The organism is Paenochrobactrum gallinarii, assembly GCF_014205685.1.
Lineage (GTDB): Bacteria > Pseudomonadota > Alphaproteobacteria > Rhizobiales > Rhizobiaceae > Paenochrobactrum > Paenochrobactrum gallinarii.
Map to the genome: position 1 here is coordinate 1 of NZ_JACIIU010000007.1, position 57,309 is coordinate 57,309.

Below are 57,309 nucleotides of genomic sequence, written 5' to 3' on the forward strand. Positions count from 1 at the left end.
GGTCAATCACTCTCAAGGACGAAGCTGTCTGCCGCTAGCAGCGCCGCCGCCCTCGTTGTTCGCCTTATAGGGCAACCAAACTAAAACTGTCAACGACAATTTCACAAATAATACAAAATTCTTTTCAACAGGGAAAACGAATAAAATTAACCAAAACGAAACCAAAAACCAGAACCAGTAAAGGAATCGGAACTACGCTCGTCTCAAGGCTAATTTCATCTCTTTATATATAGGAGACAAATTTCAGCCTTCAAGAGCTGCCATTTCAAGCTTTCCTTGCTTGGTTCATGTTTTTTCACTAGGGGTGAAAGATGTTTTCAATCCGAGACCCATATTATGTTGCGACGCCTTTATGACTGGACCATCTCTCTTGCAGCCAGAAAATCAGCCGAATATTGGCTGGCGATCATCGCTTTTGTTGAGAGCTCCGTCTTTTTGATTCCCGCTGATGTGCTTTTTCTTCCTATGGCACTGGCAAAACCGAATAAAACCTGGCGTTATGCATTCATCGCAACAGTTGCTTCAGTGCTCGGCGGGATTGCCGGATGGTTTTTGGGCTATTACGCTTATGAAGCTGTCGCCAAGCCAGTGCTCGAACTTTATGGCAAACTGGATTCGTTTGAACATTTGCGCGGCACCACCAGCGCCGATACGATTCTGCTGCTGCTGATTACATCCGGCCTTGCGCATTTGCCGCCGATCAAAGTCGTGACGATTCTGTCCGGCGCGGCAGGTGTGAATATCTGGCTCTTTATTGCCTCAGCGATTGTCGCACGCGGCGCCCGTTTCTTTTTCCTCGCCTGGCTTTTAAAACGCTATGGTGAGCCTATTCGCGATTTCATCGAAAAACGTCTTGGAATGCTGGCTGGCCTTGCTGCTGCCATATTGATCGCACTTTTCTTCGCGGTAAAATACTTCAACGCTTAAGAACAAGAGTATAAAAATGAGCCTCAGCCTTAAAGCACTCAATCATCCGGTGGATAAAATCCAGACCGCGACAGCCGCCATTTTATTTATTGGCATGGCAGGCACGGTCGGCACCGCCTTGGCATTTGAACATTGGGGTGGCTTCATGCCATGCAAATTGTGCCTTGAGCAGCGCACACCTTATTATATTGGCATTCCGCTGATGGCCGCTGCATTGCTTTTTGCCAAGGCCAAATGGTCACCTGTCTTAACCCGCGTGCTCTTGCTGATTGGTGCATTGCTGATGAGCTATGGTTTGATGCTGGCGATTTATCACACCGGCGTGGAACTGAAATATTGGCCAGGACCTGCAGATTGCAGCACCGCATCCATGTCAATCACCACTGAAGCAGGCAGCCTGCTTGGCAATATCAATAAAATCCGCCCGCCTGCATGCGATGAAGCTGCCGGACACTTCCTCGGCCTGTCATTTCCGGGCTGGAACATTCTGGCAAGCGTGTTGTTTGCTGCTGTCGGTTTCTATGGCGCGTTTTCTACCCGCAAGGCTTGAATATAAACTACGGCTCCAGCTCGGCATCCCAATATAAAAAGTCGAGCCAGCTTTGATGCACATGATTGGGCGGAAATAACCGTCCATTCGTGTGCAATTGCTGCACACTCGGCTGATATGGCTTTTGACGCGGCCACATTTTGGCGGCAGCCGGCATCAACCCGCCTTTTCTGAAATTACACGGCGAACAAGCCGCCACAATATTATCCCATGTGGTTTCACCACCATGGCAACGCGGGATGACATGATCAAATGTCAATTCATGCGATGAGCCACAATATTGGCACTCAAACCTATCGCGCAAAAATACATTAAAGCGGGTGAAGGCCGGATAACGCGGCGGCTTCACATAGGATTTCAGACAAATCACACTGGGCAACCGCATGGAAAATGAAGGCGATGCCACTTCATGTTCATACTCGGCGACAATATTCACCCGATCAAGAAACACAGCCTTGATCGCATCCTGCCATGACCACAATGATAAGGGGTAATAGCTGAGCGGCCTGTAATCCGCATTCAGCACCAATGCCGGCAAGCCGTTGGGAGAAACAGCTATAGTCAAGTAACACCTCCTACAGTTCTATCAAGCATTTCACCATCGTGCTGCCAACATCGCCTTGAGAGGCGCGGAAAGAAGCGTGATGGGTTACAAAAACGCGCAGAAATAAAACGTAGAACGGCTCGCTAACTACCGACTAAATAGGAACCGCTCCAGCAGAAACCTGAAGTGATAATGTAAGGCCGGTGTTACAGAAATGTGAAGCAAAAAACGAAAAAGAGCTGCAATCACACACAGATATGTGGTCAAGTGATGTAAATCTCACATAACTGACATAACGGGTGCCGCTTCTTTGCCTCTTGAGGCTGCATAATAAGCCCAGAACAAGCGCGCCGCGATCCCGCGCCAAGGCGACCAGTCTTTAGCCAAAAAGCTTAACTCTTTTGCACTCGGCCGGCTGTCAAAACCAAACGCCCGCGCAACCGCCTCCTGCAAAGCCACATCACCGGAGGGAAAAATATCAGCATGGCCTTCGGCAAAAAGCAAATAAACTTCCGCCGTCCAAGGGCCAATACCATGAATGGCGGTGAGCTTAGCCATCGCATCATTCACCGGCATTGTGGTTAGGGACGGTAAATCCAGTTGTCCCCCAATCAGCGCAGCCGATAAATGCTGAAATGTCTTTTGTTTCGGACGTGATAATCCGGTCAGTTTCCAAACCTCTGCCCCCTGCTCCAGATAATTTTCCGGTGTCAGCGGATCAATATGCTGTTTGAAGCGCGCCCAGATCGCCGCCGCACTGGCAATTGAAACCTGCTGCCCGACAATGATTGACGCCAAGCTTTCAAAACCGGCCGGATTACGGCGTAATGGCAACTGCCCTGCATAATCACGAATGACTTGCAGCCGCGGGTCGAGCTGTAGCAAAGCTTCTAAGCCTGTCTCTACATCTTCAATCGTATCAATACGCAATTGCCCAAAACTCCGCTTATCATTGTCAGCCTTTATATAGCAGAGCCGAAACAGTGCATCACTTATATATAGACACGCTTATATAGGCACGCCATTTATTCCATAACGTCACAAATGATGTTCATCTATAATATATTGACGAAAGCCCGCCGAGACGCTTCAAGTGGATAAGACTTTTTATAAGTTACCTTTTAGCATTTACATCGGAGAGCCTGTCATGACCAATTATGTCGAGATTGAAAACCTGCGGGTTGCCCCTGCTCTGGCTGAATTCTTAGAAAAAGAAGCCATTGCCGGTACCAATGTGTCAGTAGAAGCTTTCTGGAAAGGCTTTTCGGCAATCGTTCATGATTTGGCACCGAAAAACCGCAGCCTTTTGGCAAAGCGAGATGAAATGCAGGCGCAGATTGATGCCTGGTATAAAGCCAATCGCGACAGAGCCTACACGCAGGCAGAATATCAGGATTTTCTGAAAGAGATTGGCTATCTGCTGCCGGAAGGCGAAGATTTCAAAGTTTCAACCAGCAATGTTGATCCGGAAATTGCTGAACTAGCCGGACCACAGCTGGTTGTGCCGGTGATGAATGCCCGTTACGCGCTTAACGCCGCCAATGCCCGTTGGGGTTCGCTTTATGATGCACTTTACGGCACCGATGCGATTTCGGAAGACGATGGCGCAGAAAAATCAGGCGGCTATAATCCAAAGCGCGGCGCTAAGGTTATTGCATGGGCGAAAAACTTCCTCGACCAGAGCACTCCGCTTGCACAAGGCAAATGGGCTGATGTTACTGCATTAAGCATTAAAGACGGCAAACTTGTTGCCACCACCGCTGCCGGTGAAACCGGTTTGGCAGATACCAGCCAGTTCAAAGGCTATAATGGTGATGCTGCCAATCCGTCATCCGTACTGGTTGCCAAAAATGGTATGCACGCAGATATTATCATCAATGCAGACCATCCGATCGGTAAAACTGATCCGGCGCATATTGCAGATGTTGTACTTGAATCAGCGCTTAGCACCATTCAGGACTGTGAAGATTCCATTGCCGCAGTGGATGCTGAAGACAAAATCACTGTCTATCGCAACTGGCTCGGCCTGATGAACGGCAAGCTGGAAGAGAGCTTTGAAAAAGGCGGTAAGACGGTCACCCGCCGTCTCAATGCTGACCGCACATATACGGCACCTGATGGCTCTGCGCTCACTTTACCAGGCCGTTCAATGATGCTGGTGCGCAATGTTGGTCACCTGATGACCAATCCGGCCATTCTCGACAAAGACGGTAATGAAGTTCCGGAAGGCATTATGGATGCCGCCTTCACCGGCCTGATTGCGCTGCATGATGTCGGGCCAAATGGCCGTCACATGAATTCGCGCGCCGGTTCGGTTTATATTGTTAAGCCAAAAATGCACGGCCCTGAAGAAGTGGCTTTTGCCAGCGAGCTTTTCACCCGCACCGAAGAAATGCTCGGCATGAAGCCGAACACACTCAAAATGGGTGTGATGGATGAAGAACGCCGCACAACCATCAACCTGAAAGAGTGCATCCGCGCCGCCAAAGAACGTGTTGTCTTCATCAATACCGGTTTCCTTGATCGTACTGGTGATGAAATGCACACCTCAATGGAAGCCGGCCCGATGATCCGCAAGGGTGATATGAAGCAGTCTGCATGGATTACAGCTTATGAAGCTTCCAATGTTGATATCGGCCTGGCATGTGGTCTTTCCGGCCACGCGCAAATCGGTAAAGGCATGTGGGCCATGCCGGATCTGATGGCAGAAATGCTGGTGCAGAAAATCGGTCATCCGAAAGCTGGCGCCACCACCGCATGGGTTCCTTCACCAACGGCTGCAACCCTTCACGCCACCCATTATCACACGGTTGATGTGGCAGCTGTGCAGGAAGAGTTGAAAAAGCGCCCGCGCGCCAGGCTGGACGACATTCTTTCCGTGCCTGTTGCAACCCGTCCAAACTGGACACCGGAAGATATTCAGGCTGAAATCGACAATAATGCCCAAGGTATTTTGGGTTATGTCGTGCGCTGGGTCGATCAGGGCGTTGGCTGCTCCAAAGTGCCGGACATCAACAATGTCGGTCTGATGGAGGATCGTGCAACCTTGCGTATTTCTGCGCAGCACATTGCCAACTGGCTGCATCATAATGTGGTGACCGAAGCGCAAGTGATGGAAACCATGAAACGCATGGCGGCAATCGTCGACAAGCAGAACGCAAGCGATCCGCTTTATCGCCCGATGGCGGCCGATTTTGACAAGTCAATCGCGTTTCAGGCCGCCTGTGATCTGGTGTTCAAGGGTCGTGAACAGCCAAACGGCTATACTGAGCCTGTGCTCCATGCCCGCCGTCTGGAGCTGAAAGCTGCCGGTTAATCAAAGCAGTATTCTCACATCTGAAAAGCCCGGAAATATGCATTTCCGGGCTTTTCTTTTTTAATGCGAAAGAGACGAGGCTTCACTTATACCGCTGTGGCGTTCATCCGTTTCAAGCGGTATTTCCCACATCCATGAAGTATTGACATCATCAGCGATAGCCACTAGTTTAGAACTATTCTAAATTATAGGTATGTCATGCTTTCACGTTTTTTTGGTTCTTCGCGCCGTTCGTTTGCTTCCCTTTCCGAACAGGAAATTCTCGCACTCGCCATTTCATCTGAAGAAGATGATGCCCGTATCTATCTGGCTTATGCAGACGGATTGCGGGAAGAGTTTCCGCAGTCTGCGAAAATCTTCGAGCAGATGGCGGAAGAAGAACACGGCCATCGTGACAGCCTGATCGAACAACACCGCCGCCGTTTTGGTGATAATATTCCGCTTATACGTCGCGAGCATGTCAGCGGTTATTATGACCGCAAACCGGATTGGCTGGTGCGTCCGCTCGGTATTGAAAAAGTGCGCGAAACAGCAGCACAAATGGAAGAGCAGGCCTATCGTTTCTACATTGAAGCTGCAAAAAATGTAACCGACGCAGGCACACGCAAACTGCTGGGTGATTTAGCGCAGGACGAGAAAAAGCACGAGCACCGCGCCATTGAGCTTGAAACAAAGCTCACCCCGTCAAGCGTTCAGGATGAAGAACAGGCAGCAGAGCGTAAACAGCTGATTTTGACCTATATCCAGCCAGGTCTTGCCGGCTTGATGGATGGTTCGGTTTCAACTCTTGCGCCTATCTTTGCCGCCGCTTTTGCCACCCAAGACACATGGCAAACTTTCCTCATCGGCCTGTCTGCCTCTGTGGGCGCAGGTATTTCGATGGGCTTTACCGAAGCTGCCCATGATGATGGTAAATTGTCGGGTCGTGGTTCGCCGATCAAACGCGGCCTTGCCAGCGGCATCATGACCACTATCGGTGGTCTGGGCCATGCATTGCCGTATCTGATCACTGATTTCTGGACTGCGACCTATCTCGCAATCTTCATCGTGTTCGTGGAATTGTGGGCCATCGCCTATATCCAGAAGCGCTATATGGAAACACCATTCCTGCGCGCAGCATTTCAGGTGGTTTTGGGCGGCGCACTTGTTTTCGCCGCCGGTGTGCTCATTGGCTCGGCTTAAATAATCAGGCAATCTCAGCCAAAATATCAGGCGCAAACGGACGGATAATAATCTGTTCGTTTTGCACAACGGTCAAAAAACTATTGGCGGGTACTGCAACCCAGTTATCCGCCTCATCATCTAACGGCTCTGAAACCACACACATGCCCGACACGGCCGACAGTGCTTTCGTGTAAAGTGACGGCGCATATTTATCCGTTGCATAGCGCACGGCATGCAACTGATTACCATCCGAAAAAGCGGCTGTCAGGCGCAAAAACGGTGGCACACCTGACTTTTCCGCCTCCGCAGCAATCAATGAAACTGTTTTTTGCAAAGCTGCTAACGGCTGCTGATCAAGGCCAAATTGCTGCATCAGCAGAAATATCAATTCTGAATCTGTCGTACCATGCTTTTGCATATAAATGTCATCAGACAAATGTGCTTCCAAGCGGCGGCGCAATTTCTCGAAATGACCGATCTGACCATTATGCATAAAGCTCCAGCGTCCCGCCACAAACGGATGACAGTTAGAGCGGCTGGTCAAACCACCGGTTGAAGCGCGAACATGAGCTAAAAAAAGCCGTGATCTTATTTGGCGGGAAATGCTTTTTAAATTCTGATCCGACCATGCCGGCAAAATATCCCGATAAAGGCCGGGCTCGGTGCGATTCCCATACCACGCAACTCCGAAACCATCACCATTAGTGCGGGTTTTGGCCTGTGTTGCCTCATGACTTTGCACAATCAGCGAATGGCAAGGCGATGCAATAATATCTTCCAGATAGACTTCAGGTCCGAGATAAGCAGCCCAACGGCACATTGATTTGATCCAGATTAAAGCCCAGTTTAAAGCATCGACATAAGAACATGCTTCACGAAAAACGCCAAGTCCCTAAGTTTCAACCACTGTTTTGCAGGGGATTTCATGATCCGCACCCAGAATTTCCAGACAAAAATGGCAAAAATAATATTAAACGCAAAAAAAGTTCTGGGCTTCCTTCACCTCGCGCGTCTTTCTGATATAAGTTTAGAGCTATATACGTTATGAGCGACCTCAAGTTCATCTCCTTTGATGGAAAGGCCTCCCCCATGACCAATTCTACATCCGTCACAGCGTCGCAGCCGACGCTTAATATTATTCGCCTTGAGAGCGCCGTTGGCCTTGATCTGCCTGGCTATGAAACAAGTGGTTCGGCAGGCATGGATATTCGCGCAGCCGTGCCGAATGATCGCCAGATCGTTTTGCTGCCGGGTCGCCGCGCTCTGGTGCCAACCGGTCTCGTTTTTGAAATTCCGCAAGGCTATGAAGTCCAGATCCGTCCGCGTTCGGGGCTTGCATTCAAGCATGGTATCACCTGCCTCAACACACCAGGCACTATTGATTCCGACTATCGCGGCGAAATTAAAATCCTGCTGATTAATCTCGGCGATGATGATTTCCGCATCGAACGCGGTATGCGTATTGCACAGGCGGTTTTTGCACCTGTCATCCAGCCAAAAATCGAAGAAAAAGCCACCATCAGCGAAACAGAGCGTGGCGCAAACGGTTTCGGTTCGACCGGCACAGCCTGACGTTTAGATTAAATAACACCGGCAAAGCCAATTTTTCGCCCCTTTGCCGGTGTATTACCCGCTTAAACCAACATTACATATATTTAAACTTACGTTCATTAATTCATTTTTGTTAATAAAAACAAATAATTGCTCCAAGCACCATTATAGATGTGCCAAAAACTCATATTTGCAACAAAGGCATAGTCCTTTAATAGCCATTATCTCTGCTATGAAGGTCTGCAAGTATTTCATAAGGTTTTTTCTGTTCCATGAACGACCAGCCAAGTTTCGCCACCTCAGGTGCATCCAAAACAGCGCCAAAGAAGCGCCTTTCCCGTAAAACCTCTTATATCAAGTGGTTACTGGTGGCCGCTGTGCTGGCAGGCGGTGCTGTCTGGTATTGGCAAAGTGCAGGCCCGTCCAACGGGGCTGCAAAGGCACAACTGACACAAAAGGTTGTGCGCGGCGATATTGAAAACGCCATCACCGCAGTTGGCACATTGAAAGCCTTGCGCAGTGTCAATGTCGGCGCGCAGGTTTCCGGCCAGTTAAAATCGGTGAAAGTCGAAGTCGGCGATGACGTTAAGCAAGGCCAGTTACTGGCCGAAATTGATCCCGCACCGATTGAAAAACGCGTCGAAATGAGCAGTGCCCAGCTTGAAAATCTGGAAGCGCAGCTGGTGAGCCGTGAAGCGCTGGCAAAAATTAAAAAACTCAATGCTGATCGTCAGCGCGCCCTTCTCTCCACCCGTGGCGTTTCGCAGGCGACGGTCGATCAGGCCGATGCCGATCTGGTAATTGCACAGGCTGACGTCAAATCGTTGCGAGCACAAATCCGCCAGCAACAAGCGCAAGTTGAGAGTGAAAAAGTTGATCTCGGCTATACAAAAATTTATAGCCCGATGAATGGCACCATCGTTGAGCAGCCGTCTAAAGAAGGCGAAACACTCAATGCCGTGCAAAGTGCGCCAACGGTTGTCACTGTTGCTGATCTCAATATGCTGAGCGTGGAAGCACAGGTTTCTGAAGCCGATATCAGCCGCCTCAAAATCGGAATGGATGCTTATTTCACCCTGCTCGGCCAGCCGGGAAAGCGCTATCAGGGCAAGTTACGCCAGATCAAACCAACGCCGGAAGTGCTCAACAATGTCGTGCTTTATTATGCACTTTTTGACGTCCCCAACCCGGATGACGAATTAAAAATCAATATGAGTGCGCAGGTTTATTTCATTCAGGACAGCGCCAAAGATGCAATTCTGGTGCCAACATCAGCGCTCAAAGAAAGCCCGCGCAGCAAAGACAGTAAGGGTGGTTCGGCCACCACGGTAACAGTGATGACAGCCGCCGGCACAACACAAGAAAAGAGTGTTGAAATCGGCATCCGCAACCGTGTACAGGCGCAGGTTTTAAGCGGGCTTGAAGATGGAGACACTGTGGTCATCAGCAATGCAGCGGCTGATCAAGCCGGTACAAACCGCAGAAATAATCGCAGACCAGGCATGTTCTAAGGAGCCCTCGATGTCTGCTTTGATCAAACTCGACGATATTCGTAAATCCTTTCACAATGGCGATCTGTCGGTGGAAGTGTTGCACGGCATTTCACTGGAAATCCAGTCCGGTGAATTTGTTGCCATTATCGGCGCTTCCGGTTCCGGCAAATCCACCTTGATGAATATTTTGGGCTGTCTGGACAATCCAAGCAGCGGGCAATATCTGCTCGACGGCGAAGATGTCGCTGATCTGGATGCCGATGAACTGGCCGGATTAAGACGACGCACATTTGGCTTTATTTTCCAGAATTACAATCTGATCCCGACAGCCAGCGCGCAGGAAAATGTCGAGGTTCCGGCAATTTATGCCGGCATGTCGCTGCATGAACGTCAGGCACGGGCAGAAGAACTGCTGACCACTTTAAACCTTGCCGAGAGGCTGGATCACCGCCCTAATCAATTATCCGGTGGTCAGCAACAGCGCGTTTCCATAGCGCGCGCTTTGATGAATGGTGGCCGGATTATTTTGGCCGATGAGCCAACCGGTGCACTGGACAGTAAAAGCGGTGATGATGTGATGGCACTTTTGCGTGCCATGCATGCGCAAGGCCACACCATTATTGTTATTACCCACTCGCGGGAAGTGGCAGAGCAGGCTGATCGTCTGATTGAGATTAAAGACGGCCATATTCTTTCCGATACTAACAAAATCGAAATTGCGGCTGCAAATCATGCCACTGCCCTGCCCCAATCTTTCGGGCAGCGTGACACAAAAAGCATGATCCGTTTCAATGACTTCACCGAATCGGTCAAAATGGCTTTGCGCGCGCTTCGGGCCAATTTGTTTCGCACCATTCTGACATTGCTGGGTATTTTTATTGGTGTCAGTTCTGTCGTTGCCATGCTGGCAATCGGTGGTGGCGCACAAAAATCCATCCTCGAGCAAATCAATGCGATGGGTTCGGATTTATTGCTGATCCGGCCGGGCATGGCGAATTTTCGTGGCAGCGGCGGGATTGCAACCCTTATCCCTGAAGATGCGACCGCCATTGAACAATTGCCCAATGTCAAATCCGCGGTGCCGGAAACAAGTTCCAGTGTGACGCTGCGCTATGGCAATGTGGATTACCAATCGGCCGTTACCGGCACTGTTCCCGCCTTTGCCACATCCAAATCATGGAAAATGGAACAGGGTGATTTCATCAACAATCACGATCTGGATACTTATGCGCCGGTGATTGTGCTTGGCTCAACGGTTGCTGACACGCTTTTTACCAATGGCGAAAATCCGCTTGGCAAATATATATTGGTGCAAAAAATTCCGTTTCAGGTCATTGGTGTTCTGGCGGAAAAAGGGGCGGGTTTTGGTGGCAATGATCAGGATGACATTGCCATTGTACCGCTGACAACAGGCAATTTACGGCTGTTCGGCCAGCGCCATGTGCGCAACATCACCGTGCAAGTGGAAAATGACGCGCTGATTGATGCAACGCAAGATCACATTCAGGCGCTCCTGAATGAACGCCACAAACGCCAAGACACAATGATTACCAATATGTCTTCTATCCGCGATGCAGTCACCGAAACATCCAACACGCTGACGATCTTTTTAGGCTCTATTGCCGCGATATCACTGCTGGTTGGTGGCATCGGCGTCATGAATATCATGCTGGTAAGTGTCACCGAACGCACCCGTGAAATTGGTGTGCGCATGGCAACAGGTGCCAGACGCAGCGACATCCTGATGCAATTCATCACGGAAGCCCTGGTGGTTTCAAGCATTGGTGGTTTGCTGGGGGTGGTCTTTGGTCTAGGCGTTGCCGCCGCCGCAGAAGCGATGGGGCTGACCATTCAATATAGTCTTGCGCCGGTTATTTTGGCCTTTGGCTCGGCCTTCGCCACAGGTCTGATCTTTGGCTATCTGCCCGCGCGTAAAGCTTCGAGATTGCTGCCTGCTGTGGCACTATCAAGTGAATAGTGCCACAGGGTTTTGATTGAATTAGCTACGGCCGGTAAAGCGGATCGGCACGGTAATCGGCATACGCGACTTGGCCATGGCTGCAGGCGGTGCCGGTACGGGTGAAGCACGCTGCACGGTCTGCAATGCAAGCTGGTCAAGTTTAACGTCACCCGATGAACCCGAAACACGAGCCGACAGCACCTGTCCCGACGGATCAATCACAAAGCTGATATTAACGATGCCTTTGGCACCTGAGCCCATACCGCGTGACAAGAAGCGACGCTGACGCTCCAAATGTGCCTGCAATTTTGAAACCCACTTATCTGAGCTGATGCCCGGATTACCAGCCGACTGACCATTGCGGTTGGCCGCAAGCTTAGAGCCATCATTGGCGGCCACTGCCGGTGTTGCAGATTTCTTGGCAACCGGTGCTTTTTCAGCCTGCTTAGGCTTTGGTTTTTCAACGCGCTTTACAATTGGCTTTTCTTGTTTTTTCTCAACAGGTTTAGGACGCTCAACCGGCTTTTTAACCGGCAGCGGCACAGCCACTTCCGGTGTTGGTGCTTCCACAATATCAGGAATTACTTCTTCCGGCTCCGGTTCTGGCTCGGGTTGGGGCTCCGGCTCCGGTTCCGGTTCTGGCGCGACTTCCGGCTCTGGTTCCAGTTCTGGTTCCGGCTCTGCTTCGGCTACTTCTTCTGCCGTTTCCGGCTGAATAGCTTCCGCTTCTTCTTCTGCAACCGGTGCTTCCGGTTCCGGCGCAAATTCAATCATGATCGCCGCTGGCGGCGTACCATCCATCACATCCTCAGACTGCATTGAATGCACCGCATAGGCTCCTGCCGCATGCGCACATAAAACAATAGCACCAGCACCAACCCAGCGCGCCGTATCCCACCAGCCTGAACGGGTATCGTCCATGGAAACGGGTCTGATCGGAGGATGTTCAGGTGGTAATTTCGGCATTAGTTATTCCCCGATCCGTTAAGAGCAGGAGCAGGTGTTTCACCTGTGGTTTCACTTGGGCCAGCAGTGTCAGGTGAACTGACAACTTCAAGCCCGACCAGCGCAATTTTCAAATAGCCGTTTTCACGCAGCAAATTCATCACGCGCATCAACTCGCCATAGCCAACGGTCTTATCGGCACGCAGGAAAATGCGGGTTTCCTTGTTGTTTTCAGACAATCTGTCCAGAAAAATACCAAGGCTTTCGCGAACCACCGGTTCATTGCCGACATTGAGTGACAGATCGTCTTTCAAGGTCACATAAACCGGAAGATCAGGACGAGGCTGCACGGCTGCATTGGAAGCAGGCAGATCCACATTCACATCCACGGTTGCCAAGGGAGCCGCAACCATGAAGATAATCAGCAGCACCAGCATCACGTCGATGAAAGGCGTAACGTTGATCTCGTGGTTCAGAGACAGATCGTCGTCTGCATCGCGTCTTCTACCAGCCATCAGACTTACTCCGCAGCTGCTGCTGGTTTGGCCATCTGTGCACGACGTTTTGCCAAGGCAAAGTCAATGTCACGGCTAACCAGACGTTCAACACCAGCGCCGGCATCAGCCAGAGCCTGACGGTAATTGGTAATCGAGCGGGCAAAAACGTTATAGATCACCACGGCAGGAATAGCTGCAACAAGGCCGATAGCTGTTGCAAGCAAAGCTTCAGCGATACCAGGCGCCACAACGGCAAGGTTGGTTGTCTGTGATTCCGAGATGCTGATAAAGGAATTCATAATTCCCCAGACGGTACCAAACAAACCGACAAATGGTGCAACCGAACCAATGGTTGCCAATGCGCCTGTGCCCTTAGACAGTCTGCGACCGGCAGCCGCTTCAATACGGGACAATCTTGAAGCAACGCGCTCTTTCAAACCTTCGGCACCGGCCAGAACAATGGCAGGGCTGCTTGCTTCAACTTCATCCTGTGCCGCATGCACCAAAATTGCAGCAGGGCTTTTTTCATTCGCCAAGCTAGCCGCAGCATCAGCCAGCGAGCCTGAATGACCAATGGTTTTCATAGCTTTTTTCAACTTGCCGCGGGCCACAAAAAGTTCCAGCGACTTGGCAATCCAGATCGTCCAGGTCAGCAGGGAGGCAAGCGCCAGACCAATCATCACGCCTTTAACAATCGCGTCGGCAGCCATAAACATGCCAACCGGTGAAAGATCATGCGGGAGAGTGTGATCACGCTCTTGTTCAGTATCTGCGCCTGTTGATACAGGCTGGGCAACCGGCTGCTGAGCAGGTGCTGGCTGTAGCGATGCCGGTTCGCTTGCGCTTTGCTGGGCAGGCGCGGCTGGCGTTGATTGCGTTTCTGCAGGCTGCGCTGCAGACTGGCTCGGTGTTTCAACAGGTGTCTGTGTTGGCGCAGTTTGCGCCTGAGCACTTGGAGCCTCAGATGCAGGAGCCTGTGTGCCGGAGCTTTGCGTAACAGAACTTTGTGCAGCAGAATTGGGCGTTGTTGTTTCAGAGCTACCGGATTGAACGGCGGGGGTCTCCTGCGCAATTGCCTGACCACCCATCAGCGGAACAATTGCAATACCGGCAGCTAACAATACAAATCCAAACTGCTGTATTGCGTTCTTCATGGTTACAAACACAGGAACCCTCATTTATCTTTGCTGATTACTAACAACTGCCTTCTGCCTTGCAAGCCGCCATACTATAACCACTCAGACAGAGAATGCCTCTTAATAGCTCCCTATAACATGATTATGCAAGTCATGTTTTGGAATTTTACCCGAATTAAAGCTGTAAGAGCGGAACTTTTTCACCACCTGATGCATTAACTACAAGAGCAATAAAACCTCTTATTTCTCATATAGTATATGTTGGCATTCTATCGCCGCATGGTAACAATAATTAGTTCATCATCTTATGGAGGCCAGAAACATGGCACGTGCAGCAGATAAGGTCACCCAGAAAATCGAAGAATTGACAGATGTCAGCACAGCTGACCTGCAAGAACAAATTGCGCAACTCAAGCAAGATATTGCCAATATTGCCGCAACGATGTCCCAGTTGGGTCAGCAAAAAATCCGTGATGCTAAGCGCGATGTTTCACAAGCTTACGATGATGCTGTCCAGCAGGGTGAAACAACCGTAAGTGACTTGAAGTCTTGCGCACAAAATATTGAGGACCAGCTGTTGGAAACCGTCCGCGAACGTCCGATTGCTTCATTGGCGACAGCGGTCGGCGTCGGCTATTTGCTGGCAATTTTGCGTCGCTGATCATGCTGCGTTTATTAGCACCTCTCCTATCATCCGTTTTGAAACAAGAGTTTCATGAAGCCGCACAACAGGCCAAGCGTTGCGCCATTACCGGCGCTGTCATCGGCATTTTTGCGGTTATCGGCTTTGTGTTTCTGCTCCTTGCAGGTTTCTTGTATCTGTCAACTCTTGTCAGCCAATTAGCGGCTGCCCTCATTATGGCAGGCAGTGCTTTTGTCGTGGCACTCATTGCATGGCTGATCACCAAGAGCATCAATGCAGCACAGGAGCGTAAGCGCCGCGAACGCCTTGAAGCAGATAAATCTGCTTTTGTCGCGACCGCTGCCTTGGCAATAATTCCGGCATTGTTAAAGCGTCCGATTTTAGCCGCGGCTCTGCCTTTAGCAGGCATGGCGCTCGTATCACTGTTGAGTGATAAAAAGCCGGATGACAAAGCATAATCATCACATCAAAAAACGCCATGGCGGAACATTTCCGGCATGGCGCTGATAATAAAACCTTATTCAGCCGGTTCCAATTTGGTGAATTTGATTTCCACCTGGGTACCGTTTTTCACTGCTTCTGAATAATGCGGCTTGCCACCATATTGCTGGCTTAATTGCTCAACCACCAGCGCACCAAGCCCGGAGCATTTCTTTTGCCCGTCCCAGCCTGCACCATCATCTTTGACCGTCAGACAAAATTTGCCATCTTCAGCTGGCTGAAAACTGATATGCACCTCGCCTTTGGCACGATCCATAAAAGCATGTTTCAGCGCATTGGTAACAAGTTCACCTAAAATAATACCGATTGTGGTCACGTCACGGGCATGAAAACTCTGCGATGAAAAATCAGTTTTAAAATCAACCTTATCATCAACATTGCTGGCTTCGCGAATATCCTGCACCACTGCATTGAGAAACTCATCAACGCGCGCCGTTTCCAGATCCTTGCCCAGTCGCAAGCGTCGATGCGCAATTGAAATTGTATGAATACGCGCACGCGCCGAATTCAACGCATTGCGTGCATCTTCATTGCCGACTTGGCGCAATTGCAAGCTCAACAAAGAAGAAACCTGCGCCAATGAATTACCAATGCGATGGCTGCTATCTTGCAAAAGTACCTCTACACGGTGGCGCTCACGCTCGGCAATTTCCCGCTCCTGCTGCAATTCAGCCGTGCGCTGCATCACTTTCTGCTCCAGCTCTTCATTTTCCGAGCGCAGCACAATATGCCCTTCATTCAGGCGGCGTACTGAACGCTGCAAGCGGCTAAACAAAAGAACCACCAGCACCGCAGCTGACAAGAGCGCCAGCATCGATGTAACTGTTAAAAGCCTGCGTGTATTGTCAATGCGCTTGTTACGCTCGGCGAGCTGCACACTTTCATCACTGAGAAAACGCGAAACCACTTTATCCAGCTGCCCTAAAAAAATAGCAACCTCATCGTGGCGCACCCTGTCCAGCGCAGCATCCAGCCGGTTATCCTTAGCCAGATCAATCGTATAGCGCACATCTTCATCAACCCGCCGGACAAACTCACGAATCTCAGCCACGCGCGCTTGTTTTTGTTCATCTGATTTGATGATGGACGAAATAACATTCAGCGTATCATCCAAAGAATGGAGTGAAGAGCGATAAGTATCGAGATAATGTTCTTCGAGCGTCAGCAAATAACCTTTGCGGCTGGCTTCCATATTAATAGCCAGATGGCTGAGCCTATCCACCTGCTGCGACAGTTGATAACTATGTTTGATATCATCAATCTGGCGGGTGACACCAATCGTCAGATAAACCGTACTGATGGCAGAGATCAAAACCAAGGCAAGCGAAATGCTAACCGCAGCAACCCGCCATTTTCTTTTAATCTTATGATGTATATCCGCCGATAATACTGAGGTCACAATCCACGCCGAATAATAAAATTTCACTCTTGATGCACAAGACCCCAGTTACAAAACTTTATCAAGCAGTAAAATTTTAAATTCTATATGGAATTGCAGATAAACTCATAACTCATGATATTTAATCTTTTTATGCAAAACTCTTCATCGTGACATGTGCAGATATTGCATCAGGCCCGTAATCAGCCTGGCCTTCCACATCAAGCAATTCTTGCAAGCGCATTCGGGCACGCGAGACACGACTTTTTACCGTTCCGACCGCACAATCACAAATGGCCGCTGCTTCCTCATAAGAAAAGCCGGAAGCGCCAATCAGAATGATTGCTTCACGCTGGTCATCAGGCAATAGATTAAGGGCTTTGCGAAAATCTTTCATATCCATCGAGCCATATTGCTCGGCATGAACGGCAAGTTTGTCACTGAAAACGCCGTCGGTGTCTTGCACTTCACGGCCCCGTTTGCGCATCTGACTATAAAACTCATTGCGAAGAATCGTAAAAAGCCAGGCTTTAATATTGGTGCCGGCTTCAAAACTCTCTTGTTTTGCCCAGGCTTTTAAAACTGTATCCTGCACCAAATCATCTGCTTTATCAGCCTGCCCTATCAATGAAATTGCAAAGGCACGCAAGTTGGGTAGCGCTGCCAGAAGGTCTCTTTTGAAAACCGATGCGCTATCACTCATGAATTAACTGCTCCCGACATTGTTAGTTTCGCCCTGCTGCTTTTGTTCCGCAGCATCGAGTTTTTCCAATAAGTCCAGAAATCTGTCCGGAATGGCCTCATCCTGAAGAGAAGCATAGAGCGCACGCAACTTGGTACCAACTTCACAATTGGGGCCTAATTCTTCTGCCGCGCTGATCCGTGTTCCATTTGCTGTACTATCCATGGCCTGACTTTTTTTAATTATGGACATTAGCTCTACAATTCCGTGTTAACTTAAAGTTGGGCAAAATTTAAAAAAGCCGCAACATAAAACCTAAATGCATTAATAACTTTATAGTTCCATTCGAAACATATTTTTAATGCAGATCAGACGCAATAATGCCAATAATATAAATCTAAATGGCTTTTGAGGAGTCTGATAATGTCACTTTCTACACGAATAGCACCTCATCTACCATATCTGCGCCGTTTTTCTCGTGCTCTTACAGGCTCACAAACGGCAGGGGATGCTTATGTCGCCTCCACCTTGGAAGCACTCATTGCCGATGTTTCACTCTTTCCGGAGACATCGACAGACCGGATCGGTCTTTACCGCTTATTCAGTCAACTGTTTGAAAAGACTGATTTTCAAATCAACGAGCCTTCCTCCGACCAGCCCTGGGAACAACGCGCTGCCGCAAATCTTAAATCCATGGCACCACGACCGCGCATGGCCTTTTTGCTGGTCAGTGTTGAAGGCTTCAGCGAAACAGAAACCGCAGAAATTCTTAATATTGATGAGTCGGAATTAGGTAGTCTCTTAAAACTGGCGTCGGAAGAAATTTCACGTCAGGTGGCTACGCGCCTGATGATTATTGAGGATGAGCCCTTCATCGCAATGGATCTGGAACAGCTGGTACAAAGCCTTGGCCATGAGGTGGTCGGCATTGCCAGAACGCGTGATGAAGCCGTCCAGCTTTATGAGCGAGAAAAACCAGCGATGGTGCTTGCTGATATTCAATTGGCAGATGGCAGTTCAGGCATAGATGCAGTGAATGATATTTTCAAAAACGATATCATTCCGGTGATCTTCATCACCGCTTTTCCAGAACGTCTTCTGACCGGAGACCGTCCGGAACCAACTTTCCTTGTCAGCAAACCATTCAATCCCGATATGGTGCGCGCACTTATCAGTCAGGCACTGTTCTTCAACGAACAACAACTCGCTGACGCTTAAAGCCATGCCATGTGCCGGTAACAAGCCGGCGCATGGTTTGCAGCTGTCTGGTATGAGTCAGGTAATTTCTTCACCTCTCACGGAACGAATGTCTTTTTGCTGCGTTTTATACCTAGTCACATGGATAGGAATAAGACAAGAAAGGACGTCACTATGTTGTATTATACGCTGATTTTTCTCGTGGTAGCTCTTGTGGCCGGTGCGCTTGGTTTTGGCGGTATTGCCGGAGCTTCGGCAGGTATTGCGCAAATATTATTCTTTGTTTTCCTTGCTCTTCTGGTGTTGTCCTTAATTGCCAACGTCATCCGCAAGGTTTAACAATATTTAAAATCTACCTTATTTGCCCGAAAACGCGGAGCAGATAGTTCTTTTTCATCAAGGCAGTGCAATGAGAGCAAATAATTTCAGCTCAACGGCTAATACAAATGAAATGACTGCACTTATGAAAGAGGGGGACACAAGTGAAAGCGTTCAGCTTCAACCGTTAGAAGTATCAGAATTCTCGCGCTTGCGCTCGTTGACGCGCTCCATGCGCAATGCGCGGGTGTGTATTCTCTATCAATCCGCCAATTTTAAATATGTATGGTCTGAGAATCTCCCGCCCATGTGGCAGGATAAATGGTTCAAAGGCTGTACAGATAAGGTACTGATGAACGAGGCGGCCGCTGCGAAACTCAAAGCCAGCCGTGAGGAAGCCGTTACAACCGGCACACCGCAAATGGTGGAGTTAAATATCTTAACCGGCAATTCTTCGCGTTGGTACGAATTTTACAGTGATTGCGACTATCGCGATAACGGCGAACTGTCCGGTATTCTGACCACGATGGTGGATATCAGCGAATTGAAACGCCGTGAGCAAATCCTCAAAGCGTTGCTGCGTGAAGTCAGTCACCGCTCTAAAAACTTGTTATCAATTATTCAAAGTGTGGCAGCCCAAACTGCACGCTTCACCGATACAATTGATAGTTTTCTGGACAAATTCCGCGGTCGGATTCAGTCGCTTTCTCAAGCCCAGGATCTGGTCACTGATTCGAACTGGCAAGGTGCGCTTTTCCGTGACCTTGTGCGCTCGCAACTGGAAAAATACACCGACATCAACGATTCACACCTGCAAGTCACCGGCGAAAATCCGTATCTCTTCCCGAGTGCTGCACTTCACCTGGGGCTGGCTTTGCATGAACTCATCGTGAATGCCACTTCCTATGGAGGTCTTAATCCACAGTCCAAAAACAATGTTGTCATCAATATCAGAGCTAGCGAGACAGCCGAGGGCGAAGATCTGTTGATCTTTGAATGGCACGAAACAGATTTTTACAATATTCCGATTGATGAAAGCTCAACGCCGCGTTTTGGCTCGGCGGTTTTACAACGCATCATTCCCGCCGTCGTCGATGGCGAAGCCGAATATCTGAAAGATGAAAACGGTGTCACCTACCGGTTGACTATCGCCAAAGAACATTTCGATCTTTGAAACAAAAAAGCGCCCGCTTGATGATCAAGCAGACGCAGCGATTGAACATCAATAAGAAATGCTATTACTTGATCTTGCGGCAGTAAAGCTCAAGCCGGTGATGCACGATTTCATAGCCGAGCTCGCGGGCAATTTCTTCCTGCAAGCGCTCGATTTTTTCCGAATGAAACTCAACGACATCCCCTGATTCCATATCAATGATATGGTCGTGGTGTTCTGCACCTGCATGTTCAAAACGTGACGGCCCGCCATTGAAAGCATGGCGATGTATAGCCCCCTGCTCTTCGAGCAATTTCATAGTGCGATAGACAGTGGATAATGAAATACTATTATCGATCTCCACAGCGCGCCTGAAAATTTCCAACGCATCCGGATGATCTTCCGAATCAGAGAGAATATCCAGAATGATGCGGCGCTGGCGCGTGATTCTAACGCCCGCATGCCGAAGCTGCTGTTCGTAATCGTTTGATGTGGTCATTGTGTTCATGGCCGGATTATGCACCGACATGCCGCTTGTTGCAAATATGACCAAGGGAATATCAAGCACATTATTTTATACAATCTTTTAAATGTGCAAAAGCACACAAAATCTTGTGATGAAAAGTCAGGCTTTAAATTACAGAGGGAAATGAATGGTACGCCCAAGGGGAATCGAACCCCTGTTTCCGCCGTGAAAGGGCGGCGTCCTAACCGCTAGACGATGGGCGCACGCACATCTTACGATGCTTGTGAGTGAAGTGAGGCGCTTCGTTTGAGAGGCAATCACTTGACTGTGACGCCGATATAATCGGCTTATTTTCAAAGCGCAACTGCTTTAAAAAAAATAATCGGAAAAAAATGCATTTTCTTCCGATTATTTTGATTTCTTTGAGTTTTTGCACAGGCAAGAGCCGGAAAAATGTATTTTCAGCCCTTCATCTTGTGCAAACTGCCAGTTAATTATTCGACATTCCCCAAAATCATACGCGCAGCAATGCGTGATTCTTTGAAATCATAGACAATAATTTCTGTTCCGCCGTCTGGAAGCAGGGTTTCCAGCGAAATCATATTGCCGGACAAGCTCTGTGAAAGCAAACGTGTACCTTCAGGCAGGGTGATTTGTGATTCGACCATCTTAAATGGTTCATCAGGCACCACTGCTGTCTGCCCAGGAATATCGGAGCGCAGATCCTCTTGCTCAGGCGCGTCAGGCGCTTTATTGATTTTGTAGACAACGGCTGCAAGCACAGCCATAAGACCAATAAGCATAACCCCGATTGATACAGCCAGTAACCGGATCATCTTGCGTCTTACACGCTCCATGGCCGGATCAAGTGGTGGCTCCTGATTGGGATCGGGATAATAAGCTTGCTGTTCCTCATATCGTGGATCGTGTTGATTCTGATATCGAGGATAATTTGGATCCTGCATTCAATAACTCCGGTTCATGCACCCATGCCGCGTGATAACGAAGGGACGAGACGATTGAAAGAGATAATTGCCGGAGCAGACGCCGTTGGCAAACGATTAGACCAGTGGCTAAGCGCAGAGCTAGCCCCTGACCTGTCACGCAGCCGTATTCAGGCACTGATCGCCGACGGTTGTGTGACCGTCAATGGCGCGACTATTCGTGAAGCTAAACATAAGTTACGCGAAAATATGATCGTAACTATTGTGCTTGACGAAGTGCAGTCAACCAAACCCCAAGCTGAAAATATCCCTCTCGATATTCTCTATGAAGATGACGATGTTCTTGTCATCAACAAACCTGCCGGCCTTGTTGTCCACCCGGGCAGTGGAAACATGACCGGCACCCTGGTCAATGCCTTGATATATCATTGCGGCAATAATCTGTCACAAGTAGGCGGAGAATTGCGTCCGGGCATTGTCCACCGCCTCGATAAAGACACCAGCGGCGTTTTGGTCATCGCTAAAAATGATGAAGCGCACCAGCATTTATCGGCGCAATTTGCCGATCACGGCCTGACCGGTGATCTGGAGCGCGCCTATGTGGCGCTTGTCTGGGGCCTGCCGGAACGCCCGCAGGGGACGATTGAAACCTATCTTGGCCGCTCCAGCCGCGACCGCACCAAACAGGCAGTCGTGAAAGAAGACCGCGAAGATGCCCGCTATGCAGTCACTCACTACACGGTGCTTGAGCGCTTCGCGGCAAAAGAGGATGCCACTGCGCTGGCATCCGTGGTTGAATGCCAGCTGGAAACCGGCAGAACGCACCAGATTCGTGTTCATATGACCCATGCAGGCACACCGATTGTCGGTGACAATGATTATGGCGGCGCATTTAAAACCAAGGCTAACAAACTGCCGGACGAATTACGCGAAGCAGTACAAAAATTCCCGCGCCAGGCACTGCACGCCCGTCTGCTCGCCTTTGCCCATCCGGCAGATGAGCGGCTGATGCGGTTTGAAGCCCCCTTGCCGGATGACTTTCAAAATCTGATTAATCAGTTCCGCAAAGACCAGCACGGTTAAACCTCAAAAACTGCCTTCATCACTTGAAGGCAGTTTTTTTATACCTATCTATAAGAATAGCTTACTTAAAAAGGCGCTGCCCCTGTCATTAAGCACAGTGGCGCGTGAGCGACTTTCCCGTCTATTCATGAAAATCAAAAACCAATGGAACTTTTGTCAGGCTACAGCGTTAACAAAAGAGTGACAGACTGTGCATTGCTTTTCATCGTTTTTTTGCCTGATTTAAGTCTATACTGAAATTCAAACCGGTAGGCGATTTTGCGCCGGTGAAGCGGGCTTGCCAAATGGGAGCCTGCAACCAAGAAGAAGGAGGGTGCTTCATGGCCCAGGTCAATCTTCCAAGTATCACATCCGGTGACGGTGGTCTTACCCGTTATCTTGAAGAAATCCGTCGTTTTCCAATGCTTGAGCCACAACAAGAATATATGCTGGCCAAGCGTTATCATGAACACGCCGACCCGAAAGCCGCCCATAAGCTGGTGACAAGCCATTTGCGACTAGTGGCCAAAATTGCCATGGGTTATCGCGGCTACGGCTTGCCAATCGGTGAAGTGATCTCCGAGGGCAATGTCGGCCTGATGCAGGCTGTCAAAAAATTCGAGCCGGAACGTGGCTTCCGTCTGGCTACCTATGCAATGTGGTGGATCAAAGCTTCCATTCAGGAATATGTTTTGCGCTCATGGAGCCTCGTTAAAATGGGCACCACGGCTAATCAAAAACGCTTGTTCTTCAACCTGCGTAAAATGAAAAGTAAAATTCAGGCGCTTGATGATGGTGATCTGAATGCTGATCAGGTCGCGCAGATTGCAACAAAACTCAATGTAAGCGAAGAAGAAGTCGTGTCGATGAACCGTCGTTTGTCGGGCGATGCGTCTCTCAATGCCCCAATCCGCGCTTCTGAAGGCGAATCAGGCGAATGGCAGGACTGGCTTGTTGACGACAGCGACAGTCAGGAAACCATGCTGATTGAGCAGGATGAGCTGGAAAGCCGCCGTGCAATGCTCGAACAGGCCATGAGTAACCTGAACGAGCGTGAGCAGCGTATCTTCTACGCCCGTCGTTTGCTGGATGAGCCGATTACACTCGAAGCACTTTCGTCAGAGTTTAATATCAGCCGCGAGCGTGTGCGTCAGATTGAAGTGCGCGCCTTTGAAAAAGTGCAGGAAGCTGTACAGGCAGCAGCTCTGAGCCAACAACAGGCGCAGATGGCGATCAGCAATCAGGCTAATGCTTAAATGTTGATTGGTCTTCAATCACCGTAGATCAAAAAGGCCGCTTTCGCGGCCTTTTATTTTGTCTCAATTCAACTGGAGCGCCGTGTGCCATACCTGGCACACAAAGGTCGCTCTAACACTTTAAAATCAAAGCATAATTTAACCTTAGACTGATCCGGATTTAAGGAATGATGCTCTGGAGAAAACTCTTACTGGCTTTTCAGCACGTCATTAAAGACCTTCTCACCCGGCACGCCCTTTTCAAGGCTGAGCAGCGCGCGGCGACCATTGCGATAGGTGATCGGAATATCCACCCACTGCAAACGACGCATCAAGGACATATTGGTATCCACGGCTGTACGTGCATCATTGAGTGCAACTATAAAGAAGTTGTCGGCAATCTTCGATGAAATCGCAATCAGCGGATTACCGGCTGCCTGTTCTGTATCTTTGAAAGTGATACGCTGAACATTATCAACAGCACCACCCGAGAAATCATCCGGCACAAAGAACATCATTTCAATCAGATGGCTGGCTGGCAATGATTTATCCGCATTACGGCGAATGGTCATCTGCATGCGCAATTGCGTGTCAGGAATCGTAACTTCTGCGCGAATGGCAGGCTCTTCAGGCTCACCATCACCCGGTGAATCCTGCACAACAGACCAGACCACATTACCGGATTGCGCCGAACCCGAATCTGCACCTGAGCGTTCTTCATAGAAGAATGCCTTCTGGCCCACAGCAACACCGGAACCGCTTTGTTCACTATTGCCGGAAGAACTTACAGGTGCCTGACCAGAGTTTGAATTTTGGCTAAGTGCAGTAGTGGATTTACCTTCCGCCAGATCAGAGGCTGTGCCACCTGAAGGCCCTTCATCCACTTCTGTGCCATCCGGCAACAGACGCTGGGTAAGCTTTGGCTCCGGCGCATTTGGTGCAGTTGTGCCGCTCTCGGTGCCGCTGCCAATATCGGTTGTACCAGCCGCATTGCCTGGTGCCGGTTCATCGGTTCCACCTGCAACGGGCGCGTCTGTTTCACTACGACCAAGGCTTGAAGCCAGCTCGCTTAATTTGTCTTTATTGACATAGGCTGCATAACCGCCACCGCCAAGTGCCAGAGCTGCAATCAAACCAATGACCAAGCCTTTATAAGAACGCTTATCTTCCAGCGCATCGTTAAAGCCAGGCTTGCGTGCCGGACGCGATTTACCAGAAGCTCCCAGACGATCACCGGAGCGATCAACATCAGAAAGCATGTCACCGTTTGGTGAAGGAGCTTTATCAGTCGATGCTCCTGAAGCGGTAAAATCAGGCGCAGAGGTGAAAGTACCTGCATCACTGTCATGTCCGGCAGTATTTTCGTCTGAACCAGCTCGGTTTTCTGAAAGAAAACTCTCAAGCGGATCATCGGATTTTGAAACATCCGGCGCGATATCAAGCTCAATTTCCGGCTCTGGTTCGACAACCGGTGCCGGTGCATAAAAAGCTTCGACCTCTTGGATCGAATCTTCCAGCATCTGACGCTGACGCATCGAAACCGATTCAGGCGCATTGGCTGTTACCAGTTTCTGCTCGATCGTCGCGCGTGCTTTTGCATAGACGCGCTGACGCAATTCAGGTGTTGGATCCGCCTGCGCGTCAATGGTCTTCTTTAGTACCGCTACAAAATCTGCCATGCTATCAAGCCCGAACTCTCTGAAAAAGATATGGGATAAACTATCCAATAATCATAATTATTAAACAAAAGCAAAGAGCCGGCCATACTTAAACGACCGATAGCCGTTTTTTTTATAAAAAAAGCCCCGTTTCTGTTCTGAAACGAGGCTTTAACAGAGCTTATAATACTTCTTAGTCGTGGAACGGATCAGTTACCAGAATAGTATCTTCACGTTCAGGACTTGTTGAAAGCATTGCCACCGGCGCACCAATCAGTTCTTCAATATGACGAACATATTTAACAGCCTGTGCAGGCAGCTCATTCCAGCTGCGCGCACCGGCAGTCGTTTCTGACCAGCCCGGCAATGTCTCATAAATCGGCTTCACACGCGCCTGCGCACCCATTGAAGACGGCAGATAATCAATGCGCTTGCCATCCAGCTCATAAGCGACGCAAATCTTGATTTCTTCAAGACCGTCGAGCACATCGAGCTTGGTTAATGCAATACCGGTGATGCCGGAAGTGCGCACTGTCTGACGAACAATCACCGCATCAAACCAACCGCAGCGACGCTTACGACCAGTGACAACGCCAAATTCATGACCTTTAGTGCCAAGGAAATGACCGATTTCATCGTCGAGTTCTGTCGGGAAAGGTCCTTCACCAACGCGGGTTGTGTAAGCCTTGGTGATACCTAAAACATAGCCGATTGCTGTCGGGCCAAGACCGGAGCCGGCAGCAGCCTGACCAGCAACAGTGTTGGATGAGGTCACAAACGGATAGGTGCCGTGGTCATTGTCCAGAAGCGCGCCCTGCGCACCTTCAAACAGAATACGGTCGCCAGCCTTGCGACGTTCGTCCAGCAAGCGCCAGACCTGATCGATATAAGGCAGAATCTGGGTCGAAACCGAGGTCAGCTCTTCCAGAATAGTTTCAACTGCAATTTCTTCCAGTCCCATACCGCGACGCAGCAAATTGTGATGCGTCAGCAGGCGTTCGACCTTCGGCTGCAATGTTTCAGGCTCGGCCAGATCGATGACGCGAATCGCACGACGACCGACTTTATCTTCATAGGCCGGACCAATACCGCGCTTGGTGGTGCCGATTTTCAGACCTTCGGTTGCACCTTCGCGCATAGCATCCAGATCGCGGTGCAGCGACAAAATCAGTGGCGCATTTTCAGCAACGCGCAACACGTCAGGGGTGATGTTGACACCCTGTGCACGCAGTTTTTCAATTTCCATTACAAAATGATGCGGATCAACCACAACACCATTACCGATAACACTGAGCTTACCGCGCACAAGCCCTGAAGGCAGCAGCGACAATTTATAGCTCGTGCCATCAATGACGAGCGTATGGCCGGCATTATGACCGCCCTGATAGCGCACGATGACATCAGCACGTTCCGACAGCCAGTCGACGATTTTACCTTTGCCTTCGTCGCCCCATTGCGACCCGACGACAACCACATTTGCCATTGAAGAAACTCCTTGGTCCGGATTTTGCCCGTGAAAAAAGAAATCCAAGGATCAACGCACACTTAGCTTGAACAACAAGGTGCTGATCCCTCGTCTCTATACAGACAGATTGATAAAAGCGCGACTCTTGATTGCGCGAAATGAAGAAAAAATCTAAATATTTTTGAGAAAACGCACCATATAATGGGCATCATCCGAATAGGATTTCAGTTTTTGGGCAAGCGCTGCCACATCACGAACCGAAAAACCCTGTCGTTCCCAGAACGGGCGCGAGCCGTTAACGGCTACCAGCGCCATGGCATCAAAGCCATCATCTTGTGCCTGTTGCACCATTAATTTCAATAGTTTGGAAGCATTACCGCCAGAGCGCGCCTTTTCACTCAGCGCCACATCATGCAGGTAATAGCTGGAAGCGCTTGGAGGCAAAACCTCCAACAAAGAGTTCAGCGCAGGCGCTTCATCAAGCGCCCACGGATGACTGATGCCATAGCCGACAATATTATTGTCGTTCTCCAGCACAAAACAACCTGCCGGATAAAGATCGAATCTATCCTGAAAAACTGAAATATCTTCAGGGAAGTCGGGATGAACACTATTGGCAACGTCAGTGACAGCAGTCACATCTGTGTCGCGCATCTTGCGCCATACAAATTGATTCATCCCGTCTCTCATTTCTTAATCAGTTCTCTTCAACATTAAATTCCAGCGGACGCGCTGCTTTAATGGCCGGTTGTTCAGCCAGTTCTTCCAGCATTGCTGGCGGAATCGGCCCGTCAACATAAAGCAATGCAATTGCGTCACCGCCCGGCTTATCGCGTCCCAGAGCAAAGTTTGCAATATTAACTTTATGCTTGCCGCATACTGTACCCAGCAAACCAATCATGCCCGGAATGTCGACATTGGTGACATAAAGCATATCACGACCAACTTCCGCATCCAAATTAATACCCTTAATCTGGATAAAGCGTGGCTTGCCATCAGAGAAGCAAGTACCGGCAATGGAGCGTTCGCGCAATGTGGTTTTAACTGTCAGCTTGATATAACCATCAAATACGCCGGATTTATCACGCTTCACTTCGGAAACGATAATGCCGCGTTCCTTGACCATAATCGGTGCCGAAACCATGTTGACGTCTGACACCTGCGGGCGAATGAGACCTGCCAAAGCAGCACTCATCAAGGCACGGGTGTTCATATTCGCGGTCAAGCCATCAAACAGGATTTCAACTTCCTGAATCGGCTCATCGGTCACCTGACCAACGAAAGCGCCAAGCACTTCAGCCAGTTTGACAAAAGGCTTCAGCAATGGTGCTTCTTCAGCCGTAATCGACGGCATGTTGATCGCATTGGTAACAGCGCCCTTGATCAGATAATCCGACATTTGTTCGGCAACCTGCAAAGCCACATTTTCCTGTGCTTCAGATGTCGATGCCCCCAAATGCGGTGTGCAAACAACATTCGGCATGTTGAACAGTTCGTTTTCAGTGGCTGGCTCAACTTCAAATACGTCAATACCGGCACCCGCAACCTGACCGGATTTCAGCGCCTCAACCAAGTCTTTTTCAACAATCAGACCGCCGCGGGCACAGTTGATAATACGCACGCCTTTTTTGGTTTTGGCCAGATTTTCCGCATTGATGATATTGCGGGTTTTATCGGTCAGCGGAGTATGCAGCGTGATGAAATCAGCGCGTGCCAGCAATGTGTCGAGGTCAACTTTCTCAACGCCCAGCTCTTTCGCACGGCCTTCAGACAAGAACGGATCGAAAGCAACCACATTCATTTTAAGGCCAATGGCGCGGGATGCAACAATCGCACCAATATTGCCGCAACCAATAACACCCAATGTTTTACCGGTGATTTCAACACCCATAAAACGGTTCTTTTCCCACTTACCGGCGCGTGTCGAAACATCGGCTTCCGGCAATTGGCGCGCAACCGCAAACATCAGTGCAATTGCATGTTCAGCAGTGGTGATCGAATTACCAAAAGGCGTATTCATTACAATGATACCACGGCGCGATGCAGCCGGAATATCCACATTGTCGACACCGATACCGGCGCGGCCAATTACTTTCAAATTGGTTGCCGCAGCAATCAGTTTTTCGGTTGCTTTTGTGGCTGAGCGGATCGCCAAACCATCATACTGGCCGATCACTTCCAGCAGCTTTTCTTTGTCTTTGCCAAGATCAGGCAAATAGTCCACTTCAACGCCACGATCTTTAAAGATCTGAACAGCAGTTGGTGATAATTTATCAGATACCAATACGCGCGGTGCCATTATGGCCTCCATCACTTAACTTTGAAAATATGGAAATGTGAGAAAAAGCAGTGATGATAAAAGTCCCAACTCAATTACCATCACGCTTTTGAAAAGCTTGATTAAGCAGCCTGCTTGAGGGCTGCCTTCTGGCTCTGGAAAGCCCATTCGAGCCAATGGGTCAAAGCTTCGACATCAGATGTCTCAACGGTGGCACCAACCCAGATACGCAAGCCCGAAGGTGCATCACGATAAGCACCGATATCAAAGGCCACGCCTTCTTTTTCCAGTGCGGATACGATGCCCTTGGCAAAAGCTGCCTGCTGATCGGCCGGCAATGCCAGCACATCTTCATCAACAATAGTCAGGCAAACAGATGTATTGGAGCGGGTTTCCGGCTTTGCAGCCAGATTGGCAATCCAAGGGGTCTTTTCAACAAAAGCATCAAGAACTGCAAAGTTGCGATCGGCACGGCCGATCAAAGCCTGCAAACCACCGAGGTTTTGCGCCCATTCCAGTGCATCAATATAATCTTCAACGCAAAGCATCGAAGGTGTATTGATGGTTTCACCGGCAAAAATACCTTCAATCAGCTTGCCGCCTTTGGTGAGGCGGAAGATTTTTGGCATTGGCCATGCTGGTTTATAGGTTTCCAGACGCTCGACAGCGCGTGGTGACAAGATGAGAATGCCGTGCGCACCTTCACCGCCCAGCACTTTCTGCCAGGAGAAGGTGACAACATCGAGCTTTTCAAATGCGAGATCCTGCGCAAATGCAGCAGAGGTCGCATCACAAATGGTCAGACCCTTGCGGTCTGCCGGAATAAAATCGCCATTGGCAACGCGCACACCTGAAGTGGTGCCGTTCCAGGTAAAGACAACATCACGGTCAAAGTCGACTTCAGCGAAATCAACAATTTCGCCATAAGGTGCTTCAAAAACGCGGGTATCTTCTAATTTAAGTTGCTTGACTACATCGGTTACCCAACCGGCACCGAAACTTTCCCACGCAACCATATCGACGCCGCGCGCGCCAAGCAGTGACCAGAGCGCCATTTCAACAGCGCCGGTATCGGATGCAGCGACAATACCGATACGGTAATCTGCAGGGACGTTTAAAACTTCACGGGTAAGGTCGATCGCCTGTTTCAGCTTGCTCTTGCCGATTTTCGCACGATGCGAGCGGCCAAGAGGTGCACCACTGAGCGCATCAAGCGACCAGCCGGGACGTTTTGCACAGGGACCAGAAGAAAAATTAGGATTAAGCGGACGGGTGTCCGGCTTCATAAGCTTAGTCATTTTGTTTCCTATCCTCACAGATAGCACGCGTCTCGTTGGGGAGACGTGGCCCACTTACCGAGATACTGGAAACACCATCCAAGTGCAAGATGGTTGAGAAAATATTTTTATGGCACGTGATGACTGCAGTTTATTTTCACTTTTATCGGAACCATTTTGCGGGAAAAAGCGTTTTAATTTTTGCAACGTGCCTCACCTCAAAAAAAGCTGGAGACATTTTATGGAAGATGCACAAATCGGTTGGATTGCAGCAATTATTATTGGTGGCTTAGCCGGTTGGCTGGCCGAAATGTTCATGAAAAGCAATAATGGCATCTTCATGAACATCATTTTAGGCATCATCGGCGCAGTTGTCGCCAATTTCCTGCTCGGTCTTTTTGGTGTCATTCTCACAGGCTGGATCGGCTATCTGATTGCCGGTTTCATTGGTGCCTGTATTCTCATTGCCGTTGGCCGCGCTATCAGGCGCTAATAAAACGAATCACAAAAAAGCAGGCTCAACGGCCTGCTTTTTTAATACTGTATGTAGTTCAGTAATTAGTTATCGAACTGGTAACGCAGACCAACGCGAACATCATGGATGTTCAAGCCTTTGTCGTAAGTCGGGCCGTTGGAATATGCACCTTCACTCATTTTACCACCATTGACGTGACGGAAACGATAACCGGCATCAAGCTTCAGGTTACGGGTCAGGTCATAAGACGCACCAGCCATCAAAGCCCATGTAAAGCGCCAGTTTGATGCCCCGTCCATTTCAATCGCTTTAGCCTGCCCCGGGTTCTGCTGAATCACATTACCCCATTTAACGTAAGTTCCACCGATACCAGCGCCAACATATGGCGTAACACCGTTAATATTGGCGATATCAACATAAGCATTTGCCATTAATGACAGTGCAGACATTTTACTGCTGTCAGATGATGTGCATCTGGTATTGCCGCACCATGTACCACGACTACCCTCAAAAGATGAGCGCGTCATATAATCCAAAGTAAGATCGGTACGGAAATAGTCAGTTACCTGATAACCGACACCACCACCGACAAGGAAAGAACCTTTAAGTTTACCCGAAACATGACCGTCATCACCTTGAATCACACAAGGATCACCACTGCAGCTTTTATCGAGTGTGTAAGTGGGGAACTTTCCGTCACGGAATTTGGCTTTTGAATAACCAACATCACCGCGCAAATACCAGCCACCGGTTGAAACCGGCTGTGGCGGCAGTTCAATTATCTGCGTTTCAATAACATCCGCAGCTCGCGAAAGAGTTGTAAAACTTGCAGTGCCCGTTAACGCGATCGCGACCGCCAAGCCATATTTCAGGGTCTGTTTCATATCAGCCTCATCACAATGTAACATCGCGCAACGATGCAACTATCAATTTTGAGACCAATCTAACGGCTAAAAGTTAAATGCTGCTTAACCTTGTTTTTTTACCATAAACATTGTGGTTTGCTGATAAAATAAAACAATAAAAAAACCGCCCGATCATCATCGGGCGGCTCGAAACGGTTAAGAACGAAAGCTTTAAGCAGCGGTTTTAACCGAAGAAATTACGTTGATAATATCATCGACAACGGTTTCCACCAATTGACGGTCATCCCCCTCAGCCATCACGCGGATCAATGGCTCAGTACCTGATGGACGGATCACCAAACGGCCATTATCACCCAATCTGCTTTGCGCATCTTCAATTGCGGATTTCACAAGTTTGTTTTCAAGTGGTTTTCCACCTGTAAAGCGCACATTCTTCAACAATTGCGGCACAGGTTCAAATTTGCGGCAAACTTCGCTCAGAGGGCGCCCCTCTTCTTGCACACAGGCCAAAATCTGCAATGCAGAAACAAGACCGTCACCAGTTGTTGAAAATTCCGAAAGTACGATATGACCGGACTGCTCACCACCCACATTGAAGCCGTTAGCGCGCATATGTTCAACCACATAGCGGTCACCAACTTTGGTGCGCGCCAGTGACAGATGATGATCCGTCAGAAAGCGCTCAAGGCCAAGATTGGACATGATAGTTGCAACGATGCCGCCACCCTCCAGACGACCGCTACGCGCCCAGGATTGCGCAATTACAGCCATCAGCTGATCGCCGTCAATTACCGTGCCGGTTTCGTCAACCAGCAATACACGATCCGCATCACCATCAAGCGCAATACCCACATCGGCACGAACTTCATGCACTTTACGAATCAAACCAATCGGATGGGTCGAGCCACAATCTTCATTGATATTGATACCGTTCGGCTTGTCATTAATGGTGATAACTTCTGCACCAAGCTCCCACAGCGCAGCAGGTGCTACTTTATAGGCTGCACCATTGGCGCAATCGACAACGATCCTTAAACCTTCCAATGACAAATTGCGTGGCAAGGTGCGTTTCGCAAATTCAATATAGCGATAAATATCACCGTCAACGCGCTTGGCTTTACCCACATCGCCATGGCTCACCAAGAGCGAGCTCATATCCTCATCAATCATCTTCTCGATCTGAATTTCCAAATCATCAGACAATTTGAAACCGTCAGGACCGAACAATTTGATGCCATTGTCATAAAACGGATTATGCGATGCAGAGATCATCACACCAATATCAGCGCGCAGTGAACGGCATAGCATAGCAACGGCTGGGGTCGGGATTGGCCCTAGCAAAAATACATCCATACCGGTTGCGGTAAAACCTGCCACAAGCGCATTTTCCAGCATATAACCGGAACGGCGTGTGTCCTTGCCAATAACCACGCGGCGCGCCTGACCAGAATGGCGAAATAAATGTCCGACCGCCATGCCTACTTTCATAGCGATATCGGGCGTCATCGGAAAACTATTGGCTTTTCCGCGGATACCATCTGTACCAAAATATTTGCGACTCATGATTGCGCCTTATCCCGTGAGCTGCCGGATGAAACATTCAGCGGACAGTTATTGCGCATTTTATCGCAGAACTGCCGCAAAACGGCAATAACACTCTTTTTCACTGTTTGTATGGAATTATATCAATTGATTAAATAATGCCACTTGCATTAACAAACTCATATTTATCAACGCTCTGCCCGTAAAGACAAAAAATTAAAAATATGACAGAGCTAATCCATACCAATTTACGACGATTAAATCGGCAAAGAAAAAGGCCGGATTAACCGGCCTTTAAACAAATCAATTTGGTTGCGGCTCTGGCTCAATATGGCCTTCATCGCCTGCTTCACCACCCTTTTTAGGGGTAGAAGCACCGGCTTTAGGCACGCCTGAACCACGGGTTGGTGTATCATCACCGGCATCACGGTTCGGTTTTTTACCGGCCAGAAGATCCTTGATCTCGTCGCCGGAGAGCGTTTCATATTCGAGAAGACCTTCGGCTAGAGCCACCCAGTCTTCACGCTTTTCAGTCATGATACGGGTTGCTTCTGCGTAAGCTTCATCGATCAGACGACGAACTTCAGCATCGATAATCTGGGCAGTTTCTTCCGACACATTCTGTGTTCTTGCCACGGAATGACCCAAGAAGACTTCTTCCTGATTTTCGCCATAGGCCACATAACCAAGCTTATCCGAATAGCCCCACTGGGTAACCATCGAGCGTGCCAGCTTGGTTGCCTGCTGAATATCCGAGGACGCACCAGACGTGACATTTTCCTTACCGAATTTCAGCTCTTCCGCCACGCGGCCACCCATCATGATCGCAAGACGCGAAATCATCCAGGTGTAAGTGACAGAATAACGATCACCTTCCGGCAACTGCATCACCATGCCCAGCGCACGACCGCGCGGGATAATGGTTGCTTTATGCAGCGGGTCAGCCTTTGGCACATTAAGTGCCACGATCGCGTGTCCGGCTTCATGATAAGCGGTATTCATCTTTTCTTCCTGCGTCATAGCAGAAGAACGACGCTCCGCACCCATCATGATTTTGTCTTTTGCGTCTTCAAATTCCTGCATGGTGACAAGGCGTTTATTGCGACGCGCAGCCATCAAAGCAGATTCGTTGACAAGGTTGGCAAGGTCAGCACCGGAGAAACCAGGTGTACCACGTGCCAGCACTTTCAGATCGACATTCGGAGCAAGCGGCACATTGCGCACATGCACTTTCAAAATCTGCTCACGACCGGTTACATCCGGATTAGGCACGACAACCTGACGGTCAAAACGACCCGGACGCAGAAGTGCGGGATCAAGCACGTCAGGACGGTTGGTTGCTGCAATCAGAATAATCGATTCATTAGCTTCAAAACCATCCATCTCAACCAGCAACTGGTTCAATGTCTGTTCGCGCTCGTCATTACCACCGCCGAGGCCTGCGCCACGATGACGGCCGACCGCATCAATTTCATCGATGAAGATAATGCAAGGTGCGTTTTTCTTGGCCTGCTCGAACATATCACGGACACGGCTGGCACCAACACCGACAAACATTTCCACGAAGTCTGAACCGGAAATCGTGAAGAAAGGTACATTGGCTTCACCGGCAACAGAACGCGCCAGCAAAGTTTTACCGGTTCCCGGAGGGCCCACGAGCAAAACACCGCGCGGAATTTTACCGCCCAGACGCTGAAATTTCTGCGGGTCACGCAAAAACTCTACGATTTCTTCCAGATCTTCTTTGGCTTCGTCAACGCCTGCCACATCCTTAAAAGTCACGCGGCCATGCGCTTCGGTCAGCAATTTTGCTTTCGATTTACCGAAACCCATCGCTCCGCGCGAGCCGCCCTGCATCTGGCGCATGAAGAAAATCCACACACCCAAAATCAGGATCATCGGCAGCCATGACAGCAAAATACCAAGCAGTGAACCGGAACCGTCGCTTTCAGGGCGAGCCGTAATGGTCACTCCCTTTTCTTCCAGACGTGACACAAGACCGGTATCGCCAGGTGAATAGGTCTGGAATGTCGAACCATTATCGCCGTAAGAGCCGGAAACACGCTGGCCGGTAATCGTTACAGACTTAACGCGCCCGTTAGACACATCATCTATAAACTGCGAATAGGGAATTTCACGCGATGCCGTGCGCTGACCGGGGCTCTGAAAAAGGTTGAACAGAGCGACTAAAAGTAGAGCAATGATCGCCCAGAGGGCGAAGTTGCGATAATTCGGGTTCATAACGGGTCCAATCGATAACCTCGACGTTCCTGCAATCCGGAACAATATTCAAACAGTAACATAGGGTCGAACAACGGCATTGCCAAGGCAATCTGCGCGATCAAAGTCGATTCTTATGAAACTTTCTGCAAATATTTGCGACAGGGTTAAGTTCACCGCCGCCGAAGTGCTGATAAAAACGCGAAGCCAGTATAAAATCATGCCCCGTCAACACATTATCCAGCAATGCATAGTGTTTCGAGACGGAAATATCGTTCATTTCAGCGCATTGAAACCCCAAAGCAGGCAGGCCACACAACTGATTCTTTTTATAAATGCCGGGGCAAGAAAAAACGGCCGGTTGAAAAAAATCGTGCCGGTTCAGATCATTGTTCAGGCAAAATCCATGAAAATCGTCACGCGCAACGGGTCTCACTTCTATCGCTTCATCACTATTATTTTGAATGTAATAACGCTGATCCCATAAGATTTTGCTCTTTTGTGCCACGCTTACAACGGGCAAATTGCGATGCTCCCGCCAGATACGATGATGTTTAAGCCCGGCCTCAATCACGCAACCTGCATAATTCATCCGCTTTTGCGATAGCTGCGATGCGCTCAATGTTTGACAGATAAAGTCACGATCTTCAAAGCGCAGCAGATGATTTTTACCGCCAATATGTGCCAGCACGAAACCAATAAAGAGAGAGGCAGCCTCTTGCGGCATTGCTGCCAGTAAAGCCGTATCGAGCAAAACAATATCGGGCGCAACAAGCTTGGCAAGTTGTGCATTCGCATCCCAATAATCGGCCACTTGCTGATTAATATCTGTGCGCTTTGCGACTGCCTGATCAATCAAAGTTAAATAGCTCTGATGCTCTTCTTCCTTGCGGGTCTGCCGGATACGCGGGCGCTCATAATGGGTGTCTAAATTGGTCGGATCATCAATCCATTGAATATTTCTGCCACGCAAACCATCACGTAATGCTTCACGCCTTGCATTCAACAAAGGCCGCACCAGCAAAAACTCTCTTGCGAGTAGCGTAAAGACAGCCATTCCCGCCAAGCCGCGAAAATCATTTGCGCCCTCACCCGAAGCATTTTTCTGCCGCGACTGCCGCATAATATAGGTTTCCACCTGATCATCCTGACTATGACCGGTAAAAATCATCGATGCACCGGCTTCACGCGCCGCTTCCATCAATAAATGATAACGCATCGCGCGTGCAGCGGCGGAAATGCCAGTACTGGGCTTCTCAGCCTTCCAGACTTTGATGATATGCCTGATGTTTCTTTGCGCACAAAACTGCGCAACAAACTGCGCCTCAGCGGCTGATTCTGCACGTAGATCATGATCGACAGTAACGGCCACCAATTGCGGGACAGTCTGTGTGGCTTCCAGCTTGTTTAAATAATCGTGCAACAAAATAAGAAGCGCGATGGAATCGCTGCCGCCAGAAACGGCCGCAACAATTGCCTTTTCATCTTCTAACTTCAATTCAGCGCAAACTGCGTCCAGATCAGTCATGCGAGCGCACTCTAACAGCCGCTTGCCGCTTTCGCCTTATCTATGCTGGCCATCACTGCCGGAGTGGAGTTTGGATAACGCGAGCCAATTTGCGCAAATGTAGCACAAGCCACTTCATGATTGCCCATTGCTTGCAAGGTAATGCCGAGTTTCAGCATATTTTCTGCACCGCGCTTCGAATCGGGATAATCGCGCTGCGTATCAATGAAAACGCTTGCTGCTTCCGATAAACGCTTTTGGCCAAACAAGGCTTCACCCAGCCAGTAACGGGCATCAGCCGTCATCGGATCAGCCGGATAGCGATCGATATGGGCACGAAAGCCTGCTTCAGCCGCCTTATAGTCACCCGACAAAATATACTGATAAGCCGCCTCATAAAGCGCATTTGGATTATCAACATCGGGCAGAGGGATCGATGCTGTTTCCTGACCATAACGCGATGCTTCTTCCGGTACAGCTTCCGGTTCTACATCCATTGTTTCGCCGATTACATTGCCATTGGCATCCATACGGATTGAACCCAGCTGGCGCGGCGGCTTGCCACTACCCTGTTGGGAATGATCTGCATCGGAACCAATAGCCACGGAATCGGCGCTCTTTGTGTCGGTTGGGTTTTGCGAGACTGACGCGGCATCTTCCGATGCCGCCGCCATGTCTTGTTGTGAAGAAGAAGCAACAGAAGCTGCTTTGCTGCCGGATGTGCTACCGGCATCAGTCTGTTTGTTCTTTTCCAGCTCCTGAAAGCGATATTCGTTATCTTCCTGCTGCTTGCGCATCTGTTCCTGCATTTGCAGAATCTGGAAGTTCAGTTCTTCCAGCTTACCGGAAAGATCACGAACCTGTTCCTGCAACTGGCTGACGCGCGGATCAGCGGCCTGCGCCAATTGCACCAGACCGCCGCGAGCTGGTTCTGCTCTCATGCCTGCACCTGCGGCAAAAACCGGGCTGCTGGCCAAGAGCGACAGCATTGCCACCGTGATGGTCATATGTTTCGTCAAAATTTTCATTCCCTGCTTGCCTCATGCAATGGACTGATGTTTCTCATTCCCGTCAATCATAATCATTAACAGCTCATGACCGCGATATTTCATCTCTTACCATGAGAGTGCTGAATTCGGCTAAAGTTTGTTAGCCATCAACTTTATTCATGTGAAAATAAAAAAAGCGGCTCAAGAGCCGCTTTTTTATCACTCATATTCTCATACAACCAGCCGCTTTTGCAGCTGAATGTTGAAATTACTGGTTCAGAACAGTAACCGCACGGCGGTTCTGTGACCAGCAAGAGATATCATCACAAGCTGCAACCGGACGCTCTTTACCATAAGAAATAGTGCGCATACGGTTGGTTGCTACGCCGCGGGAAGCGAGGAAGTCGCGAGCAGCGGCTGCACGACGCTGACCAAGCGCCAAGTTGTATTCGCGGGTACCGCGTTCATCCGAGTGACCTTCAACGGTGATCGAATATTGCGGGTAACGAGCAAGCCACTGTGCCTGTTTGGTCAGGGTCTGCTGTGCGTCGGCGCGAATGACGGACGAATCCAGATCATAGAAAATGCGGTCGCCAACATTCACGGTGAAGTCCTGCTGGGAACCAGGGGTGGCTGATCCGCCAAGACCAAGGTCACCGGCATTGTTTGGAAGGTTTTTCTTTGATGCACAACCGGCAACTGCCAGTGTCATGAAAAGAGCCATAATAAGCGGGCTACGGGCTATCGACTGGAAACGGCGCATGGCCGGAGCTCCTTAAAGTTAATGTTTCAGCGTTAGAGCCCAATAATCACATTGAGGTTAAATTATGCTGAAAAAGTAAGGTTAACAATTGATGACGACTACTTTATCCAGTCGCGCTTCTGATCTGCACATGAAGGGTAATTAAGGCAGAAAAACGGCCTGTTTAAAGCAAATGCGGCCTTCATTATTCAATTTTGGTCGCATTTTAGCAAGCGTTGCAGATAAACCTCAAACACAGGCCGGTGCTGGATTTGATGAAAGTGATCTGCTTCGGCTTGAAATTCCGGCTTTAAAAAACGGGGCTTGCCTGAAATTAAACACCCCCCGTTTCAATTCTTTTCACTCAAACAACGACTATTCGAGCAGTGGCGACCATGCCGGATCGGAACCGCCATTCGGGGTCTGGATCTGGCGTTCGTTACGGCCTGTTACGTCAACCGTGTAAAGTTTGGCACCTGCACCGCGTGGCTGGCGGAAGAACATCAGCACACGACCGTTTGGTGACCATGTCGGCCCTTCATTATGGAAGCCGGTGGTCAAAAGGCGTTCGCCCGAACCATCTGGTTTCATCACACCAATGGAGAACTGACCGCCCGACTGTTTGGTAAAGGCAATCAGATCGCCGCGTGGTGACCAGACCGGAGTTGAATAACTACCATTACCGAAAGAAATACGCTGCGGATTGGAACCATCGGCACCCATGACGTAAATCTGCTGACGGCCGCCACGGTCGGATTCAAACACAATCTTCGAACCATCCGGCGAGTAAGACGCAGAGGTGTCAATTGCCTGAGAATTGGTCAGACGCGTGGTCGTGCGTGAACGCAGATCCATGGTGTAAATATTGGCGCTGCCATCATCCTGCAGCAAGCTCATGATGACCTTCTGACCATCAGGCGAGAAGCGTGGCGCAATGGTCATACCAGGGAAGTTACCAACAACTTCACGCTGACCAGTTTCCAGCTGCAACAGATAAACGCGCGGACGGTCACCGCTAAAGGACATATAAGTCACTTCCTGACGGTTTGGCGAGAAACGTGGTGTCAGCACCATGTCACGGCCATCGGAAAGGTAGCGCACATTCGCGCCGTCCTGATCCATAATCGCCAGACGCTTGATACGTTTGGAAGCAGGGCCAGATTCGTCGACATAAACAATACGTGTGTCGAAATAGCCTTTTTCACCGGTCAGACGCTCATAAATCGCATCAGCAATAATGTGCGCCACACGACGCCAGTTTTCAGGCGTGGTGTAGAACTGCTGGCCGGTCAGCTGCTGACCGCCAAAAGTATCCCACAGGCGGAACTCGGCTTTCAAACGTCCGTCGGCCTGCTTGGTAATACGGCCTGTTGCTAGTGCCTGCGCATTGATAACTTTCCAGTCTTCAAAGCGCGGAGCAGCATCCGGATTGGAAATTTTTTCGATAAAAGCTTTTTTATCGATAGGCGCAAAGAGGCCCGAGCGCTCCAGATCGGCTGCAATCACCGCCGAAATATTAGCACCCAACTGATCTCCGGAGAGAAAGTCAGTCACAGCAATTGGCAGCGGTTCTACATTGCCTTTGTTAATATTGATCTCAACAACCGCGCGTGCCGGCAAAGTCGCGGCCATACTGGCGGTGATCATTACAGCCACAGCTGCAAAGATCGTCCGTATCTTTATCTTCATGATCTTGTTTTTCATGATGACCGGGGCCTCATCTGTCTTATTTCAAAAAATCGTTTCAACTGCTCAGTTATTCGCTTATCTGCTGCCATCGCTCAACAAGAGCAGCATATCATACTTGCTTTAGAACATTTCGCTCGGATCGAAGTTTACAATAACATCGGACCATGAATCATATTTGTCGCGTGGCAGATTGTATGGTGCACAACGCATCACAGCACGTTTAGCACTTTCTGCAGCCACCCGGCCCACACCACTTTCTGCCCCGCCGGATGTCACAACCGGTGCACCGTCAATCTCGCCGCTTTCCGTCAGGCGCATTTTCACAGTGACAACCAGACCCTGCGCATCAGCAACACCGGCCGGTACGTTCCAGCATTTGGAAATCTGACCGCGTAATGCATCCATTTCGCTCTGTGTCAATTTCGAACCGCCGGTCGTTTTCTTGGCACCCAGCGACGCCTGATCGGTTGAGCGTTTTGCACCGCCACCGGCTGCTTTTTCACGGTTCAAAAGCGCTGCCACTTCATCAGCGGTTGCGTCTTTTTCCTGTGAAGATGCGCTATTATTAGCGGCTTTCTTCGGCTCTTCCACCGGCTTGCGATCCGGTGTTTTAGCAGTCTGTGCTTGTGGCGGCTGTGGCTTGGCCTGCGGGGTCGGCACTTTTTCCGGCAGTTTCGGCGTATTGTCCAGCGCGACTTCCGCTTGCTTTTCAATTGCTTCTGCTACCGGATCAGGCTGCACATCCTGCTTTGGCTCAGGCTTTTGCTGCACTTCAGTGGCAGGCACCGGCTCCGGCTTTGTTTCAGGTGCCGGATCAGGCTTCTGTTCCGGCTTTGGCTCTGGTTTATCCGCAGGCTTCGGCTCAGCTTTCGCCGCATCCGCTGTTTCCACGTTTTTCGGTTTTTCATCCGGACGCGGAGGCGTTTTCAGATCAATATCCTGATCACCGACATTTTCTGCCTGATCGACTGTTTGTGGTTTCGTGGTAGGTTTTGGCGCAGAAAATTCTTTTTTCGGCGCAGTTTTTTCGCCTTGCTGAACCTGCGTAATCGATTCGATGGGCACGATATCGACAGGAAAAGCTTCTGAATCGGAGACGTCAAATGCCCGCGGCGATGAGAATGTAACCAATCCCATACCGATAATTGCGACGTGGATAACCACGGAGGATGTGAGCCCGGCCTTCATGATACCGTCAGCTATCCTGCTCCTGGAGGGTGACCAGGCCGATATTCTTAAAACCGGCCGCGGAAATACGTGCCATGACTTTCATCACGGTGCCGTAATCGGCGGATTTATCACCGCGCACAAAAATTCTCTCATTATAGCCCGTCTTCGAAATTGCTGCCAATTTGGCCACAACTTCATCAATGGCTATTTCAGTTTCCTGCAAATAGATCTCGCCCTTATCATTGACTGAAACCGTGATAGGCTGCGTGTCCGCATTCATGGCTTTGGCCTGCGTGTCAGGCAGATCGATAGGCACACCAACCGTCAGCAGCGGCGCCGAAATCATGAAAATGATCAACAGCACCAGCATCACGTCGACAAACGGCGTGACGTTGATTTCGCTCATAAGCGCCTTCTTACGTCCGCGCCGGCGACGACCGCCCGACATTCCATGATTACCAACCGACATGCCCATGATTATTTCCTGAATTCTTATACGTCTTCGTCAAACAAGCTTTCACAAACCTCAATTGCGAGGTGTGAGCTTCTCATCAATTTGGCGCGATAGTATGGCAGAAAATTCATCCGCAAAGCCTTCGAGCCTGCCGCTGATTTTCGACGCATCGCCCGACAGTTTATTGTAGGCAATAACCGCCGGAATCGCTGCAAGAAGACCAATCGCTGTTGCAAGCAGCGCTTCAGCAATACCAGGAGCAACAACCGCAAGGTTGGTGTTTTTGGAAGCAGCAATCGCCTGAAACGAGCTCATAATACCAACAACCGTACCGAAAAGACCGATAAAAGGTGCAGCCGAACCGATGGTTGCCAGAAAGCCGAGGCGTGATTCCAGATTGTCGTTTTCACGCGCTAATGCCACATCCATTGCCTTATCAATGCGCATTTGCAGCGCAATCGGGGAGCGGGCACCTTTTTCAAAAGACTTCTTCCACTCGCGCATTGCCGCCATAAAAATGGCGCTCATGCCGGTCGTGCTACGCTCACCCAGATTGCGATAAAGCTCTTCCAATGACTGACCAGACCAGAATGCCTGCTCAAAACGATCCAGCGCACGGCGCGCGCGGGTGTAGCTGAGTGATTTGTCAATAATAATCGCCCATGTCCAGACAGAAGCTGCCAAAAGACCAAGCATCACCAGTTTGACGACCCAGTTTGCCTGCATAAACAGGCCCCAAAGTGTAACATCAGCAGTGGGAGCTGCGAGCGCTACATTTTCCATAAGTACACCGTCCTCGAATCCAAACGCCCGGCTTTATCTGACCGGGCGGCTCGCAAAATCATCTTCGTTTCATCCCGCAACAAACGGGTGAGAATTTTTTTGCGCAAACTTTAAACAATCAGTGTGCAATTTCTGCACGCAAAACCAACATTATCCGCAGCAACGTCTTGTCACTACTGTATCATCACGACAGCCAGCCTGACCTGTTACCTTGTTACGGTTAATTTTGGTGAAACGAAGGCGTTACGCAAAAACCTTCATCCCTACCGATTCCGTCAGCATGAATAATGAATTATTATGGTTAAAGATGGGTTACGATTCAGGCTAAGATGATAAAATCCATGATTTTTGAACCTTACAGCCAACAATTTTGAAGCTATTTAGCCAGAATTTTCGCTGCCAAAACGCATCAGCGCAATAATGCAGCTTATTTTGACGCTAAAAATGCTTCCCGCCATCCAGCCGGAAAACGGCGCGGCTTGCCTTGTTTGGTAATCATCACCGCCTCAACCAAGGCCGCACATAAGAGCCTGCCCTCACAGGTAATTTCCTGTTTCATATAGATGCGCGCACCGCTGACATCAGCTACTTTAGTTTCAATTACCAGCAGATCATCAATTTTTGCCGGTGCTTTAAAATCAATCTCCATCCGACGCACCACCCAGACCAGTTCTTCGCCCAGCGATCCGGCAGCAAGTTCGGTATGATGCACACCTTTGAGACGCAAAAAGTCAGTGCGGCCGCGCTCGAAAAACTCCAGATAGCGGCCATGATAAACAACACCGGAAAAATCTGTATCGGCATAATAGACCCGTGCCAGCAAACGATGTCCGTCTGCATACAATTCACCGGCAATCGCCTCACTGATTGTTTCACTTATCGCAACACTGGCAGTTTGTGTCTCGGTCATGCTTATTCTTCCTGAAATAGTCCGAATTGCGATTGCGCCAGATCGGTTGGCGTTGGCAGCCCCATATGTTCCCAGGCAATATGGGTCAAAACACGGCCACGCGGTGTGCGCTGCAAAAAGCCCTGCTGGATCAGATATGGCTCAATAATATCTTCAATAGCATCACGCGGCTCCGACAGACCAGCCGCAATGGTTTCAATACCCACCGGCCCGCCGCCAAAATTGCGCGCGATCATATCAAGATAGCGGCGATCAAGCTGATCAAGGCCGCGGCCGTCAACTTCCAGACGCGACAAAGCCTCATCAGCGATTTTACGGTCAATGACATCTACTTTTGCAACAATCGCAAAATCACGCACACGCCGCAATAAACGTCCGGCAATACGCGGCGTACCGCGCGCGCGCCGTGCAATTTCACGCGCACCATCATCAGCAATCGGCATTTGCATCAGGCGCGCACCACGACGCACAATATATTCCAGCTCTTCCACCGTGTAGAAATTGAGCCGCACCGGAATACCGAAACGGTCACGCAAAGGTGTGGTCAGCAAACCTAAACGGGTAGTTGCTGCCACAAGCGTGAACTTAGCCAGATCAATTTTAACCGAACGTGCCGCCGGCCCCTCGCCGATGATGAGATCAAGCTGGTAATCCTCCATCGCCGGATAGAGAATTTCTTCTACTGCTGGGCTTAGACGATGAATTTCGTCAATGAACAAAACATCGCGGTCTTCCAGATTGGTCAAAAGTGCTGCCAGATCACCGGCCTTGGCAATGACCGGCCCCGATGTGGAGCGGAAATTAACACCAAGTTCTTTCGACATAATCTGTGCCAGCGTTGTTTTACCCAACCCCGGAGGGCCGACAAACAGCACATGATCCAGTGCTTCACCGCGCACTTTCGCCGCTTCGATAAAGACTTTCAAATTGGCGCGCGCCGCAGCCTGCCCGACAAAATCGTCAAGCGATTGCGGGCGCATGGCCACATCAGTGTCCTCACCACGCTTATCCGGCGAAATCAAACGGTCTGTATCATCCATGCTTAACGCCTTACACGTGAAGTCAAAATCAAATCAACTGTCACTGCGACACCTTATATTCCTTCAATAGGTCTTTGGCCCAGCGAGGTATAGTCGGCCATGAATAACTATCGTGGTGTCTCCATGAATCACTGTCCATGATACGGTCATTTGCCAGTGTCGCATCCATAACCAAATCATGTGGGTATATGTAACAGTCGCCTTTATCAAAGAAGGCAATATAGACATCCTTAGCAATGTATTTCTTTTGTAGTGTCAGCCGTCCTTTAAGCTGAATTTTAAAAAACCGATCACCATCTATATGGCACGCAATAAAATCAGCCCCCTGCCAATCATCGCTAAGCCGTAAACAATTATAGCCATAATCTGCTAATATTCCTGATATTTTCTGGAAATTAAAGTTCTCTTTTTGCCTCGCATTTAAGGTACTATATTCAATTTTTTGAAACATCATTTGTGCGTTCTGATCAACTGTCACTGCGACAATTCCTTGAGGCCTAAGCGGATCAGTTTCGCCGATTCGGCATCATCACCAACCTGCCTGATGGCCGCAGCCACCGCATTGGCTGCCTGCTCGCGCGAATAGCCAAGATTGGCAAGTGCCGACACCGCATCAGTCACAGCACTGGAGGCAACACCTTCACCAAGCTCCTGTTTAAGCCCCATCGAGCCCGAAGCCTCGCCTGCAAAAGCCGGTGCTTTGTTTTTAAGCTCTGTCACCAGACGTTCAGCCACTTTTTTGCCCACACCCGGCGCGCGGGTCAGCATCGCCAAATCACGCAGCGCAATCGCATTGGCAAGTTCGGATGGTGTCAAAGCACCCAAAACCGCAAGCGCTACTTTCGCGCCCACCCCTTGCACACTTTGCAGCAAGCGGAACCATTCACGCTCCAAAGCCGTACCAAAACCAAACAGGCGCAAAACATCTTCACGCACATAGGTTTCAATCAGCAAAACTGTTGCTTCACCGCTTGAGGGCAGATTGCCCAATGTGCGTGCCGAGCAAAAAACCACATAACCGACACCATGCACATCAATGATGGCATGATCTTCGGCAATTTCATCCACCACGCCCTTAAGCTTGCCAATCATTCAACAACCCTTAATCAAGCGCTTGCGGCTATCCGCAGGCTTCCAACCAAACTTTCACGATGATGCGCATGACAAATGGCAATTGCCAAGGCATCTGCCGCATCGCTTGTATCAAAACGCGCACGCGGCATGAGAACTTTTACCATCATGTGAATTTGCTGTTTTTCGCCATGGCCTACACCAATCACCGCTTTTTTAACGGCATTGGGTGCATATTCAGCCACACGCAGACCAACCTGTGCCGGTGCCAGCAACGCAATGCCGCGCGCCTGCCCCAGTTTCAATGTTGCTGTCGCGTCCTTATTGACGAATGTATGCTCAACGGCTGCCTCATGCGGGCAATGCTCGTGCAGAACCTTGGCCAAGCCCTCATGTAACTGGCACAAACGCGATGCCAGATCGAGCTTGGCATCGGACTTAATCGTACCGGATGCAATAAAATGCAAAGAATTGCCGAGCGACTCGACAATACCCCAACCGGTATTGCGCAAGCCCGGATCAATGCCAATGATGCGAATCGCCTGTTTCATATGTTCACTCTAGCTCTATTGCACTGAGTTAACAGCACAAATGTGAACAAAAGAGAAACAAATTACGAAGAGCCGCTCATTTAAGCTGAAATTATTAAGAAGCGCCGAAAGCCGTTTTTAGGAGAACCAACTGCTGTGACACCGGATTTTGCTGCACCGGCGGGCGGAAAGACAAGAGTTCGCCGTAAACTTCCTGATCTGTTTTGCGTACACGTTCCTGCAAGCGCAGCGAATGTTCAATCAGATCAACAAAGCGATCCGGCATTTCGCTCCAACCGGCAGCGTTTTGCTCGGCAGACGGTGTATTAAGACGCAGCTTGTTCTTTTCGGCGGTTACCTGTGCGCGGGACATTTCGCCATTACGCGCAGCACGCTGCAACAAAAGCCATGAAGCAATTTGCATCAGGCGTGAGGTCAGACGCATTGATTCGGAAGCGTAAAGCGCAGCCGCTTCATTGGAAAGACCGCGTGATTCTTCACGACCGTCTCCATCCAGATAGCTTGCCGCCTCTTCAACCAAATCCATACCTTCACGGTAAAACGGCAGAAAAGAATCCGAATAGACCTTGCGATCTGCCAAACGGATTGTATTGCCCGGCAATGTTTGATGCAAAGACTGCTGCTGCTCTGTGATCACTTTTCCACCATCCCGCGACCTGCACGCATTAAAAACTACGCCCAAGCCCATATTTATATGTGCCCATCTCAATGACCGACTCAAGCAGTACCAAACCACCTGACGGACACGAAAACTAATGTCTGTGCTGCTGTTCGATCATGTTGCGGGAGCGGATGAAACCGCTGCAACATGAAACTCCACTGCAAACTGCACACTCATACACGGTCGCGCAAGAATATGTTTAATTTTGGGTTAATAACCACAGGGAGGGAAATTTTAGAGAAAAAAGTAACCAATCGTTAAAAAACGATTCTTTGCACCTCAACTCTTTGAAAAGGCACAAAAAAAGAGCCGCATAAGCGACTCTAGGAGTTTTAACAGGGAGGTGTCAGACAAAGTGGTAAAACCACTTCAGTCAAAATCCGGCCAAACCGGATATGAATTGATTAAACCGTGTTAAGATTAACGGAGAGTTAATTTTTGCACTCATTTTAGCGATTAGTAACATCTGAAGGACAAGTTATACCGTTCCGAAGGCCGGTTTTGGTTTTGGCTCGGCCTTTGGCTCCAGCTTCACCTTGACAGGCTGTGCCGTCACAGGTGCCGCATTGGTTCTGGCCTTCTGCTTCATGGCGGATAGCCATTCCAGATAATAAGCAAACGCAAATTGCGCGACGATACCAGCGGCAATCAGCAATGTATCATCCCAAAAACCGCCCGGATTAACCAGCTTCATCACCTGCGCCACCATAGAAAGCAAAGTGCCGGCGATGAAAATCGGCAATGAATGCCGACCCAAAATCGCCAATGGATGGTCATGAGCGGTGCGCGCCAAATTTGCCAAGGCCGGAATAGCCGCAAGCAGATAGACGATAGAAAGAATATGCAGCAGGCGCGGCAAGGACAGGAAGGTCTTGTCGAAACCGGTCAGAACTGCCGGTAACCCAAAAGAAATATCCACCCCCCATAAAGGCCAGCGCACCCAGACAAGCGCCAAAAGCAGATAACCAGCGGCGAGCGCTATCATCCAGCCGCGTACAGGAATTTCTCCGCCATTGCGCACATGGATTGTTCCGGCAATGCCGATGGCAAACAAAAACTGCCATGAAAACGGGTTGAGAAACCAGACACCATCATTGGGGAAATTGGACGGCGCAATATGAAAAACACCGGCAGCCAGCCAAACAGCACCGGACACCGCCAGCAAAAATGGCAGGCCCACACGCGCCAGCAGCAATAAAGCAGGTGTCATCAGCAACAATACGCCGTACATGGAGAGGATATTATTATAGCCAAGCTGATGTCCAAGGATTACCAGCCCTGTCATTGCTTCAGCAGGCTTTTCCATCAAAGGGCCGATATTGATCTGGTTCAAAAACTCAGGCCGGCTGAAAAGAATTGCAGCACCGGCAAAAATCGCAATTGTCACCATCGTGGTCATCATATGCGAGACATAAAGCACGCCCGCACGACGCCACATTTTGATGCTCAACAACAAACGATTGCCGGAGATGAATTTATTGCCATATGCCAGCGCAATCGCCATACCGGAAATGAGCACAAAAGCTTCTGTCGCATCTGAAAATCCGAGATTCTTATGCGTAAAGTTTTCATAAATTGTGCCGGGCACATGATTGATGAAAATAGTCAGCAATGCCAATGCTCTGAAGACATCAATACGACTGTCCCGTTTGCCGGTAATAGTATTGGTCATAGTATCCCTAACCCATCAACTCAAATTGCCATTGTCAGACCGGTGACACCTCACCCTACTGAGCGCACCCGCATCAAAAATCAGAAAGTGCGAAGCGTTTTGCTTCCCGTGGCAAGCTGCCAACGACAATCCGAATGTTAATTTCACCTGAAAAAAGCCGTACTGCTTTGCACAACATTGATTATTCAGGTATCGCAGACATATCAGTGACTTTAATGTGGCACGGGATTGGGGCAGTTTATGGTTTATGGAAATCAACTTTCCTTCCAGTGTATAACAAAGTGACAACAGGCATGATCGGGGCTGTTCAATCTGATTTACTTCCTCTATGCCCGAATTCGATCAAAATTTAAGGATTTAAGCTGTTTCCATGACAACAAATAACGCACAGACAAATAGCTTCGAGAACCGCTGCCGTGTTGTTCTGGTAACACCACCATTGAGCGATGCTGCCAAACTCACCACCCAGCTGGAACAGGCTTTGTCGGGCGGCGATGTTGCAAGCGTTATTCTCGACACCACTAATGCCGATGAAGCCCAGTTTCAGGCTTTTGCAGAAAAAGTCGTGCCGCTCATCCAAAAGACAGGCGCAGCAGCACTTATTCTCAATGACACCCGCATTGCCGGTCGCGTTGGTGCCGATGGCCTCCATATTGAAGGCAATCAGGAAACGGTTGCCGAAGCGATTGAACGCTACACACCAAAGCTGATTGTCGGCACCGGCAACTTGCGTGACCGTCATTCCTGTTTAGCCATTGGCGAGTTACAACCAGATTTTGTTTTCTTCGGCAAAATTGGTGCAGACAACAAGCCGGACGCCCATCCACGCAATTTGTCATTGGCTGAATGGTGGGCACAAATGGTTGAAATTCCGGCCATTGTGCAGGCAGGCAGTGATATGCAGAGCATTATTCCTGCGGCTGAAACCGGCGCAGAATTTGTAGCACTCGGAGCTTGCGTCTTTCAGGCAGACAATCCGGCCGAAGCCGTGGCTGAAGCCAACCGTCTGCTGGACGAAAACGCTCCGCAGTTTGAGAGCTGATTATATGCAAATGCTTCGGTCATTTCTTTCAGGCTTCATCGGTGTAGCGGCAATATCCATTGCTGCAGCGCCGGCTTTTTCAGCCGTGGAGCCAGGCGCTCCGGCGGCTGAAACAGCAAAACCGGCAGGCAAGGCGGAAGGTAAAGCGGATCGGCCAAACATGCTGCCGCAACCCGCCACCACCGATGAACTGCCTGATGAATTGATTGAAATTGACCCGAACCGCTTTGGTGCCAAACCCATTGATGCGGCTTTCGGCGCTTATCAGCGCGGGCTTTATCTCACTGCTTTAAGCCTTGCTAAGCCGCGCGCGGAAGCCGGTGATGCTGCCGCACAAACCTTGCTTGGCGAAATCTATTCGCGCGGGCTCGGCGTGCCGGTTGACCCTAAACTGGCAGCTGAATGGTATAGTAAAGCCGCCGCACAAAATGATGTGCATGCGCAGTTTCAATATGCAGTGCTGTTGCTTGACGGTGAGCATGTCAAAGCAGACCGCGTACAGGCTGAAAGCCTGATGAAAGCTGCAGCCGAAGCCGGCAACGCCATGGCACAGTTTAATTACGCGCAGATTCTGATGCAAAATAATCCCGGCGAAAAAGGCATTGAAGCAGCCTATCCGTGGTTTCAAAAAGCCTCAGACAGCAACCTTGCCGATGCCGAATATGCTGTGAGCCAGATTTTGGCTAACGGCACCAGTGCCATTAAAAAAGATGAAGCAGAAGCACGCTTTTTCTTGCTGCGCGCCGCACAAAAAAACTACGACACCGCCCAGCTTGATCTGGCCACATGGCTGGTGGAAGGGCGCGGTGGCGAGCGCAATTTTGATGCCGGATTCAAATGGATGTTGCAGGCAGCACGCAACGGCAATGTGGCAGCACAAGCGCGACTTGCCCGCCTTTATCGTGATGGCTTGGGAACCGACGGCGATACAGTGACTGCGGCTGCGTGGTATTTTGTTGCCCGCCGTTCAGGCCTCACAGCCTTTGATCTCGATTCCATGCTGGACGGGCTGGAGGATGAGCAAATTGAACGCGCCAGAAAAATCGCTGAGACACTGCGCCAATAGTCAAACCGCCCCTCATCCGTGATTTAAACCCGCTGTTGCCCGCCATGAAAAGCGGGGCAAATTGGCTAAAACATGCTTTAAGCTTGCCAAAATCCGCTTTTTGTGGTCTTGGAAAGTCGATTATTGCGGTATTGGTCTATCATAGCAATCCGCACTTCCCTTTCACGCTATTTCCGGATCAATTTTATGAAGATCAATGGTAATGAAATCCGCCCAGGCAACGTTATTGAGCATGCCGGCGGTCTTTGGGTAGCAGTTAAAACCAATGCGGTTAAGCCTGGTAAAGGCGGCGCATATAATCAGGTTGAACTGAAGAACCTCATCAACGGCACCAAGCTGAACGAACGTTTCCGCGCGGCGGAAACTGTTGAACGCGTCCGTCTCGAACAGAAGGATTTCTCCTTCCTGTACGAACAGGGCGAAGCACTGATTTTCATGGACACCGAATCCTACGAACAGCTCGAACTGCCTAAAGATTTCGTTGGCGACCGCGCTGCATTCTTGCAGGATGGCATGATGGTCACCGTTGAATTGCACGAAGAGCGTCCGATCGGTATCCGCCTTCCGGATCAGGTTACACTGACAATCACCGAAGCTGATCCTGTTGTTAAAGGTCAGACTGCGGCTTCCTCTTACAAGCCTGCAATTCTTGAAAATGGCATCCGTGTACTCGTTCCACCATTTATTGAAGCAGGTGAACGCGTTATCGTCGATACCAACGAATTAACCTATATCAGCCGCGCATAATCAGCCGGTCGGCTGACGTTTAAGTCAGCCAAGCTGATCGCAAAACTGATAAACAAGAAATTAGGACGGATTAGGCATGGCGCGTTCAGCCGTACTCAATGTTATGGTTCAGGCCGCAATGAAGGCCGGACGCTCACTCGCCCGTGACTTCGGTGAGGTTCAGAACCTTCAGGTCTCGCTTAAAGGCCCTGGCGACTATGTTAGTCAGGCAGACCGCAAGGCCGAACAGATCATCTTCACCGAGCTGAAAAAAGCGCGGCCGGATTACAGCTTCCTGATGGAAGAATCCGGCGCGGTTGAAGGCAGTGACGCCCAGCACCGCTGGATCATTGACCCGCTCGACGGCACCACCAACTTCCTGCACGGGATTCCGATGTTTGCGGTTTCGATCGCATTGGAACGTCAGGGACAAATCGTGGCTGGCGTCATTTACAATCCGGCAATGGATGAGCTTTACACCGCAGAACGCGGCGGCGGGGTTTTCCTCAACGACCGTCGTTTGCGCGTGGCAGCGCGCAGCAAAATGGTTGATGCTGTTATCGGCACCGGCATTCCGCATATCGGCCGCGGCCATCATGGCCATTATCTGGTGGAACTGCGCAACATCATGGCTGATTCAGCCGGTATCCGCCGTATGGGCGCTGCCGCACTTGATCTGGCCTATGTTGCAGCCGGTCGTCTTGATGGTTTCTGGGAAGATGATTTGCAGCCATGGGATATGGCAGCAGGCATTCTCATGATCCGTGAAGCCGGTGGTTTTGTCTCCGACAAAAACGGCGGACAGGACATGTTTGCAACCAAGGGCATCGTTGCTGGTAATGAAGCCATTCACAAAGCTTTGATGGCGACATTGAAAAAACCGATCTGATATCTAAATCAGATATAATCTTTAAAAATGCCGGTCTCTCACGAGACCGGCATTTTTTATCCAAAATAATGAATTTGAAAATTCTTATCTAAAAAGTCACGTTTTGATTAACTGCTTTTGCAACCATCATACTGTTTGAAAACCAACAGCCGTTCATCATAGTTTTCTATATGCATTGTTCATTGTTAATATGAGTAGAAGACACGATTTTTCACTCAACTGAAATCCCAATTTTACATTTAATAATTGGGACAGATTAAATGCTCGTATGCTTTTAAAAATTAAATGCCTATGCTGATTTTAAGGCATTTAATATTGCCGACAAACGATTACCCTATTTCCCAGTCTATAAATTATAAGCTAGCTTCAAGATAAATGAATCGGACGGCAGTGGAGAAGATAAGTGATGCAGGCTGAAAAGCGCGACCAGCAAGCCGGAAATTTCACCAGAAATTATAACGCGGATTACATGGCCACTCCGATGTCAACGCCGCGTATAATGATGATTACCATGATCATCTTCCTGATCATTGTAGCATTTCTGGCCGCAGTTCTCTCCCGCCAGATCCATACATTTTTTGTCACCAATCCGGGATTAAACGGGCTGATCCTTGGCGTTTTGCTGGCTGGCATTTTACTTGCCTTCGGGCAAGTCATCCGCCTGATGCCGGAAATTCGCTGGGTCAATTCACTGCGCCGTGGCGATGATGGCAGCATGTCGCGCCCGCCGGTGTTGCTCGCACCCATGCGCGCATTGATCGGCCATCAGCAATCCATGGCACTTTCTACCAGCTCAATGCGCTCCATTCTCGATTCGATTGCCACCCGTCTGGACGAAAGCCGCGATATTTCCCGCTATCTTATCGGCCTTTTGGTATTTCTGGGGCTGCTTGGTACATTCTGGGGCTTGCTGGAAACAATCGGTTCTATCGGCAACACGATCCAAACCCTTGATCCGGCATCGGGCAGCACCAATGACGTGCTGGACGCATTGAAAGCTGGCTTACAGGCACCTTTAACTGGTATGGGCACCGCCTTTTCCTCATCGCTTTTCGGTCTTTCCGGCTCGCTGATTCTAGGCTTTCTGGACTTGCAGGCGGGGCGCGCGCAAAACCGTTTCTACACAGAACTTGAAAACTGGCTTTCAACCGTGACTGATCTCGGCTCTGACCTCAATCAAGGTTCAGTCGCGGCACAAGGCTCAACCGAGGACATCCGCGATATCGCTAACCGTCTGCAATCCATGCAGGAAAATGGCAGCCCGAACCAGCGCACCACCGCCGCCCTTGCCAATCTGGCCGAAGGCATCCACGCTTTGGTAAAAAATATGCGCAGTGAACAACAATTGATGCGTGATTGGGCAGAGCGTCAGGCAGACGATCAGCAAGCCATTCGTGAGACATTGGACAAGCTCAACAAAGCGCTCAATAATGCAAACCGTGATCCTTCAGGCGGGAGCCGTTAAAGATGGCGCTTTCCCGCAACCGCCGGCAAAACCGGCAAGTAGATTATTGGCCAGGCTTTGTGGATGCTTTATCCACATTGCTGCTGGCGATCATGTTTTTGCTCACAGTTTTTGTGCTGGCGCAATTTTTGCTCAGCCGCGAAGTCAGTGACAAAGACGATGTTTTGGCGCGCCTCAACAGCCAGATCAACGAGCTGACACAGCTTTTATCGCTGGAACGCGGCAATGCTCAGGATTTGCAGGACACAATCGCTAATCTGCAAGCCTCACTCTCTTCGGCTGAAAATGAACGCTCGCGCCTGCAAAGCCTTCTCAGCGAAGGTGCGGGCGCTGGCGCGGCAGCCGATAAGAAGATCGGCGATTTAAATGCCAGTCTCGATCAGGAAAAACAGGTAAGCGCCCGTGCACTCTCACAAGTAGAACTTCTCAATCAGCAGATTGCAGCACTCAGACGCCAGATCGGTGCACTGGAAGAAGCGCTTAATGCGTCTGAAGCACGCGACAAAGAATCAAATGCTAAGATTGCGGATCTGGGCAAACGGCTCAATGTAGCGCTGGCTCAACGTGTGCAGGAATTGAACCGTTATCGCTCTGATTTCTTCGGGCGTCTGCGTGAAATTCTCTCCGACAAAGAAAATATCCGCATCGTTGGCGACCGCTTTGTCTTCCAATCGGAAGTGCTTTTCCCGACTGGTTCCTCCGATATTAATCCGGCGGGGCTGATCGAAATGAAAAAGCTCGCTGACGCGGTAATCACGCTCAACAATGAAATTCCCGATGACATCAACTGGATTTTACGTGTTGATGGCCACACCGATAATATTCCGCTTATTGGCACCGGACGCTTCCGCGACAATTGGGAGCTCTCTTCAGCGCGCGCCACATCGGTGGTCAAATTCCTGATCGCCAATGGTGTTCCGGCAAATCGCCTGGTGGCTGCAGGTTTTGGCGAATATCAGCCACTGGATGATTCGGATGACAGTGATGCGCGCGCCAGAAACCGACGTATCGAATTGAAACTCACCGAACGCTAAAAAATTCCCCCTCAAGAATGGGTAACATTCTGAACATAAAAAAGGCCTTGGGGTAAAACATCCCCAAGGCCTTTTTCATTTCTACGGTTTGATTGCTTATTCAGCAACTTCTTTCGCAAAGACACTTTCTTTAGTAAAAACTCCGGCACCTGCTTCAAATTGCAGTTTGGCAAGACGGGCATAAACCCCGTTTTTCTGCACCAGCGAAGCATGGGTGCCTTCTTCAATGATGCGCCCCTCATCCACGACCAAAATGCGATCTGCCTTCAACACCGTAGCCAGACGATGCGCCACCACCAAAGTGGTGCGGCCTGTCATCAAATGTTCCAAGCCCTTCTGCACCAGCATTTCACTTTCAGCATCAAGCGCAGAGGTGGCCTCATCCAGCAACAGAATCGGTGCATCGCGCAAGATAGCGCGCGCAATAGCGATTCTCTGTCGCTGACCACCCGAAAGCGTCATGCCACGCTCACCCACCAATGTGTCATAGCCTTTTTCCAGCGCCATGATGAAATCATGTGCCAAGGCTGCTTTGGCGGCTGCGATAATGTCTTCATCCGTTGCATCAGGACGGCCAAAGGCAATGTTTTCACGTAAAGTACTGGCAAAAATTGCCACATCCTGCGGCACCACCGCCATGCGGCCACGGATTGCCAGCGGATCAGCTTCAGGAAGCGACACCCCATCAACACGGATAGTACCCGACTGCGGATCATAATAACGCAAAAGAAGCGAGAAAATCGTGCTTTTACCAGCGCCCGATGGCCCGACAATCGCCACGCTTTCACCCGGTTTCACACTGAAATCAAGACCAGCCAGAGCCGCTTTTTCAGGGCGTGCAGGATAGTGGAAAACAACATTTTCAAAACTGATTTCGCCAAGAGCCGGAACAGGCAAAGCAACCGGATTTTTCGGCGCAGCAATCGCCGGTACTTCATCCAGAATTTCGGTCAGGCGCTCGGTGGCACCGGCCGCTTGTGCCAGTTCGCCCCAGACTTCCGACAATTGCCCCAAGGAACTGGCCGCAAACACCGCGTAAAGCAGGAACTGGCCGAGCTGACCGGCACTCATTGTGCCCGACAACACATCATTGGAGCCGAACCACAACACGCCGACAACGCTGGAAAATACCATAAAAATAGCAAAAGAGGTGAGAATCGCGCGCGCAAAAACGGAAGAACGTGCCGCGGCAAAAGCATTTTCCACGGCTTTTGCAAAACGGCCGATCACCATTTTTTCATTGGTGAAAGCCTGAAGCGTGCGCATAGCACTGATCTGTTCACCGGCATAACTATTGGCATTGGCAAGCATATCCTGTGCTGCACGCGAGCGACGGCGCACCGAGCGGCCAAAAGCAATCAGCGGCAGTACAATCAATGGAATCGCACCAATCACCAGCGCCGACAGTTTCGGGCTTGTCACCACCATCATGCCAACAGCACCAAGCCCCATGATAATATTGCGCAATGCAACTGAGGCCGTCGCACCAACGGCCGATTTAATCTGAGTCGTATCGGCAGACAGGCGTGAGACAATTTCGCCGGAATTGGAGCGGTCAAAGAAATCCTGCGACAGTTTAGTCACATGATCAAAAACCGCATTGCGCAAATCAGCGACAACGCGCTCACCAAGCGTAATCACAAAGAAATAACGCAAGCCCGAAGCCAGTGCCAGCATCAGCGCCAGCAGCACCAACATGCCAAAATAATTATTGATGAAAGAGCTGTTATCAGTGGAAAAACCATTATCCACCATACGGCGCACGGCAATCGGCACCATCAGCGTTGTGGTAGCAGCAGCAACCAGAGAAATCAGCGCACCTAAAACCAGCAGCTTGTAGCGCGCCAGAAATGGCAACATGCGCCGCAAGGGTTTAACTGATCTCTTAGGCTTATTGTTAACTTCTTCAGACATTTTCTTGATGTTTTCCGGATGCTTTGCGACCATTATTGCGATTGCGCCTTGTTATTATCGTGTAGCTGATGTATAGGCTCGCCAACCCTTTTGGAAGCCGTCGCCTTTTTGGCGTGCGCCTTCATAACTGCCATTGGGCGAAAGTGCTACAGTCTGATACTGGATTGATGCATGATCGTCTATCAATCTTTCAGGAATGTATCGATGAAAGCCAATATCCATCCCGACTACCACACCATCAAGGTCGTGATGACCGATGGCACCGAATACCAGACCCGTTCAACATGGGGCAAAGAAGGCGATACGATGAACCTCGATATCGATCCTACCACCCATCCAGCATGGACCGGTAACGCCCAGACTTTGGTTGACCGCGGTGGCCGTCTGTCCAAGTTCAAGAATCGCTTCGGCAATCTGGGTATTTAATTTCAAATGCCTCGGGCAAATTCGGGATTACAGCCTCGCTGATCATAACCCGAAAATGCACAAAT

At 49.8% G+C, this 57,309-nt stretch carries 56 protein-coding genes and 1 tRNA gene; 22 read left to right on the plus strand and 35 right to left on the minus strand.

Going from position 1 to position 57,309, the window contains the following annotated elements; all coding sequences use genetic code 11:
- Positions 1–336 precede the first annotated feature (336 nt).
- Together FHS77_RS08660 and FHS77_RS08665 are read left to right on the plus strand one after the other, a co-directional pair.
- Complete coding sequence (locus FHS77_RS08660) at positions 337–927, plus strand: YqaA family protein (RefSeq protein WP_184222409.1); 591 nt, start codon at positions 337–339, stop codon at positions 925–927.
- Positions 928–943: 16 nt separating this feature from the next.
- Positions 944–1,477: a disulfide bond formation protein B gene (locus tag FHS77_RS08665; RefSeq protein WP_184222411.1), complete on the plus strand. Its 534-nt coding sequence runs from the start codon at positions 944–946 to the stop codon at positions 1,475–1,477.
- Between the two features lie 7 nt (positions 1,478–1,484).
- Here the strand turns inward: FHS77_RS08665 and FHS77_RS08670 are convergent, their stop codons facing one another.
- Both FHS77_RS08670 and FHS77_RS08675 read right to left on the minus strand, forming a co-directional pair.
- Positions 1,485–2,042, minus strand: a complete 558-nt coding sequence (locus FHS77_RS08670) for an HNH endonuclease (RefSeq protein ID WP_184222413.1) — start codon at positions 2,040–2,042, stop codon at positions 1,485–1,487.
- Positions 2,043–2,300: 258 nt separating this feature from the next.
- Positions 2,301–2,951, minus strand: a complete 651-nt coding sequence (locus FHS77_RS08675; protein ID WP_184222415.1) for a DNA-3-methyladenine glycosylase family protein — start codon at positions 2,949–2,951, stop codon at positions 2,301–2,303.
- A 217-nt stretch (positions 2,952–3,168) separates the two neighbouring features.
- On the opposite strand from FHS77_RS08675, the gene FHS77_RS08680 reads away from it, so the two are divergent.
- A complete protein-coding gene (locus tag FHS77_RS08680; protein WP_184222417.1) occupies positions 3,169–5,337 on the plus strand; it encodes a malate synthase G in 2,169 nt (722 codons plus the stop codon).
- Positions 5,338–5,535: 198 nt separating this feature from the next.
- Positions 5,536–6,519: an iron exporter MbfA gene (gene mbfA, locus FHS77_RS08685; protein ID WP_184222419.1), complete on the plus strand. Its 984-nt coding sequence runs from the start codon at positions 5,536–5,538 to the stop codon at positions 6,517–6,519.
- Between the two features lie 4 nt (positions 6,520–6,523).
- On the opposite strand, the gene FHS77_RS08690 is transcribed toward mbfA, so the two are convergent.
- A complete protein-coding gene (locus FHS77_RS08690) occupies positions 6,524–7,321 on the minus strand; it encodes a class II glutamine amidotransferase (protein WP_184222421.1) in 798 nt (265 codons plus the stop codon).
- 269 nt (positions 7,322–7,590) lie between these two features.
- On the opposite strand from FHS77_RS08690, the gene dut reads away from it, so the two are divergent.
- The 3 genes from dut to FHS77_RS08705 all read left to right on the plus strand — a co-directional run bounded on the left by dut (position 7,591) and on the right by FHS77_RS08705 (position 11,523).
- The gene (gene dut, locus FHS77_RS08695; RefSeq protein ID WP_184222423.1) at positions 7,591–8,073 is read left to right on the plus strand and encodes a dUTP diphosphatase; all 483 of its coding nucleotides are present in this window, start codon (positions 7,591–7,593) and stop codon (positions 8,071–8,073) included.
- Between the two features lie 251 nt (positions 8,074–8,324).
- Entirely contained in the window at positions 8,325–9,563 is a 1,239-nt protein-coding gene (locus FHS77_RS08700; protein ID WP_184222425.1) for an efflux RND transporter periplasmic adaptor subunit, read from the plus strand.
- 10 nt (positions 9,564–9,573) lie between these two features.
- Positions 9,574–11,523, plus strand: a complete 1,950-nt coding sequence (locus FHS77_RS08705) for a MacB family efflux pump subunit (protein WP_184222427.1) — start codon at positions 9,574–9,576, stop codon at positions 11,521–11,523.
- Positions 11,524–11,544: 21 nt separating this feature from the next.
- Here FHS77_RS08705 and FHS77_RS08710 read toward each other — a convergent pair whose 3' ends face one another.
- From FHS77_RS08710 to exbB, 3 genes are read right to left on the minus strand one after another with little or no spacing between them, the layout of a single operon-like run.
- Positions 11,545–12,471 (minus strand): energy transducer TonB, encoded by a 927-nt coding sequence (locus tag FHS77_RS08710; protein ID WP_184222429.1) that lies wholly within the window; start codon positions 12,469–12,471, stop codon positions 11,545–11,547.
- Complete coding sequence (gene exbD / locus FHS77_RS08715; protein WP_184222431.1) at positions 12,471–12,965, minus strand: TonB system transport protein ExbD; 495 nt, start codon at positions 12,963–12,965, stop codon at positions 12,471–12,473. Before exbD ends, FHS77_RS08710 begins: the two co-directional genes overlap by 1 nt.
- Before the next feature lie 5 nt (positions 12,966–12,970).
- Positions 12,971–14,125, minus strand: coding sequence for a tonB-system energizer ExbB (gene exbB, locus FHS77_RS08720; RefSeq protein WP_246431277.1), 1,155 nt, complete (start codon positions 14,123–14,125; stop codon positions 12,971–12,973).
- A gap of 280 nt (positions 14,126–14,405) precedes the next feature.
- Between exbB and FHS77_RS08725 the strand changes: the two genes are divergently transcribed.
- Both FHS77_RS08725 and FHS77_RS08730 read left to right on the plus strand, forming a co-directional pair.
- Positions 14,406–14,744: an ElaB/YgaM/YqjD family protein gene (locus tag FHS77_RS08725; RefSeq protein WP_184222433.1), complete on the plus strand. Its 339-nt coding sequence runs from the start codon at positions 14,406–14,408 to the stop codon at positions 14,742–14,744.
- Between the two features lie 2 nt (positions 14,745–14,746).
- Complete coding sequence (locus FHS77_RS08730; RefSeq protein ID WP_184222435.1) at positions 14,747–15,184, plus strand: phage holin family protein; 438 nt, start codon at positions 14,747–14,749, stop codon at positions 15,182–15,184.
- Between the two features lie 59 nt (positions 15,185–15,243).
- On the opposite strand, the gene FHS77_RS08735 is transcribed toward FHS77_RS08730, so the two are convergent.
- The 3 genes from FHS77_RS08735 to FHS77_RS08745 form a co-directional block, all read right to left on the minus strand.
- Positions 15,244–16,626: a sensor histidine kinase gene (locus FHS77_RS08735; protein ID WP_343060981.1), complete on the minus strand. Its 1,383-nt coding sequence runs from the start codon at positions 16,624–16,626 to the stop codon at positions 15,244–15,246.
- Positions 16,627–16,756: 130 nt separating this feature from the next.
- The gene (locus FHS77_RS08740; protein ID WP_184222437.1) at positions 16,757–17,308 is read right to left on the minus strand and encodes an RNA polymerase sigma factor; all 552 of its coding nucleotides are present in this window, start codon (positions 17,306–17,308) and stop codon (positions 16,757–16,759) included.
- Positions 17,309–17,311: 3 nt separating this feature from the next.
- Complete coding sequence (locus FHS77_RS08745) at positions 17,312–17,512, minus strand: NepR family anti-sigma factor (protein ID WP_246431278.1); 201 nt, start codon at positions 17,510–17,512, stop codon at positions 17,312–17,314.
- Between the two features lie 198 nt (positions 17,513–17,710).
- Between FHS77_RS08745 and FHS77_RS08750 the strand changes: the two genes are divergently transcribed.
- The 3 genes from FHS77_RS08750 (at position 17,711) to FHS77_RS08760 (ending at position 19,976) form a co-directional block, all read left to right on the plus strand.
- Positions 17,711–18,505, plus strand: a complete 795-nt coding sequence (locus FHS77_RS08750; protein ID WP_184222441.1) for a response regulator — start codon at positions 17,711–17,713, stop codon at positions 18,503–18,505.
- 153 nt (positions 18,506–18,658) lie between these two features.
- Positions 18,659–18,823, plus strand: coding sequence for a DUF1328 domain-containing protein (locus tag FHS77_RS08755; protein WP_184222443.1), 165 nt, complete (start codon positions 18,659–18,661; stop codon positions 18,821–18,823).
- A 211-nt stretch (positions 18,824–19,034) separates the two neighbouring features.
- A complete protein-coding gene (locus tag FHS77_RS08760) occupies positions 19,035–19,976 on the plus strand; it encodes a PAS domain-containing sensor histidine kinase (RefSeq protein WP_374786239.1) in 942 nt (313 codons plus the stop codon).
- Positions 19,977–20,040: 64 nt separating this feature from the next.
- Here the strand turns inward: FHS77_RS08760 and FHS77_RS08765 are convergent, their stop codons facing one another.
- The 3 genes from FHS77_RS08765 to FHS77_RS08775 form a co-directional block, all read right to left on the minus strand.
- On the minus strand, positions 20,041–20,463 hold the full coding sequence (locus FHS77_RS08765) for a Fur family transcriptional regulator (RefSeq protein ID WP_184222637.1): 423 nt from the start codon (positions 20,461–20,463) through the stop codon (positions 20,041–20,043).
- Between the two features lie 146 nt (positions 20,464–20,609).
- Positions 20,610–20,684: transfer RNA gene (locus FHS77_RS08770), tRNA-Glu, on the minus strand.
- Positions 20,685–20,915: 231 nt separating this feature from the next.
- Positions 20,916–21,386: a hypothetical protein gene (locus tag FHS77_RS08775; RefSeq protein WP_184222447.1), complete on the minus strand. Its 471-nt coding sequence runs from the start codon at positions 21,384–21,386 to the stop codon at positions 20,916–20,918.
- A 24-nt stretch (positions 21,387–21,410) separates the two neighbouring features.
- Here FHS77_RS08775 and FHS77_RS08780 point away from each other — a divergent pair, with 24 nt between their 5' ends.
- Both FHS77_RS08780 and rpoH read left to right on the plus strand, forming a co-directional pair.
- The gene (locus tag FHS77_RS08780; protein ID WP_184222449.1) at positions 21,411–22,448 is read left to right on the plus strand and encodes an RluA family pseudouridine synthase; all 1,038 of its coding nucleotides are present in this window, start codon (positions 21,411–21,413) and stop codon (positions 22,446–22,448) included.
- 320 nt (positions 22,449–22,768) lie between these two features.
- On the plus strand, positions 22,769–23,683 hold the full coding sequence (gene rpoH / locus FHS77_RS08785) for an RNA polymerase sigma factor RpoH (RefSeq protein ID WP_184222451.1): 915 nt from the start codon (positions 22,769–22,771) through the stop codon (positions 23,681–23,683).
- Positions 23,684–23,871: 188 nt separating this feature from the next.
- Here the strand turns inward: rpoH and FHS77_RS08790 are convergent, their stop codons facing one another.
- The 5 genes from FHS77_RS08790 to FHS77_RS08810 form a co-directional block, all read right to left on the minus strand.
- A complete protein-coding gene (locus tag FHS77_RS08790) occupies positions 23,872–25,341 on the minus strand; it encodes a transcriptional regulator (protein ID WP_184222453.1) in 1,470 nt (489 codons plus the stop codon).
- Positions 25,342–25,513: 172 nt separating this feature from the next.
- Positions 25,514–26,803: an adenylosuccinate synthase gene (locus FHS77_RS08795; RefSeq protein WP_184222455.1), complete on the minus strand. Its 1,290-nt coding sequence runs from the start codon at positions 26,801–26,803 to the stop codon at positions 25,514–25,516.
- Between the two features lie 153 nt (positions 26,804–26,956).
- Positions 26,957–27,475 (minus strand): GNAT family N-acetyltransferase, encoded by a 519-nt coding sequence (locus FHS77_RS08800; RefSeq protein ID WP_184222457.1) that lies wholly within the window; start codon positions 27,473–27,475, stop codon positions 26,957–26,959.
- Positions 27,476–27,482: 7 nt separating this feature from the next.
- Complete coding sequence (gene serA / locus FHS77_RS08805) at positions 27,483–29,084, minus strand: phosphoglycerate dehydrogenase (RefSeq protein WP_184222459.1); 1,602 nt, start codon at positions 29,082–29,084, stop codon at positions 27,483–27,485.
- Positions 29,085–29,185: 101 nt separating this feature from the next.
- Positions 29,186–30,361 carry a phosphoserine transaminase gene (locus tag FHS77_RS08810; RefSeq protein WP_184222461.1) on the minus strand — a complete coding sequence of 392 codons (1,176 nt, stop codon included), beginning with the start codon at positions 30,359–30,361 and terminating at the stop codon, positions 29,186–29,188.
- 220 nt (positions 30,362–30,581) lie between these two features.
- Between FHS77_RS08810 and FHS77_RS08815 the strand changes: the two genes are divergently transcribed.
- The gene (locus tag FHS77_RS08815) at positions 30,582–30,833 is read left to right on the plus strand and encodes a GlsB/YeaQ/YmgE family stress response membrane protein (protein ID WP_184222463.1); all 252 of its coding nucleotides are present in this window, start codon (positions 30,582–30,584) and stop codon (positions 30,831–30,833) included.
- Positions 30,834–30,898: 65 nt separating this feature from the next.
- Here FHS77_RS08815 and FHS77_RS08820 read toward each other — a convergent pair whose 3' ends face one another.
- From FHS77_RS08820 to FHS77_RS08900, 17 genes are all read right to left on the minus strand, one after another.
- Entirely contained in the window at positions 30,899–31,699 is an 801-nt protein-coding gene (locus FHS77_RS08820) for an outer membrane protein (protein ID WP_184222465.1), read from the minus strand.
- A 192-nt stretch (positions 31,700–31,891) separates the two neighbouring features.
- Positions 31,892–33,244: a phosphoglucosamine mutase gene (gene glmM / locus FHS77_RS08825; protein ID WP_184222467.1), complete on the minus strand. Its 1,353-nt coding sequence runs from the start codon at positions 33,242–33,244 to the stop codon at positions 31,892–31,894.
- A gap of 282 nt (positions 33,245–33,526) precedes the next feature.
- Positions 33,527–35,464, minus strand: coding sequence for an ATP-dependent zinc metalloprotease FtsH (gene ftsH / locus FHS77_RS08830; RefSeq protein WP_184222469.1), 1,938 nt, complete (start codon positions 35,462–35,464; stop codon positions 33,527–33,529).
- A 100-nt stretch (positions 35,465–35,564) separates the two neighbouring features.
- Positions 35,565–36,971: a tRNA lysidine(34) synthetase TilS gene (gene tilS, locus FHS77_RS08835; protein ID WP_184222471.1), complete on the minus strand. Its 1,407-nt coding sequence runs from the start codon at positions 36,969–36,971 to the stop codon at positions 35,565–35,567.
- 11 nt (positions 36,972–36,982) lie between these two features.
- Positions 36,983–37,978, minus strand: a complete 996-nt coding sequence (gene ybgF / locus FHS77_RS08840) for a tol-pal system protein YbgF (RefSeq protein ID WP_184222473.1) — start codon at positions 37,976–37,978, stop codon at positions 36,983–36,985.
- 229 nt (positions 37,979–38,207) lie between these two features.
- Positions 38,208–38,702: a peptidoglycan-associated lipoprotein Pal gene (pal, locus tag FHS77_RS08845; RefSeq protein ID WP_184222475.1), complete on the minus strand. Its 495-nt coding sequence runs from the start codon at positions 38,700–38,702 to the stop codon at positions 38,208–38,210.
- Between the two features lie 354 nt (positions 38,703–39,056).
- Positions 39,057–40,370, minus strand: a complete 1,314-nt coding sequence (gene tolB / locus FHS77_RS08850; protein WP_374786235.1) for a Tol-Pal system beta propeller repeat protein TolB — start codon at positions 40,368–40,370, stop codon at positions 39,057–39,059.
- Positions 40,371–40,490: 120 nt separating this feature from the next.
- Complete coding sequence (locus FHS77_RS08855) at positions 40,491–41,558, minus strand: cell envelope integrity TolA family protein (protein WP_184222479.1); 1,068 nt, start codon at positions 41,556–41,558, stop codon at positions 40,491–40,493.
- Between the two features lie 7 nt (positions 41,559–41,565).
- Positions 41,566–42,015 (minus strand): protein TolR, encoded by a 450-nt coding sequence (gene tolR / locus FHS77_RS08860; RefSeq protein ID WP_184222481.1) that lies wholly within the window; start codon positions 42,013–42,015, stop codon positions 41,566–41,568.
- 51 nt (positions 42,016–42,066) lie between these two features.
- Positions 42,067–42,777, minus strand: a complete 711-nt coding sequence (tolQ, locus tag FHS77_RS08865; RefSeq protein WP_184222483.1) for a protein TolQ — start codon at positions 42,775–42,777, stop codon at positions 42,067–42,069.
- Positions 42,778–43,204: 427 nt separating this feature from the next.
- A complete protein-coding gene (gene ybgC / locus FHS77_RS08870; RefSeq protein ID WP_210307080.1) occupies positions 43,205–43,687 on the minus strand; it encodes a tol-pal system-associated acyl-CoA thioesterase in 483 nt (160 codons plus the stop codon).
- Positions 43,688–43,689: 2 nt separating this feature from the next.
- The gene (ruvB, locus tag FHS77_RS08875; RefSeq protein ID WP_184222486.1) at positions 43,690–44,727 is read right to left on the minus strand and encodes a Holliday junction branch migration DNA helicase RuvB; all 1,038 of its coding nucleotides are present in this window, start codon (positions 44,725–44,727) and stop codon (positions 43,690–43,692) included.
- A 40-nt stretch (positions 44,728–44,767) separates the two neighbouring features.
- The gene (locus FHS77_RS08880) at positions 44,768–45,205 is read right to left on the minus strand and encodes a hypothetical protein (RefSeq protein WP_210307081.1); all 438 of its coding nucleotides are present in this window, start codon (positions 45,203–45,205) and stop codon (positions 44,768–44,770) included.
- Positions 45,202–45,819: a Holliday junction branch migration protein RuvA gene (gene ruvA / locus FHS77_RS08885; RefSeq protein ID WP_184222488.1), complete on the minus strand. Its 618-nt coding sequence runs from the start codon at positions 45,817–45,819 to the stop codon at positions 45,202–45,204. Before ruvA ends, FHS77_RS08880 begins: the two co-directional genes overlap by 4 nt.
- A gap of 14 nt (positions 45,820–45,833) precedes the next feature.
- The gene (ruvC, locus tag FHS77_RS08890; RefSeq protein ID WP_184222490.1) at positions 45,834–46,349 is read right to left on the minus strand and encodes a crossover junction endodeoxyribonuclease RuvC; all 516 of its coding nucleotides are present in this window, start codon (positions 46,347–46,349) and stop codon (positions 45,834–45,836) included.
- A 94-nt stretch (positions 46,350–46,443) separates the two neighbouring features.
- Positions 46,444–46,950: a protease adaptor protein RcdA gene (gene rcdA, locus FHS77_RS08895; RefSeq protein WP_184222643.1), complete on the minus strand. Its 507-nt coding sequence runs from the start codon at positions 46,948–46,950 to the stop codon at positions 46,444–46,446.
- 538 nt (positions 46,951–47,488) lie between these two features.
- Entirely contained in the window at positions 47,489–48,682 is a 1,194-nt protein-coding gene (locus FHS77_RS08900) for an OpgC family protein (RefSeq protein ID WP_184222492.1), read from the minus strand.
- A 370-nt stretch (positions 48,683–49,052) separates the two neighbouring features.
- Here FHS77_RS08900 and FHS77_RS08905 point away from each other — a divergent pair, with 370 nt between their 5' ends.
- From FHS77_RS08905 to FHS77_RS08930, 6 genes are all read left to right on the plus strand, one after another.
- Positions 49,053–49,724 (plus strand): thiamine phosphate synthase, encoded by a 672-nt coding sequence (locus tag FHS77_RS08905; RefSeq protein ID WP_184222494.1) that lies wholly within the window; start codon positions 49,053–49,055, stop codon positions 49,722–49,724.
- A 10-nt stretch (positions 49,725–49,734) separates the two neighbouring features.
- A complete protein-coding gene (locus tag FHS77_RS08910; protein WP_374786238.1) occupies positions 49,735–50,790 on the plus strand; it encodes a tetratricopeptide repeat protein in 1,056 nt (351 codons plus the stop codon).
- Between the two features lie 186 nt (positions 50,791–50,976).
- On the plus strand, positions 50,977–51,537 hold the full coding sequence (efp, locus tag FHS77_RS08915; protein WP_184222498.1) for an elongation factor P: 561 nt from the start codon (positions 50,977–50,979) through the stop codon (positions 51,535–51,537).
- A gap of 76 nt (positions 51,538–51,613) precedes the next feature.
- The gene (locus tag FHS77_RS08920) at positions 51,614–52,405 is read left to right on the plus strand and encodes an inositol monophosphatase family protein (RefSeq protein WP_184222500.1); all 792 of its coding nucleotides are present in this window, start codon (positions 51,614–51,616) and stop codon (positions 52,403–52,405) included.
- Positions 52,406–52,874: 469 nt separating this feature from the next.
- Positions 52,875–53,870 (plus strand): MotA/TolQ/ExbB proton channel family protein, encoded by a 996-nt coding sequence (locus FHS77_RS08925; RefSeq protein ID WP_184222645.1) that lies wholly within the window; start codon positions 52,875–52,877, stop codon positions 53,868–53,870.
- 2 nt (positions 53,871–53,872) lie between these two features.
- On the plus strand, positions 53,873–54,904 hold the full coding sequence (locus FHS77_RS08930; RefSeq protein ID WP_184222502.1) for a peptidoglycan -binding protein: 1,032 nt from the start codon (positions 53,873–53,875) through the stop codon (positions 54,902–54,904).
- A gap of 96 nt (positions 54,905–55,000) precedes the next feature.
- On the opposite strand, the gene FHS77_RS08935 is transcribed toward FHS77_RS08930, so the two are convergent.
- Positions 55,001–56,818 (minus strand): ABC transporter transmembrane domain-containing protein, encoded by a 1,818-nt coding sequence (locus tag FHS77_RS08935; RefSeq protein WP_184222646.1) that lies wholly within the window; start codon positions 56,816–56,818, stop codon positions 55,001–55,003.
- 204 nt (positions 56,819–57,022) lie between these two features.
- Here FHS77_RS08935 and rpmE point away from each other — a divergent pair, with 204 nt between their 5' ends.
- The gene (rpmE, locus tag FHS77_RS08940; RefSeq protein ID WP_184222504.1) at positions 57,023–57,244 is read left to right on the plus strand and encodes a 50S ribosomal protein L31; all 222 of its coding nucleotides are present in this window, start codon (positions 57,023–57,025) and stop codon (positions 57,242–57,244) included.
- The last annotated feature ends 65 nt before the right edge of the window (positions 57,245–57,309 follow it).

What these genes read in the sequence shown, in the direction of transcription:
- FHS77_RS08900 (WP_184222492.1), bottom strand. Translation starts at nt 48,682, where the DNA reads ATGACCAATACTATTACCGGCAAACGGGACAGTCGTATTGATGTCTTC.
- FHS77_RS08725 (WP_184222433.1), top strand. Translation starts at nt 14,406, where the DNA reads ATGGCACGTGCAGCAGATAAGGTCACCCAGAAAATCGAAGAATTGACA.
- serA (WP_184222459.1), bottom strand. Translation starts at nt 29,084, where the DNA reads ATGGCACCGCGCGTATTGGTATCTGATAAATTATCACCAACTGCTGTT.
- exbB (WP_246431277.1), bottom strand. Translation starts at nt 14,125, where the DNA reads ATGAGGGTTCCTGTGTTTGTAACCATGAAGAACGCAATACAGCAGTTT.
- FHS77_RS08755 (WP_184222443.1), top strand. Translation starts at nt 18,659, where the DNA reads ATGTTGTATTATACGCTGATTTTTCTCGTGGTAGCTCTTGTGGCCGGT.
- FHS77_RS08935 (WP_184222646.1), bottom strand. Translation starts at nt 56,818, where the DNA reads ATGTCTGAAGAAGTTAACAATAAGCCTAAGAGATCAGTTAAACCCTTG.
- efp (WP_184222498.1), top strand. Translation starts at nt 50,977, where the DNA reads ATGAAGATCAATGGTAATGAAATCCGCCCAGGCAACGTTATTGAGCAT.
- tilS (WP_184222471.1), bottom strand. Translation starts at nt 36,971, where the DNA reads ATGACTGATCTGGACGCAGTTTGCGCTGAATTGAAGTTAGAAGATGAA.
- FHS77_RS08855 (WP_184222479.1), bottom strand. Translation starts at nt 41,558, where the DNA reads ATGAAGGCCGGGCTCACATCCTCCGTGGTTATCCACGTCGCAATTATC.
- FHS77_RS08760 (WP_374786239.1), top strand. Translation starts at nt 19,035, where the DNA reads ATGCGCAATGCGCGGGTGTGTATTCTCTATCAATCCGCCAATTTTAAA.
- FHS77_RS08700 (WP_184222425.1), top strand. Translation starts at nt 8,325, where the DNA reads ATGAACGACCAGCCAAGTTTCGCCACCTCAGGTGCATCCAAAACAGCG.
- FHS77_RS08705 (WP_184222427.1), top strand. Translation starts at nt 9,574, where the DNA reads ATGTCTGCTTTGATCAAACTCGACGATATTCGTAAATCCTTTCACAAT.
- FHS77_RS08710 (WP_184222429.1), bottom strand. Translation starts at nt 12,471, where the DNA reads ATGCCGAAATTACCACCTGAACATCCTCCGATCAGACCCGTTTCCATG.
- tolR (WP_184222481.1), bottom strand. Translation starts at nt 42,015, where the DNA reads ATGGGCATGTCGGTTGGTAATCATGGAATGTCGGGCGGTCGTCGCCGG.
- FHS77_RS08905 (WP_184222494.1), top strand. Translation starts at nt 49,053, where the DNA reads ATGACAACAAATAACGCACAGACAAATAGCTTCGAGAACCGCTGCCGT.
- FHS77_RS08690 (WP_184222421.1), bottom strand. Translation starts at nt 7,321, where the DNA reads ATGTGCCGTTGGGCTGCTTATCTCGGACCTGAAGTCTATCTGGAAGAT.
- FHS77_RS08815 (WP_184222463.1), top strand. Translation starts at nt 30,582, where the DNA reads ATGGAAGATGCACAAATCGGTTGGATTGCAGCAATTATTATTGGTGGC.
- FHS77_RS08665 (WP_184222411.1), top strand. Translation starts at nt 944, where the DNA reads ATGAGCCTCAGCCTTAAAGCACTCAATCATCCGGTGGATAAAATCCAG.
- mbfA (WP_184222419.1), top strand. Translation starts at nt 5,536, where the DNA reads ATGCTTTCACGTTTTTTTGGTTCTTCGCGCCGTTCGTTTGCTTCCCTT.
- FHS77_RS08810 (WP_184222461.1), bottom strand. Translation starts at nt 30,361, where the DNA reads ATGACTAAGCTTATGAAGCCGGACACCCGTCCGCTTAATCCTAATTTT.
- FHS77_RS08790 (WP_184222453.1), bottom strand. Translation starts at nt 25,341, where the DNA reads ATGGCAGATTTTGTAGCGGTACTAAAGAAGACCATTGACGCGCAGGCG.
- FHS77_RS08730 (WP_184222435.1), top strand. Translation starts at nt 14,747, where the DNA reads ATGCTGCGTTTATTAGCACCTCTCCTATCATCCGTTTTGAAACAAGAG.
- dut (WP_184222423.1), top strand. Translation starts at nt 7,591, where the DNA reads ATGACCAATTCTACATCCGTCACAGCGTCGCAGCCGACGCTTAATATT.
- FHS77_RS08920 (WP_184222500.1), top strand. Translation starts at nt 51,614, where the DNA reads ATGGCGCGTTCAGCCGTACTCAATGTTATGGTTCAGGCCGCAATGAAG.
- ruvA (WP_184222488.1), bottom strand. Translation starts at nt 45,819, where the DNA reads ATGATTGGCAAGCTTAAGGGCGTGGTGGATGAAATTGCCGAAGATCAT.
- ftsH (WP_184222469.1), bottom strand. Translation starts at nt 35,464, where the DNA reads ATGAACCCGAATTATCGCAACTTCGCCCTCTGGGCGATCATTGCTCTA.
- FHS77_RS08660 (WP_184222409.1), top strand. Translation starts at nt 337, where the DNA reads ATGTTGCGACGCCTTTATGACTGGACCATCTCTCTTGCAGCCAGAAAA.
- rpmE (WP_184222504.1), top strand. Translation starts at nt 57,023, where the DNA reads ATGAAAGCCAATATCCATCCCGACTACCACACCATCAAGGTCGTGATG.
- ruvB (WP_184222486.1), bottom strand. Translation starts at nt 44,727, where the DNA reads ATGGATGATACAGACCGTTTGATTTCGCCGGATAAGCGTGGTGAGGAC.
- exbD (WP_184222431.1), bottom strand. Translation starts at nt 12,965, where the DNA reads ATGGCTGGTAGAAGACGCGATGCAGACGACGATCTGTCTCTGAACCAC.
- FHS77_RS08795 (WP_184222455.1), bottom strand. Translation starts at nt 26,803, where the DNA reads ATGGCAAATGTGGTTGTCGTCGGGTCGCAATGGGGCGACGAAGGCAAA.
- FHS77_RS08820 (WP_184222465.1), bottom strand. Translation starts at nt 31,699, where the DNA reads ATGAAACAGACCCTGAAATATGGCTTGGCGGTCGCGATCGCGTTAACG.
- FHS77_RS08925 (WP_184222645.1), top strand. Translation starts at nt 52,875, where the DNA reads ATGGCCACTCCGATGTCAACGCCGCGTATAATGATGATTACCATGATC.
- FHS77_RS08680 (WP_184222417.1), top strand. Translation starts at nt 3,169, where the DNA reads ATGACCAATTATGTCGAGATTGAAAACCTGCGGGTTGCCCCTGCTCTG.
- tolB (WP_374786235.1), bottom strand. Translation starts at nt 40,370, where the DNA reads ATGAAGATAAAGATACGGACGATCTTTGCAGCTGTGGCTGTAATGATC.
- ruvC (WP_184222490.1), bottom strand. Translation starts at nt 46,349, where the DNA reads ATGAAACAGGCGATTCGCATCATTGGCATTGATCCGGGCTTGCGCAAT.
- FHS77_RS08910 (WP_374786238.1), top strand. Translation starts at nt 49,735, where the DNA reads ATGCTTCGGTCATTTCTTTCAGGCTTCATCGGTGTAGCGGCAATATCC.
- tolQ (WP_184222483.1), bottom strand. Translation starts at nt 42,777, where the DNA reads ATGGAAAATGTAGCGCTCGCAGCTCCCACTGCTGATGTTACACTTTGG.
- FHS77_RS08745 (WP_246431278.1), bottom strand. Translation starts at nt 17,512, where the DNA reads ATGGATAGTACAGCAAATGGAACACGGATCAGCGCGGCAGAAGAATTA.
- FHS77_RS08750 (WP_184222441.1), top strand. Translation starts at nt 17,711, where the DNA reads ATGTCACTTTCTACACGAATAGCACCTCATCTACCATATCTGCGCCGT.
- pal (WP_184222475.1), bottom strand. Translation starts at nt 38,702, where the DNA reads ATGCGCCGTTTCCAGTCGATAGCCCGTAGCCCGCTTATTATGGCTCTT.
- ybgC (WP_210307080.1), bottom strand. Translation starts at nt 43,687, where the DNA reads ATGACCGAGACACAAACTGCCAGTGTTGCGATAAGTGAAACAATCAGT.
- FHS77_RS08800 (WP_184222457.1), bottom strand. Translation starts at nt 27,475, where the DNA reads ATGAGAGACGGGATGAATCAATTTGTATGGCGCAAGATGCGCGACACA.
- FHS77_RS08775 (WP_184222447.1), bottom strand. Translation starts at nt 21,386, where the DNA reads ATGCAGGATCCAAATTATCCTCGATATCAGAATCAACACGATCCACGA.
- ybgF (WP_184222473.1), bottom strand. Translation starts at nt 37,978, where the DNA reads ATGAAAATTTTGACGAAACATATGACCATCACGGTGGCAATGCTGTCG.
- glmM (WP_184222467.1), bottom strand. Translation starts at nt 33,244, where the DNA reads ATGAGTCGCAAATATTTTGGTACAGATGGTATCCGCGGAAAAGCCAAT.
- FHS77_RS08740 (WP_184222437.1), bottom strand. Translation starts at nt 17,308, where the DNA reads ATGAGTGATAGCGCATCGGTTTTCAAAAGAGACCTTCTGGCAGCGCTA.
- rpoH (WP_184222451.1), top strand. Translation starts at nt 22,769, where the DNA reads ATGGCCCAGGTCAATCTTCCAAGTATCACATCCGGTGACGGTGGTCTT.
- FHS77_RS08765 (WP_184222637.1), bottom strand. Translation starts at nt 20,463, where the DNA reads ATGAACACAATGACCACATCAAACGATTACGAACAGCAGCTTCGGCAT.
- FHS77_RS08930 (WP_184222502.1), top strand. Translation starts at nt 53,873, where the DNA reads ATGGCGCTTTCCCGCAACCGCCGGCAAAACCGGCAAGTAGATTATTGG.
- FHS77_RS08780 (WP_184222449.1), top strand. Translation starts at nt 21,411, where the DNA reads ATGCCGCGTGATAACGAAGGGACGAGACGATTGAAAGAGATAATTGCC.